The sequence below is a fragment of the Pseudomonas sp. GM55 genome (assembly GCF_000282395.1).
GTDB classification, from domain to species: Bacteria; Pseudomonadota; Gammaproteobacteria; order Pseudomonadales; family Pseudomonadaceae; genus Aquipseudomonas; species Aquipseudomonas fluorescens_CC.
Map to the genome: position 1 here is coordinate 1 of NZ_AKJJ01000090.1, position 43,533 is coordinate 43,533.

Genomic DNA, 43,533 nt, shown 5'->3' on the forward strand with positions numbered 1-43,533 from the left:
GCGGCGGGGCAGCCGCCGTACGCCTTGGCGACATTCCGATGAACCTGCTGGATCGCGTGCTGGCCCCGGTATTTCCCGGGCTGGTGGCTGACCGTCTGCGTGCCCGTAGCACCATCATGGCCTTTGAAGCGGCGCAGGCGACCCGCACCCACCAAGCCAAAAAACAATCGGCCAGCGCGGACCGCTCGCTGCAGCGTTCGGCGCGCTCTTTGCGCGAGCAGTGCCGCAAGTTGGACGAAGACCACGACATCGTCACCGGTTTGTTCGATCGTCTGGAAGAGAGGGTGGTGGGCGGCATGGGCATCGCGGTCGAGCCGTTTCCCTTGAGTTACGCCGGGGAAGTGCATCTGGAGTTTGCGGCGCAGATCAAGGCCCGCTGGGCCGAGTGGTCGTTGCGCCCGGAAACGTCCGGCGAGCTGTCCCGACCGCAGATGGAGCGGCAGGTGTGCCGAACTTGGCTACGCGATGGCGAAGCCTTGGCGCAGAAGCTCAAGGGGCGTGTGCCCAGTTATGAGCATTTGAGCGTGGTGCCCTTCGCTTTGGAGTTGCTGGAGCCGGATTACCTACCGTGGGAATACAACGATGAAGCCAAGGGTATTGTGCAGGGGATCGAGCGCAATCAGTGGCGGCGGGTCCGGGCTTATCACCTGGTCAAGCATCACCCCGGACATGCCGCCGGTTTCCAGCTGACTTTGACCACCAAGCGCGTCCCGGTCGAACAGATGATTCACATCGCGCACCGGAAGCGCATCGGTCAAAACCGCGGCCAACCGCTGTTGCATGCCGTGCTGATTCGCCTGGCAGACATCAAGGATTACGAGGAAAGCGAACGGGTTGCCGCACGTATCAGCGCGGCACTGGCCATGTACATCAAAAAAGGCACACCGGACGATTACACCACGCCATCTGCGGTGAATGGCCAGGCTGCCGCTGCTCGCAGCATTCCCATCGGCCCGGGCATGGTGTTCGACGGCCTGTTGCCCGGCGAAGACGTCGGCATGATCGAGAGCAATCGGCCCAACCCTTTTCTGGAAGGCTTCCGCAACGGTCAACTCAAGGCCGTGGCCGCCGGCACCCGGGGCACCTACTCCAGTGTGGCCCGAAGTTACGACGGCACTTATTCCGCACAGCGTCAGGAGCTGGTCGAGGGGCAGGCAGGTTATGACCTGCTGCAGCACGAATTTATCGACTACTGGAGTCGCCCGGTCTATCGCGAATGGCTGCACATGGCGATTGCCAGCGGGGTGATCAAGGTGCCGGTCGACGTCGATCCGGACACGGTGTTTGGCGCGATCTACCAAGGGCCGGTGATGCCGTGGATCAACCCAATTCATGAGGCCAATGCCTGGAAAATTCTGGTCGAGGCCGGCTTTTCCGATGAGTCGGAAGTGGCACGGGCGCGGCAGCGCAATCCGCAGGAACTCAAGCGTTCCCGGGCTTCGGAAATCAAAACCAACCGGGAACAGGGACTGGTCTTCAGTTCGGACTTCTATCACGAGACCTATGGAAAAACGCAAAGCAATGAACAGCAAAACAAAACGAAGCCTGCCGATGATGAGGCCGAGGGCCTCGATAACCCCGACGAATAAGCCCGGTGAAAGCTGGTACTCGCTCCGTGCGGCGCAGCAGCGCGGGGTGGTCGAGGTGATGCTGTACGACGAGATCGGCGCGTGGGGCATTACCGCCAAACAGTTCGCCCGCGATTTGGCCGCCATCGGCGATGTGTCTCAGATCAACCTGCACATTCACTCTCCGGGCGGCGACGTGTTTGAAGGGACCACCATGTACAACCTGCTGCGCGGCCATTCGGCGCGGGTGGTGGTGTACATCGACGGTCTCGCCGCTTCGATGGCCAGCGTGATTGCCATGGCCGGGGATGAAATCAACATGCCGGCCAACGCCATGATGATGATTCACAAGCCATGGGGTGGTCAGGTAGGTGATGCCGACGCCATGCGCGAGTACGCCGACTTACTCGACAAGGTCGAGAGCACGCTGATTCAGGCGTATACGCGCAAGTCGGGCAAGGCGATCGAGGACATTCAGGCGCTGCTTAAGGCGGAAACCTGGATGGATGGCAACGAAGCGGTGGCGGCCGGTTTCGCTGACAAGGTGCTCGATCCGTTCAAGGCGGCCGCTCAACTCACTTCAAAACGCATGCAGGAGTTCACCAACATGCCTACCTCGGCACAAAATCTGTTCAATCCACGCGGTTCCGCTCCAACCCCAGCGCCCGCTCCAGCTCCAGCTCCAGCCCCGACACCAACGCCGGCTGTCGATCCGGCGCCGGTCGCGCTGACCCTGGATCAGATGCGCGCCCAGGTCATGGCTGCGGATGGTGCTCGCCGCACCGCAATCAACGCCGCGTTCTGTGGCTCGCTGGTCACCAGCCACACCGAGCTGCTCAACACCTGCCTCAATGACCTGAGCTGCACGGCCGAGATGGCGCGGGAAAAACTGTTGGTCGCGCTGGGTTCGACCACCACCCCAACGAGCGGCCCCGGGCATCATGGCCACATCAGCAACGGCAACCTGGTTGGCGATTCGGTGCGCGCCTCGCTGGCGGGCCGTTTGGGTCAGGCGGAAAACCAGAAAGACAACGCCTATAACCACATGAGCCTGCGCGAACTGGCCCGTGCCTCGCTGCATGATCGCGGCATTCTGGTGGCTACTCTTGATCCGATGGCCATGGTCGGCTTGGCGTTCACCCATGACTCCAGCGACTTCGGCAACATCCTGGTGGACAGTGCCGCCAAGTCGGTCCTGCTCGGCTGGGACGAGGCGCCGGAGACCTATCACCTGTGGACCAAAAAGGGCCGTTTGAGTGACTTCAAGGTGGCGTCCCGGGTCGGCATGGGGGCGTTTCCGAGCCTGCGTGAAGTTCGCCCAGGTGCGGAATACAAATACATCACCACCAGTGACCGTGGCGAAAAAATCCGCCTGGCCACCTACGGTGAGATGTTCAGCATCACCCGGCAGGCGATCATCAACGATGACCTCGACCAGTTGAGCACGGTGCCTTACAACATGGGCCTGGCCGCGCGCGGCACCATCGGCGATCTAGTCTATGACACGTTGATCCATTCACCGGTGATGAGCGACGGCAAAGCGCTGTTCGATGCCGAGCGCAACAACCTGTTCTCCGGTACCGGCGCCAATATGTCGATTGAGGCGCTGAGCAAGGCCAAGACCGCCATGGCCTTGCAGAAAACCGAGGTCGAGGGTGGCAAGGCCCGCACCCTGAACATTCGCCCGGCGTTTGTCCTGGTGCCGGTGGCGCTGGAAGACAAGACCAACCAACTGATCCGCTCGGCGTCGGTGCCTGGCGTCGACACCAATGCCGGCATCGACAACCCGATCCGCAATTTCGCCACGGTGATCGCCGAGCCACGCCTGGACGATGATTCGCCGGTCACCTGGTATGAAGCCGCCCGCCAAGGTACTGACACCATCGAAGTCGCTTACCTGGACGGCGTTGAACAGCCCTACATGGAGCAGCAGCAGGGTTTCACCATTGATGGCGTGACGAGCAAGGTGCGGATCGATGCCGGGGTCGCGGCGCTGGATTATCGCGGTCTGAACAAGTCAGTCGGTGTCGTGCCACCTGCGAAAGCCAGCCGTTAACGGTTGAAGAATCCCCTAAACACCCCGCCGCGAGCGGGGTTTGTTGTTTCTGTACAGGAGAAATGCGCATGTCAAAGAATTATTCGGGTCCCGGCAGCACGCTGACTTTTGTGGCACCAGACGGTGGCGCGACGGCGGGGGTGCCGTTGGTGCTGGTTGATACGGTGGTCATCCCGATCGCCAGTGGCGTGGCGGGTGACGTCTTGGTCGGCCATCTCGGCGGCGTCTGGCGTCTGCCTGCCGATGCGGCGTTGTTGCAGGGACAGAAAGTGGCCCTGCAAGCCGGCGTGCTGGTTGATCCGCTCACGGCCACGGGTGATTTGGTGCCATTCGGCAAGCTGATGAGTGCTCCGGTCGGCGGTATTGCCGAAGCGTTGTTGATCCAGTGACCACGCTGGGCCGCTTTCGCGACGTCACGGCCCGGATGGATGCAGTGTTGGTCGATCGCCTCGGCGATCGCGCCATCAAGCCGGACGGCCTGCCGATGTCCGGTGCGTTCTTCTCGCCCTTTGTCGGTGCGGATGTCGGCGGCAAATCGAAGAGCGTGCGCCTGGGCAATGCCATCGTGACGGATAACGTCCTGGCGCCGACTTTCACCGCCCGCGTGGTGGATGCGGTGGGCATCGAGAAAGACACCTTTCTTACCATCGATCTACCGGCGGAGCAGGGCGGCGGTCGCTACAAGGTCAGCAAGCGCGAGCCGGACGGCGCCGGCATGGTCACTTTCATACTGAGTTTGAACAATGGATGAGCTGACGACCTTACACAACGCGATCGAGGCGACGTTCCGCGCCGGCTTGCCGACGGTGGTGAGCGTCGAGGCGTTCCCCGAGCTGAACGCTGAAGTCGGTCTGCCGGCGGTGTTGTTCGCCCTGACGGAAATCGGCGAAGCCGCCGACAATGGCAGCGGCAAAACCTCCCTGAGCGGCCGCTTTCAGGTGTGCATCATGGTCGATTCGACCATCAGCAAAGCGGCCTTACAGGCCGCCATTCTGGCCGCCGAGATCAGCAAGATTTTGCGCGGGCAATATTGGGGGCTGGACTTTGTCGAAGAGGTGCAGGAGGTGCGTGCATTCCCGGACGACTCGATGCCGGAGCTGGCGCAATTTGTGGTGTGGATCGTTGAGTGGAAGCAGATATTCCAGATCGGTGAAACCGAATGGTTATGGCCAGTCGAGCCGCCGGGTTCTCTGTACCTGAACGTCGATGGCTGCACCGGTACCGGCAATGAAGATCACTACTTTCAACCGGAGGATCTGGCATGGGATACACCAGCGCCGAACACGACCGGATGATCGCCGCCATGCTGCTGCCCTGCGTGGTGGTCGGCGTCGATCTGATGGCCGGGCGGGTGCGGGTCAAGGCCGGAACCTGGGTCAGTGCCTGGGTGCGCTGGCACAGCCTGGCCGCCGGCAAGGCCCGTCATTGGCGCGCACCGAGCCCGAATGAGCAGGGCGCGCTGTTCAGCCCGAGCGGTGATCCGGCCATGGGCACCTTTATCCCTGGGCTGTATGGCAACGCCGGAACGCCGCCGGACAACCGCGATCACGTCGAGGCCTGGTACTTCGACGATGGCGGCTCACTGGTTTACGACTGGCAGGCCGGCAGCTACAGCATTGCGCTGCCCGAGGGCAACCGCGCGACGATCACGGTTGGTGGCTCGTTGTTTGAAGTGACGCCGGATCAAGTCCGCGTTGTCGCCAGCCAGATTGCGCTGGTGGGGGAGGTGGCGATCGACGGATCGCTGAGCGTGTCCGGTGACATCAGCGGCGCCGGCACGATCATGGATGCCGGGGGCAACAGCAGCAACCACTCGCATTGAGCACACATTCACCTTCAGCCCGCCGCGCGCGGGCTTTTTCATGTCTGGAGAAAAAGCATGACGAGTAAAACCAAGGCAGTTCCCGCCGCCACGGATGCACCTGCGCCGGCCACGCTGAGCATCTTTCGCGACACGCTGTACACCTCGCGGGTGCTGATCCTGCTGGACGCCGGGCGCACCTTGAAAGTCAAAAAAGGACAAGTCGCAGTGGCGTCTGACGACACGGTCGCGCTCGAGTATTTGCATGGCCGCAAGGATTTTGTCGCGGTCGAGGGCTGATCCAATGATCGGGATGATCGGACTGGACCGCCGCACCGGCCAACTCATTTCCGGCCTCGATCACCTGCGCCAGTCCATTGAGGACATCTTGTCCACTCCCTTGGGCAGCCGGCGCATGCGCCCGGAGTACGGCAGCAAGCTGCGGCGCTTTGTCGACCTGCCGGTCAATGACGGCTGGAAGAGTGCCGTGCAAGCCGAGGTGGCCAGCACCCTCGGGCGCTGGGAGCCGCGGTTGAAACTCGGCCGCGTGCGCGCCGTGGCCATCCTCGACGGGCGTATCACCTTTGAGCTGACCGGGCAGTACCTGGGCAGCGACGTGACTTTGGAGGTGTCCGCATGACCATGGAACTGGCGGCCCTGCCGCCGCCGCAAGTGCTCGAAGACCTCGACTTTGAAGTGGTCTACCAGGAGAAGCTGGAAGCCTTCCGCCTGAGCATGGGCGACAACTGGAGTGCGGAGCTCGAAAGCGACCCGGTGCTCAAGCTGATCGAGCAGGCCGCGTATGGCGCCTTGCAGAACCGGGCGCGGGTCAACGACGCGGGCAAGGCTTTGCTGTTGGCCCATGCCGAGCGGGCCGACCTCGATCACCTGGCCGCCAACGTCAACCTGCAGCGCCTGGTGATTCAGGCGGGCGATCCGAGCACGGTGCCGCCGACGCCGCAGGTGCTTGAGGAGGACGATGCCCTGCGCGAGCGAGTGCAGCTGTCGTATGAGGGGCTGACCACGGCAGGACCGCGAAACAGCTACATCCTGCATGCGCGCAACGCCTCGGGCCTGGTGGCCGATGCCACGGCGGAAAGTCCGTCACCGGCCGTGGTGGTGGTCACCGTGCTCAGCCTGGAAGGCAGCGGCGCCGCCTCGCCGGAACTGCTGGAAGAGGTCCGGCTGCACCTCAATGACGAAGACGTGCGGCCGGTGGCCGACCGTCTCACGGTGCAGAGCGCGGTGGTCATCGATTACCACATTGAAGCGGTGCTGTATCCGCAGGCACCGGGGCCGGAAAACGAAGCCTACCTGGCCGAAAGCCAGAAACGCCTGAGCGAGTGGATCAACCCACGCCGCCGCCTCGGTCTGGAAGTGGCGCGCTCGGGGATCGATGCGCAATTGCACGTTCCCGGCATCGCTCGGGTTGAGCTGCTCGACTGGACCGATATCAAACCGAGCAAGGCCGAGGCGGCCTACTGCAACGGCTACACCGTAACGCTGGGGGCCTGACATGAGCAGTCAGCTGCCCCTCAACAGCACGCCGCTAGAGCTGGCCGTGGAAGCGGCCAACTATGAAAACACATTGATTCCGCTGCGCAGTTTGTACAACGCCGATACCTGCCCGGAACACTTGTTGCCGTACCTGGCCTCGGCCTGGTCGGTGGACCGCTGGAACAATAACTGGACCCAGGAGGCTAAGCGCACGGCGATCCGTTCGGCGTACGACGTGCATGCACGCAAAGGCACCATCGGTGCGCTGCGTCGGGTGGTCGAGCCCTTGGGCTACCTGATCGACGTGGTCGAGTGGTTCGACACCGTGCCGGAAGGCGTGCCCGGCACCTTCGCCCTAGAGGTCGGGCTGAACGATGCCGGTATCACCGAGGAACTGTACGAGGAACTGGCGTGGTTGATCGACGACGCCCGTCCGGTCAGCCGGCACATGACCAACCTGGCGCTCAGCCTGCAGACCGAGGGGGTGCTGGGCATTGCCGTGTGCGTGCAAGAAGGTGAAGAGATCGACGTGTACCCGCCGGCCCCACAAGACATCGACGTGACCGGCACTTTTGGCCCGGCGCTCTGCGTCGATGAAACCGATACTTTGGACGTTTATCCCTATGATTGATAAAACCAGTCAGTTTTTTGCCATTCTCACGGCGGTCGGTGAAGCCAAGCACGCCAATGCCATCGCCATGGGCCTGGACTGGATGTTTACCGAGATGGGCCTGGGCGATGCCAACGGCACCGACCCGATTCCCGATCGCCTGCAGACCCAACTGATCAACGAATGGCGCCGGGCGCCGATCAACCAGATACGCGTTGATCCGGCCAATCCCAACACGGTGATCACTGAGCAGATCATTCCGCCGGAAGTGGGCGGCGAGTGGATTCGCGAGATCGGCCTGTACGACGTCGACGGTGATCTGGTGGCGGTGGCCAACTGCGCACCGAGCTATAAACCATTGCTGGACCAGGGCAGTGGTAAAACCCAGGTCGTGCGGATGAATTTCATCGTCAGCAGCTCGGCGAACATCGTGCTGAAGATTGACCCAGCGGTGGTGCTGGCCACGCGTGAATACGTCGACCTGGCGATCAGTGAGGCGCTGGCCAAGCTGGATCACAAACAGTCAGCACGGGTGGCGGCCACGGTCCCCATCACCCTGAGCAATGTGCAGACCATCGATGACGTGGCCGTGGCCGTCGGTGATCGCGTGCTGGTGACCGCCCAGGCAGAGGCCCAGAACAACGGTGTCTATGTCGTCAGCGCCGAAGGCTGGACGCGGGCCGCCGATGCCGACAACAGCCTGGAAGTGACCCCGGGGTTGTTTATCCACGTCGAGCAGGGCACGACCAACGGCGACAGCCTCTGGCAGTTGGTCACCGACGCGCCGATCACCCTCGGCACCACCGGTTTGCAGTTTGAAATGATCGCAGGCGGCAGTGGGGGCGGTGTGGGCACTTTTCGCAGTGTCACCGTCGATGCCCTTGGGCGTGTGATCGCTGGCACCAACCCGACCACCCTGGACGGCTACGGCATTACCGATGCCCTGGCGGTGAGTGAAAACCTGGGCGATGTTGCGGATGTGGTCGAGGCTCGGAGTAACCTCGGGCTGGGCACCGCCGCGACCGCAGATGTGCAGGTCTATCTGCACGATGGAACGCCTGATGCGCTGATGAAGGTCGGAGCGTTCGGCTGGGGCGGGCCCGCCTATGCGGTCAGCGATGTTGACATCGGTGGCTTGAACGCGGAGACGGCCCTCTATTTCATCAGCAATGGCATAGGAGGGCCAGGAGGCGGGATCTATGAGGGTTGGGTTCGCGTCTCGGCGATTACACCAGGTCAATACGCCTTCCAGGAGATTTATGGGAATGCCGACCACACCCTACACCGCCGGGCCTTGACTGCCGGTGTTTGGGGCGAATGGGAAAGCATCTGGGACTCAACCAATCTGGTTAAACAAATCTACCCCCAAGATGACACGCCAGGTCGTGTGTTGCTCACGGGTGCTTATGGCATCGGTCACGGGGGGATTGTCCTTCCCGACGGCACCGATCTAAACACAGTCACCACCGTGGGTATTTACCGGGTGAACCCCGGCCCGAACGTTCCAGAGGGCGGTCAATTCTCCCCCATGCTGGTTACGGTCAGTCAAGACACCCTCTGGCAACAAATCATCGGCTATAACACCGGTACAACTATTACTCGTGGCGGTGTTCAGACCCCAGAGGGATACGTATTCAGTGCGTGGGTAACGGGCTGGGACACTAGTAACTTTGATCCTGCTACGTACCAACCTGCGTTGGGCTTCACTCCCGTGCAGCAAGGCGGGGGGACGGATCAAGGCGCCAATAAAATCTACATCGGCTATCACCACGCCTCGAGTCAAATAAAAGTACAGGTTGATGCGCAGGATTTCGGGCATATCTGGACCCAGAGCAATTTTGATCCTGCTGCCATATTTTCCGTCCCTGTCGGCGTGCCGTTTCCATGGCCAACCCCCACGCCGCCCGCCAAATGCTTTGTCATGGCTGGCCAGCCGTTCGACGTGGCGGCCTACCCGGCGTTGGCCGCCGTGTATCCCAGCGGCATCGTGCCTGACATGCGCGGTGAATGGGTTCGCGGTTGCGACAATGGCCGTGGAATTGATGCCGGTCGCGCAATGCTAAGTCCGCAACTCGATGCGATGCAGAACATTACCGGGGGGTATTCCATGGCCAGCAATACGGGGGTCGGCAGCGGTGCATATGGCGCGTTTGCGGGGGTACCGGGTTCTGTCGCGTACGGCGAAGGCAGCGTTATTGGCGGCGATGTAAGTATGGTCTTTGACCCTTCGCGCGTTGTGCGAATCGCTACTGAAACACGTCCGCGCAGCGTGGCGTTTAACTACATTTGCAGGGCGCACTGATGCCTATCTTAGTGAACGGTTTTTTTGATGAAAATGGCTGGATCGACGTTTACACCTTCAGCGAAACTACGGCGGAATACCTTGGCCGACGGGCAACCTATGCCAGCTCCGGTTGCGGTCTGCCGGCGGGCGCTACGTTAGAGGAACCGCCCGAAGCCGGTGACGGCGAGGTGGTTGTCTGGAGGGATGAGGCCTGGGTGGTGGTGCCCGATTACCGTGGCCCGGTGTTTCAGACAGCCGATGGCGCCGAGGTAAAACACACGATGCCGGGCGAGTTGCCCCCCGAGCTGACGACCTTGCCACGACCGAGTGCGGCCCATCTCTGGGATGGTCTCGATTGGGTGCTGGATGCTGCCCTGGACCTGCAGCTTCAAAGCCAACAAGAGCAGACGTGGATCGAAAGCGAACTGCGGTTGGCGGGCCGAGAGGTCGACAAGCATCAGGATGCTTACTTGGGCGCGATCAGCACGGAGTCCGCCTGGCGCACCTACCGCAATGAACTGCGGGCCTGGCCAGCCAGCGCCTTATTTCCTACTAAGGAAGAGCGCCCTGTAGCGCCAAGTACCTCCTAAAACGCCCCGCATTGCCGAGGCGTTTTCTTTTCCATGCTGCACGTCACCGCACATCCCCACGGCCTCGCTTATGCGGGGCTTCTTCGTTTCTGGAGCATCACTCTATGAGTTTCTTTCACGGCGTCACCGTGACCCTGGTGGACACCGGCGCCCGGCATATCGCCACCCCGTCCGCGTCGATCATCGGCCTGTGCAACACCTTCACCGTTGGGCCGCCGGCGACCGCGGCGGCCAACGAACTGCTGCTGATCACCCGCGAAAGCGAAGCGGTGGCGGCCTGGGGCCCGGACGCCGCGATCACCCAGGACTGCAAGGCCATTTTCAAGCGGTCCAAGGCGGTGATTGTCGCCGTCGGTGTGCCGCTGTTGGAGGATCCGGCTGAGCAGCTGTCAGCGATCATCGGCGGGGTTTGGGCCGACGGCAGCCGGACCGGCATGCAGGCGTTGCTCAACGGTAAAAGCAAGTTCAACGCCCAGCCACGGTTGTTGGTAACGCCGGGGTACTCGGCGACGCTGGCGGTGGCCACCGAGCTGGTGGCGCTGGGCGACAAGATGCGGGCGATGGCCATCCTCGACGGGCCGAACACCACCGACGAAGCCGCGATCGCCTATGCCGAAAACTTCGGCAGCAAACACGCGTACATGGTCGACCCTGGCGTGCAGTTCTGGGACACCGGAACCAGTGCCACCGTCAACGCACCGGCTTCGGCTTGGACCGCTGGCCTGTTTGCCTGGACCGATGCCACCTACGGTTTCTGGGCCTCTCCGTCGAACAAGGAGTTTGTCGGTATCACCGGTACCACGCGATCGATCGAGTTTCTCGACGGCGATGCGTCCTGCCGGGCCAACGTGCTGAACAACGCGAACATCACCACGATCATCCGCGATGACGGGTACCGCCTGTGGGGCAACCGCACGCTGTCCAGCGACCCGAAATGGAAGTTCGTCACCCGCGTGCGCACGCTGGATATCGTCATGGACGCCATCCTCTACGCGCACAAGTGGGCCGTCGACCGCTCGATCACCGCGACCTACGTCAAGGACGTGACCGAAGGCCTGCAGGCATTCATGCGCGACCTGAAGAATCAGGGCGCGATCATCAACTTTGAGGTCTATGCCGACGAAGAGCTGAACACCTCCAGCGAACTCAGCGACGGCAAGGTGTACTGGAACATCCGGTTCACCGACGTGCCGCCGGCCGAAAACCCGAACTTCCGCGTGGAGGTGACCGATCAGTGGATCACTGAAGTGCTGGACACCGCTGCCTAAGGAGGCCGTTTTATGATTCCGGAAGTGCTCTACAACACCAACCTGTTCGTGGACGGCATCAGCCTGCAAGGCGATGTCCCGAGCCTGACCCTGCCCAAGTTGACCCTCAAGACTGACGAATACCGCGCGGGCGGCATGGACGCGGCGGTCGAACTCGACATGGGTATGGAGAAGCTGGAAGCCAGCTTCCTCACCAATGGTGTGCGCCGCGAGGTGCTGAAGTTCTTCGGCCAGTCCGACCTGACCGGGTTCAACGCCTCGTTCCGAGGTGCCTTTAAGGGCCAGAAAGGTGTGGTCAAGTCGGTGGTCGCCACCCTGCGGGGCAGTCTCAAGGAAGTCGACCCGGGGGACTGGAAACCGGGCGAAAAAGGCGAGTTCAAGTACGCCGTCGCCGTGACCTATTACAAGCTGGAGATCGACGGCAGCGTGATGTTTGAAATCGATCCCCTCAACTCGATCCGCATCATCGATGGCACCGATCAACTGGCCGCTGTGCGGTCTGCCTTGGGCATGTAAGGAACCACACCATGAGTAACGCAAAAGACAATGTTCTGCCCAAGTGGCTGCAACTGGGCGATGGCATCGCCACCGTCATCTTATCCAAACCGAGCGAGGCCAATGGCATCAAGGTCGACAAGCTGACCCTGCGCGAGCCGACGGTGCGTGAGATGCGCGCCGCGACCCTGCAGGGCGGTAGCAACGAGGAAGAACAGGAAATGGTCCTGTTCTGCAGCCTGGCGAGCATCGGCCGCGCGGATCTGGAGGGGCTGCTGATGCGTGATTACCGTCGTCTGCAGACCGCCTATTTTCGTCTGGGAGCAGACGACGGGGTTTAACCCCAAGTTGCAAAAAGCCCTGGCCAAACGCTTGGCCGTCGAGCTGAATTTTTCGGCGGCCGAGATTCAGGGGCTGTCGTTTTCCGAGATGGTCTGGTGGCTCACGGATTGAGCCCACCCCGTTGCACGTAGGTGATAAGCATGGCGAACAAACTCTCGCTCGGGCTGGTGATTGGGGGCGCCGTCGATTCTTCGCTCGGTGCCGCCTTCAAGAACGTCAGCGGCGAAATGAAAAAGCTCGAGGCGCAAACCACGCGCGCCAAAGGTTTGCAGAAAGTCATCGGCGAGACCATACGCCTGCGCGATGAATGGAAAAAAGCCCACGACAGCGGCGCGGCCAATGCCGATGCCTTGCTGCGCAAGCTGGAAACCAACACCAGCAGCCTGCGCAAGCAGGGGGTTGAAGTCGGGCGCCTGCGTCAGGAGTACCTGGCGCTGGGTAAGGTGGTGCGCAGCGCCGAGTTCAAGGTCAAAGGGATGGGCCAGGTCGAGGAGGGGCGGGAAAGTTTACGCAGCGGGTTTGGCACGGCAGTCGCCGGCACCACGCTGGCCGCTGTACCGACCAAGGTCAGCGCGGATTTTCAGGCGATCATCCGGGACATCGCGATCAAGTCCGGTACCGCCAATACTCAACAGGAAGTAAATACCGCCCGCGACATTGTGCAGACTTCGAAAGACACCGGCATGGCCAACACCCAGGTGGCCGAGCTGGTGAACCAGCTGGTCGGTGGCGGCATGGATCTGACCGAAGCGCTGAAGTACGCCCCGGTGGCGGCCAAGTTTGCGGTCGGGCAGGGCGCGTCGGGCACCGACACGGCAAAGATGATTCTGGCGATGCAGAACAACGCCAAGATCACCGACCCGAAAAAAATGGAACAGGCCTTGGCATCGGTCGCGTTGCTGGGCCAACAAGGCAGCTTCGAAGCGGCCGACATGGCCAAGTGGTTTCCGGAACTGCTGGCGCAGATGGCCAGCAGCGGCATCACCGGGCAGGATGCGGTGACCCAGCTGGGCGCCATGCTGCAGGTGCAGATCAAGAGCGCCGGCAGTGCCGATGAGGCGGCGAACAACCTGAAAAACTGGATTGCGAAAATCGGTTCAGGGGAAACGGTCAAAGGTTATGCCGATGCCGGGATCGACTATCAGGGCTCGATGAACGCCGCCATTGGCAAGGGCCTGTCGACCTTTGAAGCCAGTTTTGAACTGGCTCGCCGGTACGTGGAAAAGACCGACCCCAAAAAGGCCAAACAGCTGGATCAGGGCCTGACCAAGATCAACCAGGAGACGGACCCGGCCAAGGCGCAAGCGATGGCCGATGCTCTGGCCGCGACCCTACGTACCGGTGATGTATTTGCCGACATGCAGGTCAAGACCGCGCTGATGGCGTACACCCAGAACAAAAAATTCTACGCGGAGCTGAAAAAAGGCGCCTCGGACCCCAACGGCCCGCGCAAGGACATTCTCGACAAGAACCTGAGCGAGCGTCGCGAAGCCTCGTCACAACGCTGGGCCGAAACCGGTCAGGCGTTCAACGATTCGCTGCGTGCCATCGGTGATGCCCTGCGTCCGGCGACGGATGCGCTGGCCATCGGGATTGGCGTGGCGGCGCGTGGCTTGACCGCTTTGTCCGAGGAAACGCCCAAGGCCGTGCTGGGCCTGGCGGCACTCACTGCTGGTGCATTGGTATTGGGCAAAGCCTGGGCCGCGCTGAAAATCGGTCGGGGGCTGGCCAACATCGCCCGTGGTTCGGCCGGCGACCGATCCAACATCGTCCAGCGGGTGTTCGTGACCAACGCGAAGGACGGTGATGATGAAGGACTGGATCGCGATCCAGGTCGAAAGCGAAAAGCTTCTGCCAATCGACTTTCCCGTGGCGTGAAAGCGGGCGGGGCGCTGGCGGTGGCTGCTGCCGGCTACCAGGTAGTGGACACTTACCTGAACGCCACCACCCGCGATGAAAAGGCTGAAGGTTACGGCGAGGCGGCGGGTAGCTTGGCCGGTGGCCTGGCGGGTGCAGCGGCCGGCGCGGCCATCGGTTCGATCATCCCACTGATCGGAACCGCGATTGGCGGAGTGATCGGTGGCATGGTCGGAGCGTGGGGCGGTGGTGACGTGGGAGCGACCATTGGCAAGGCCTTGTTTGGCGGACCGGACACGCCGGCCAAAGCACCGATCGGCATCTTGCCCATGGCCGCCGGCCAAGGGGTGGGCGCGGTCGTACGTGCGATGGAAAACGCCCCCGCCGCGCCGGTCACGGCGGCGGCATTGATGTCGAGCACGGCGGCAAAAACACCCGAATGGCCGAAGGTCGATCAGCAGTTCACCTTCGCCCCGGCCCCGGTTTTTCAGGTGCAAGGCGATGTGAAAGACCCGGCACAGTTCGTTCAGGAAATGATGCCGTACCTGCGACGCCAGTTTGACGACTTTGCTCGGGAGGCGCGTAACCGCCAGTTGTTTGATGCGCCCCATGTGGGCTAAGGAAGTGTTTTATGACGGATGAAAAAAACTACCTGGAGCACCTGCAGGGTGGCCTCAAGTACATGGTCGACGCCGGTGAAGCCGGTCGCACGGACATCGAGTCGATGACCGGGCCCATGAATGGCGCGCTCAATGAAATCAGCGGGGCTGCGGATGCGCTGGAAGGCTTGCCCTTTCTGAGCGAGGACCTGAGCGACAAGACCCGGCGTCTGCAGGGTGCGATCAACTCGGCGCAGGCCAAGATCGGCAAGGTCGCCAGCTACTACAACCAGACCCAGCGCGCCTTGGCCCAGTTTGATGAGCACTTTTCCGCGTTGACTGAGCAGATAGGCCGCTTTGGCGCGGCGTTCAATAAGGTCGCCGGTAAAGCCAATGCCGCGTTGGGCAACATCTTCCCCACGGAATGGTTTGCCGGCGACATGTCGCCGATTCCCGACGCGGTGAAGCCATTCCCGCACTTGCTGATCCTCTACCCACTGAAAGCCAATGAGCGGCCGTATTACTTCAACCTGGACACGGCAGCCTTTGATGAACTGCGCCGGCAGACGGCGTTTCGCTGGGCCGCGCAGGAACGCCTGACCCGGCGCCCGGCACAGCAGGCGGTGGGCCTGGGTGAGGAAAAAATCACCATCAAGGGCGCGATCTACCCGAGCTTCAAAGGTGGGCTGAAGCAGCTGGATAGGCTGCGGAGCATCGGTGCCAAGTTGCTACCGCTGAACCTCACCACCGGTTATGGCGAAGTGCTGGGCAACTGGTGCCTGACCAATATCGACGAGGAACAAAGCGCGTTGCTGCCCGGCGCGATCCCGCGCAAGCAGGGCTTTTCATTGGAGTTTGTCCGTTATGGCGATGACCTGCAGAACGGCTGACGGGGATCTGCTCGACACCCTGTGCCACCACTATTATGGCCATCTGAACCGCAGCGTCGAGGTGGTGCTGGCCGCCAATCAGGGCCTGGCCGATGAGCCGCAGCCGTTCCGGGCCGGCGTGCTGATCACGCTGCCGGACCTGGTGGTCGAGACTGACAGCGTCATTTCGTTGTGGGATTGATCCCGTTACCCAGCCCTCCGCGTGCGGGCTTTTTCTTGTCTGAGGTGCCGACATGCAACCACTTTTCCGCATCGTCGCCGACGGTGCCGACATCACCACCTTGATCAATGATCGGCTGATCTCGCTGCAGCTCTCCGATCGGCCCGGCATGTCCTCAGATTCGTTTGAGCTGCGCATTGATGACCGCGACGGCGCGGTGTCGCTGCCCGTGCGTGGCGCGAGCATCGAGGTCTACCTGGGTTATGCCGGCGCCGACCTGACGCGCATGGGCCGCTACACCGTGGACGAGGTGGCGGTTTCCGGTCCGCCGGACACGCTGGTGATCAGCGGCAAGGCCAGCGACATGCGTGGCAGCGGCAAGACCACGCGTAGCGGCAGTTGGGAGGACGTCAGCCTGGCGCAGATCGTCGGTGACGTGGCCGCGCGCAATGGCTGGCAGCCGTCGTGTCCGGTCGACACCCGGGTGCCACGCATGGACCAGCTCAATGAATCCGACTTCAACTTCATCACCCGGGTGGCCAAAAAGCACGACTGCACGGCCAAGGTGGCCGACGGCAAGCTGCTGGTCCTGCCGCGACAGGGTGGGCAGAGCGCCAGTGGCAAGGCCTTGGCGGTCATTGCCCTGCAGCGCAGTGACGTGACCCGCTGGCAGTTTCGCTTGAGCGACCGTAGTACACACCAAGGCGTCAGCACCCAGTATCAGGACCCGGACAGTGGAGAGCTGCTGATCTCGCACCTGGACAACCCCAACGTGCCGGAAGGCTTGCCGCCGGTGCACACCGACCGCCATCTCTACCCGGACAGAACAGCTGCTGATGAGGCGGCGAAGGCGCGTCTGGCGGCGTTCAATCGTTCCACCGCCTCGGTCCGCCTGGACCTGCCGGGCCGGACCGACCTGTTTGCCGAAAGCATGATCGAGGCGCTGGGCTTCAAGCGTGGGCTCGATGGTGAGTACCTGGTGGAGTCGGTCGATCACACCTTCACCCCGTCCGGGTGGACGGTGTCGGTAGAGTGCAATGGCGGCAAGGAGGGCAAGGCCAAGGCCTCCGGCAAGCCGCAGAAAGTCGTGCTTGAAGTGCCGGGTTGATCACCCGGGCGCATGAGTCGGCCCGAGTCAAAAGTTTCAAACTCAAAGTAAAAGGAGCGGCCAGTCTGGATGCGTCAACATTCAGCCTGGCCACCGTCCCCGCAGATTGTCCCTGCAAGTCCCGCCAAGGCTCCTGCTCTGTGCACAAAGCAGAGCGAGCCTAGCACCTGTTTATTTATACAGTAAAGGTCTTGCTATCTATGTCTACCCCTATCATTCCTTGGATGGGCGGCAAACGCCGCCTGGCCGATCGCCTCATTCCGCTGTTTCCCCCGCACGAATGCTACGTCGAAGTCTTTGCCGGCGGCGCCGCCCTGTACTTCATGCGGCCTCAGGCTGCACCCGTTGAAGTTCTCAACGACATCAATGGTGACCTGGTGACGCTGTACCGCGTTGTGCAGAACCACCTCGAAGAGTTCGTGCGCCAATTCAAATGGGCGCTGAGCTCTCGGCAAGTGTTTGAATGGCAGAAGATGACGCGCGTCGAAACCCTCACCGACATCCAACGTGCCGCCCGATTCTTCTACCTGCAGCACCATGCCTTCGCTGGCAAGGTCTCCGGGCAGACCTTTGGCACCGCCACCACCACTCCATCGATTAACCTGCTGCGGATTGAAGAAAACCTCTCGGCCGCTTGGCAACGCCTGTCCGGCACCTACGTCGAGAATCTGCCTTGGCTGGAATGTGCCGAGCGCTACGACCGTGCCCATACCTTCCACTACATGGATCCGCCGTACTGGCAGACCGCAGGCTATGGGGTGGATTTTCCATTTGAGAACTATGAGCGGATGGCCGACTTCATGCGTCGCTGCAAGGGCAGGGTGATGGTCAGCATCAACGATCACCCGGACATCCGCCGAGTGTTCGAAGGGTTTCACTTCGAAATGTTGGATATCCGCTACACCACGACCAACCAACGGCAGGGCACCGCTAAGGTCAGTGGCGAATTGGTGATTTTGAACTGGGAGCCGGCAGCGTTGGGAGGCCTCTTTTGAAATATCTGTTTTCAACCGATTCTGTTGAGAAAGTCGGTTTGCCCATAACGCTCGATTAATGGGTGAAAACACCTCTTTTGCACGCTGCTACGTGAATTCCGAGTCCTGAGCCTTCTGCCAAAACACAGATTTCAATCTCAGACGCGTAATTTTCTGCCGTGGAAATCGAAGCCGAGTTTTTCAACAGAATCAACCCAAATTGGACAGTCAAATTAGTTGACTTCACCATCAACTCAGAGCTTCTTAAGCAACATCAATCAATGGACTTTTGAGTTGTAGGTAAGCGCCAACTGGCAATGAAGCACATCAACAAAAAGCTGCACATCACTCCAAGTAATACTGATGCCCCATAGAGTTCCAAAACGAAAGCGGCGGCAATGGGGCCGCAGGCCTTGGCGACAAGGACAGGCCTTGCGAGCAGCCCCATTCGTGCGCCATATCCTTGAGGCCCAAACAGCGCCATAGGAAGAGTACCGCGAGCGATGGTGAGGATGCCGTTGCCTGTGCCGTAAAGTGCAATTGCCACGAACGCCAGCCAGGGCAGGCCTGAGATCAGCAGTCCAAGTCCGATCGAACAAAGCAACGCGCCAGCTCGAGCGGACTAGGTTGGGTGGAGATTTCTGCCTATGGAAAACTCTGCCACCCGTGCTACGACTTGTGATGGACCAATCACCATGCCGATGGCCAAGGCCACAGAGGTCGCGAATCCTAATTGCTTGAGGACATTGAGCAGGTGTACTGAGATACCTGATACGACCAACGCGAGAATTTTCAGCATGGCGCCAATCAACAAAAACAGATGATTGGTGGTCCTGTGGCGACGGTCTAATGAACTGGGTGATTCTCTAATGATGAGGTGGGGGGGGTGTTTTGCGCTTCCAGGAATCATCAACGCATGAACGGGCAATCCGATTAGTAGGTGAGCGGCGGCGCAGAGGTGATGCCTTTGCTGTTCAAGCCAAACGAGTGCTATTCGCAGTATTCGGAAGACGAGCATGGCCCGGCGGCGGGTTTAGGTCTTGGATTATTCATCGCGGCCGAAATCGTTGCCGGCCATGCAGGCAAAATTAAGGTCTACGTTGGAGCGGGGCACGATTTTCCGCGTAATAGTGCCGACTTCTTGATGGTGATAACCCGCCCGAGGTAGCATAGCTGATTGCGTATTCAGGTACCCATCTCTAGAAATTCATTGGCGGAAGAAATAGAACCCCGTGAAGGAGTCGCGCGTCAAAAGTATACGACCACGGAACAGGGGCGTTGATAAGCGTTGTAACTCTTGCCCCCACTGTGTGCGAACTTTTTTAGCCCATGGGTTTTTATTAGAGGCATTCAATCAGGTGAAAATCGTCCCGACCTCTTGGGTCGGTCGTAGCGCCGCAGAAGTTCTCACCTCTCATGGGCTTACGATCTGGGAGAAAGAACAGTGCTTCAGCTTCCAACGCAAGGACAAGGCTTACATCGTGACACGCCGTAACTGCGGGTACCAAGCTAGAACTCTCTGATTGCTTTCGTCGAAACGCCCGCCCGAAACGCCAATGCTTCGACGGTCCAGCCGAGCATTTCCCTAGCTTTGGCACAGTGAACATTCGTGAAGCCAAGCGGAAAACTCTGGAGGAACAGCCACATTTCTCTATCCGCTTCGGCTTGTTCATATACAGTTAAATGAGGGGCATAAACCAGTCCTGCGGCGATGGCTAGAGGCAAGGGAAAGGGGGGCTGGAGGAGTGAAGAGAATGTATTTTAATGTGTTGGTTAGGCATCGGCGCTGCGCTCTCCATGGAAATACTCCATAAGCCAAATGGGATTACGAATTTTTCCATCGAGGAAGTCAAAATACTCGGTCCCTCCCTGTCCTTGTGCTTGGTCAAACTCTTGGTCACCTTGCAGAGCTAGTGAGTTATATACGTAATTAGTGGCCTGTTCTGTATTGCCATCGAAAATATACGTGTGACCTGCCGCAAGAAGCAGGTAGAATTGGTCATCACTATCTAGAGGAATATTTGCGCGCTGCATTGCAGCATCGAAGAAGCCAAATATATATCCTCGGACAAATTTGCTGTGAAGAAAGCCATCATATGTTTTGTCGTCGGCCTTACAAAGTAAGAGCTGCATTTCAAGCATGCGGGCAGCTCTAGCTATAACATCATGGCTGTGAGGATCAATTTCATTCTTGAGAGGCAATTCCGAATATTCTTGTGTGGCCTTTGCGAATACCAATATGGAGTTTTCCAACAGATGATGATCAAGGCTGTTTAGCGGATAATGCCCTCCATTGGTTTCTACTTCAGAAATTATATTTCCAAGAGATAGAATTACAGCGCCTCTGTTTAAACTTCCGACCTCAAACAGCGCAATACCATTTGATAAGGCGGAGGCAGCTACGGCAAGTTTATGGGGGCGCTGACCAAACTTTCCATCGAATACATCTGGTTTTGAGTTCCAGATAATTTCAATAAGTTTTTTTGCAAACCTTGCGGGGTCTAAGTCAAATATTCCCACCTTTGCTTGTTGTTCGAGCAAGTTCTGAACAACGATAGCAGCCTCGCTTTTTTTGTAGGTGCTTTTGATTCCACTGAATAGCCCCATGATTTCCTCTTTCTATTTACGTTTAGGGATCGATAGCTCCTCGGATAGCTTAGGCAGCTTGTGTATCTGAGCGAGGACCTTTCCAGTAGTCCCTCCTCTACTATTTAATGTAGAGTGAAACTTTGATTTTTCCCGCACCCAAGTAGGATCGGGACTCGGCTAGAGATCTTTGCCTCGAAGCTTGGCCAGCCCTTGCTTGATGTGGCCAGCATTCTCTCCCATCACCCATAAGGCACCCCGAACGTTGTCACCGACGTCGGTTAAGCCTTGCTTCTCGGATAGGAGGGTTAACTCCATAAGTGCGGCCTCCAGAACAAACTGATTCTGATACAGCCTTTCTAGCAAATCTGATAGCGAGTATTCACTCGACATTGGCTTCGACTCCGTTCGATAAGTACCAAGCATAGCAGCGGCTTCATACAAGTGACGGCTAATTAGAATTTGCTACAGGAAAATGGGGAATGCGCCTCAGGAGCAAGCAGAGTAGGGCTTTGTGGGCTGCTAGGTTCAATCCATCAGTAAGTCGGCTCAACTTGGCTCGCAACGGGCTTCACTCAGCAGGTACGGCATCGGAGACCAGGGCTGTGGACGGGAAGTCATTCAGGTGTCATGCGCACCGCGAGCGTCATCTTGATGAACTCCTCATTGCGGTCGACCGTGTTCAGGGCGCCGCGGACGTTGTCGGCGACGTCGGCCGATCCGCGTTGCTCGACCCAGTTCGAAAGCTCCAAGATGGCGGCTTCAAGGGCGAGCTGGTTTTCGTTGATCTTGAAGAGCAGGGAAGGGAGCAGGTCTGAATTCGGCATAGGCGATTACTCGGCGGATGAGGGCATCGCAGCAGTGGCAGTTCTGGCAGTTCTGGTTCGCGTGATTACCATGTCGTGGGTTACAGCGTTTCTGGTGATCCTGTGATACAGCTAGAGTCCATGTGTCTGCACATTTCAGTTACCATCGCGTATCTTGGAATAGTTAGCGACTACTCGCACGAGTTGCACATGGAGGGAATCAATAACATGGATAGTGTGCGCTCTGTACAAGTTATCGCCGTGACCGGCGGAAAGGGCGGCGTCGGCAAGACGACTGTGGCTGTGAATCTTTCATTGGCGCTGGCGAAACTTGGAAGGCGAGTCGTATTGCTTGATGGCGATTTTGGCTTGGCGAATATCGATGTCCTGTTGGGGCTTTCCCTGCAGTACACGCTTGCCGATTTAATCGAAGGTCGCTGTGAGCTATCCGATGTACTTTTGCGCGGTCCGGGCGGGATACGAATCGTCCCCGCTGCCTCAGGCATCCAGAGCATGGTGCAGTTGTCTCCGGCTCAGCACGCAGGCCTGATCCAGGCCTTCAGTGAAATCGGTGACAGTCTCGATGTGCTGGTGATTGACACAGCTGCAGGCATTGGCCCGTCGGTGGTCAGTCTCGTCCAGGCGGCCCACGAAGTCTTGCTGGTGGTCTGCGACGAACCGACCTCGATCGCCGATGCCTACGCCCTGATCAAACTGCTTAATCGTGATTACGGAATGGACCGTTTCCGGGTGCTGGCCAATATGGCGCAGAGCCCGAATGAAGGTCGCGCGCTATTCGCTAAATTGGCCAAAGTCACCGATCGCTTCCTCGACGTAACCCTGCGGTATGTGGGAGCGGTTCCGTACGATGAATGTGCGCGTAGGGCAGTGCAGAAGCAGCGAGCAGTCTACGAACACTTTCCGCGCTCCAAGTGCGCCCAAGCATTTCAGGAAATCGCTTTAAAGGTCGACGCTTGGCCTTTGCTGGCTACCCCCAGAGGGCATATGGAGTTCTTCGTTGACCGCCTCGTCCATAATTCGAGAAGGTGACATTTCTCTCCCGGCCGTATGAGTGGTGCGATTGTGGTGTCCGCTTCTGCCTAATAAGCCTGGAGGCGCTTTTATTGGGTCGGCTTGCGCAAAACCTCCTCTGGAGGCCGCGTGTTTCCGTTTGCATAAGCACAAATAAGCGGGTGTTTTGCTACCCTTGTAAGTAGCTATATTCTTTTAGAAACAATAGGTTAGGCTGCTACAGCCCCCAACATGGGGTGCTAGGGGCGAACGTGTCGCTATTGGCCGATAGCTGTCTGTCCTAGAGGGCTGCATCCGACCCATTGCTGCCAGTCATTTGCGTCTACAAAATCAGGGGCGATTCATCTTTTATGTAGGGGGTCCAGATTGGCAAACGTCAATAACTTTAACTGCGACTTTGGGGCTTTCGTTTCTCAGTAAGTTGTCTAGCTCTGTATTGGTTATTGAGGTCGTCCCGGTTGTAGTGTTTGCCCTTCCGGCAACCAGTCAGCTTTCGAAGCGATAAAGGGCGTGCCAAACCGATGCCTTTGGCCAATATAAATGACCTCGTTGATGCCTTCGTCTTTTGAGAATAAAAAATTATTTTTGCTCCTCTTGAATCGTTTTTCTCACAACGCTATATATTTTTGTACGCGATGCCGAAACCGGGTCGCGCCATAAATCACTTGGAGAAAACTCAGGAGATTTAGCTATGGCTAGTACCGTTTCGTTGGCCCCACTGTTCCGTCAGTCGGTAGGCTTTGATCGTTTCAACGACCTTTTTGAATCCGCGCTACGCAGCGAGGCGGCCTCGACTACCTACCCACCTCATAACGTCGAGAAGCACGGTGACGATCATTATCGAATCGTCATAGCTGCGGCGGGTCTGAGTGAGGAGGATTTGGACATTCAAGTCGAGAAGGAGGTTTTGACCATCGCCGGTGGCAAGCGAGAAAGCGATCAGGAGACGATTTACCTTCATCAGGGAATCGCTCAACGTGCATTTCGACTGTCTTTCCGTTTAGCGGATCACATTGAGGTTCAAAATGCATCGTTGTCCAATGGGCTGTTGAGCATTGATCTGCTGCGGGTTGTACCAGAGGAAGCCAAGCCTCGGCGCATCAACATTGATGGCTCGGGGAAGTCTGATCTGAAACAAATCAACTGATAGCAGCAAACGAGGCGCTCTTCGGAGCGCCTTTCTTAACTGCAGAATCGGCCAATAGAAGATATTCTCTGGCCTCTCAAAAGATATCCCACGAATATCTCCTAATTGAACGATTCCACGAGCATAGTCTAGCTTTACGAACCACCAGATTGGAGTCGATGGCCTGGCAGATCAGGATGAATCGGTCCCGATATCGTAGAGCCCATATGAGAGGCAGCTTTTGGCCGATTCTGTTGAAAAAGTCGGATTTTCAGCTGGCCTGAACTCAGGCACGACCACCATCGGAGAACCTACTCACCACATTGAGTGGTTTCTCGGCCCTTCGTTGACCTGTGCTGCTCGGTTATTGGGTTAGTTTAAGGTTTTTTGCTTGGTGCAGGCGCACCTATCCCGTGGCAGGTGGCCCTTGAGAGGTAAATTTGGCCAGCCGGCGCAGGTTCTGCACCGCAGCGGCCAGGGTGAATTCATCAGTCGCGCCGCTCATGCCACGTAGTCGCAAGCGATCCAGTTTCAGGATGCGCTTGAGGTGGGCAAACAACATTTCGACCTTTTTACGTTCGTGGCGAGAGCGCACGTACGCAGGTGTCGCTGCAATGCGCCGAGCCACATCGCGCGCGGCTTCATGGACGCTGCGAGCGATCTTGCGAAACGTAGTGTTCGGGCAGCACTGGGCTTTCATCGGGCAGTTCGCGCAGTCGGTTTGCCGGGATCGGAAGATGATGGTGTTGGCTTTGGTGACGTGCGAACGCTCGTTCTTGAAGGCTCGCCATTCACTGCGCAATGCATTGCCGGCCGGGCAGCGGTATTCCTCAGCCTCTTCATTCCAGTGGAAATCGTTGCTCGAAAAACTGTCGTTCTTGCGCTCGGTTTTGTCCCACACCGGCACATGCGGCTCGATGTCCTTTTCCTCTACCATCCAGGCCAGCATCGGCGCGGTTCCGTAAGCGGTGTCGCCAATCAGGCGTTCCGGCTTGATGTCGAACTGCGCCTCGACCCGGTCGATCATGATCTTGGTGCTCTCGACTTCGGCCGTGCGATGAGCCGGTGTGGGTTCCACATCCACGATGACACCGTGTTCGGTATCGATCAGATAGTTCGTGGAATAGGCGAAGAACGCTGGGCCTCCTGGAGCAGCGGTCCAGCGGGCTTGAGGGTCCGTCAGCGATAGACGCTTCGGTAGCGTTTCGGCCAGAGCCTCCTCATCGAGTGCCTCTAGGTACTCTCGCACGGCGCGGCTGCTCAGGGCCGGATCGCTCCAGTTGACCGGCTCATCACCCGGTACGCCGCGCTGCCGACTCGCATCCGCTTTGATGATACTGGCGTCCACGGCAAAGCCTTCGCCTTTGACCAGGCCTGCGTCCATGCAGCGACGTAGCACTTCATTGAACAGCCAGCGAAAGAGATCGCTGTCCCGAAAACGGCCGTGTCGATTTTTGGAAAACGTCGAGTGGTTGGGGACTTCATCTTCAAGGCTCAACCGGCAGAACCAGCGATAAGCCAGATTCAAATGGGCCTCTTCGCACAGTCGCCGCTCAGAGCGAATGCCATAGCAATAGCCGACGATCAGCATGCGAATCATCAGTTCGGGATCAATCGACGGACGCCCAATCGGGCTATAGAAATCGGTGAGGTAATGGCGCAGGTCGCTCAGATCGAGACACTGATCAATGCTGCGTAGAAGGTGATTGGTTGGGATGTGATCTTCGAGATTGAACGAGTAAAACAGCCGTTCCTGCCCACTCGATAACTGTCCCATCATGCTGCGTGCTTCCCTGCTGGCCGATGCGAAGATTTTGCCGCAGGCCAGACAGGGGAGCTACTTTTTCAACAGAATCGGCCGATTGCAGCCCTCCGCCATTGGCGACCATAGACGATAGCCGTCACTCAGGCGCCATCATCACCGCGAGCGTCATCTTGATGAACTCTTCGTTCTTGTCGATGGCTTCCAAGGCACCGCGCACGTTGTCGGCAACATCGGCCGAGCCGCGCTGCTCGACCCAGTTCGAAAGCTCCAGGATCGCGGCTTCCAGGGCGAGCTGATTTTCGTTGAGCTTGAATAACAGGGAAGGGAGCAGATCTGAGTTTGGCATCGCGAATCCTCGGTTATGAAGTCAGCGTAGCACCAGGTTCTATGAGGGATTTTTTTACGAATGGCAGAGCGCCGGGAGAGAGTGCACTGCACACATCGCAATAGTGCGAGCATGGCTTCGATTACATATGCAGGATCGGCATACCGACGATGGTTTTACGCTGCGCAGAGTGCGTATTTTCAAGCTTTATGGAGGGGGCTTTTCCGGGCCGCAATCCTCTAGGGGTATCTGAAAACATTGGCCTGCATGGCACCGTTGAGGAGATGATTGCGGCCCGGAAAACCTATTAGAAGGCGCAGTTTGATTGATTTTCCCTCGGGACTTAAAATCCCCCGCTCGTAAGGGCGTGCCGGTTCGATTCCGGCTTCGGGCACCATGAATATCAAGGGCTTGCGTGAGATACCTCATGCAGGCCCTTAGTTTTTTCTTGCCGCAATTCCTATTTTTGCAGACGTCACCTTCTTCCCTATGCGGTTGCTGATGTATTGCTCAGTCATCACTACGGTGGTGTGACCAAGCTGGTCCATTACCTTCCGGATGTTACCGGTTGAATCAGAAACAGCCCCGTCCGCGGATCGAAGCGGCGCACAAAGTGAACGTCCCCGGAGCCGAAGGGCTGATTGCTTACCCCGGGCCCTCTGATCACCTTGAAGCTGTTCATCCGGTGGATCGGTATGAAGTGCCGGTTATCCATTGGTACGAAATGTGGGTTATCTATTAGTACGAAATGCCGGTTATCCATTGGTACGAAATGCCGGTTGTCCATTGGTATGAAATGCCGGTTGTCCATTGGTACGAAATGCCGGTTGTTAATTAGTACGAAATGTCGGTTGCCCATTGGTACGAAATGCCGGTTGCCCATTGGCACGAAATGCCGGTTTCCCGTATGAAACGAGCCCGTGTGGAAATGCTGGAATTGCCCGCATTGCTGTGGCTGCCCGCTGACCAGAACGGCCGGGTGAGGATTTTGACCGAGGCCGCCACCGCTGATTGCCTCCAGGGAGAGGCTGCTTGCCAGAAGCCCCGCGACCAAGAGCAGGAGCTGCTTGAAGATACGCATAGCGCTACCTCCGACGTTCCCCCCAACACTAAATTATAGTTCGTCATGGACCCCGGCCTGGCCCTGGCGCTGAAGTAGATAGCTCGTCAGACGGTAGCCCTTATTTCTTTGCATCGCGCAATCAAAAGTCTGCCCCGCAATTCAACCCGTTCTACATCCGAATGTCTGCAACAGGCACTTACAAAGCAGTCTCTCAATAAGGGTGACGCGGTCAGGAAAGATGTCTTCTGAGGTTTTTGCCTGCATTTGCCTGACTCAGGTTCCTTGCAGTAAACGGAGGGCACCTTATGCCCTTGTTTTTGAGGGTGATGAATGAAACAAGGACAAGTTTTACTGTTGGCTTTGTTGTTTATTTTTTTGACAGGTTGCACGACTACACCACCAAAGGATCAAGGCAATCTCTGCAGCATTTACCGTGAGTATCCCGACTGGTATGAGGACTCGCTGGAGATGCAGAGTGAATATGGGACGCCTCTGCATGTGGCCATGGCGATCATGAAGCAGGAAAGCAGCTTCGTGGCTGACGCATTGCCGCCTCGTGACTATCTGCTCTGGGTGATCCCCTGGGGGCGAGTCAGTTCGGCTTACGGTTATGCGCAGGCTCAAGATCCGGTGTGGGGCGAGTACAAGGGTAATACTGGCAACGGTGGTTCGCGTGACAACTTCGACGACGCGATCATGTTTATCGGTTGGTACACCACCGGCACCCAGCGCCAGCTCGGAATCTCCAAATGGGACACCTACAATCAGTACCTGGCTTATCACGAGGGGCGTGGGGGCTTTAGCCGCAATTCCTATCGCAGCAAACCGTGGCTGATGCAGGTTGCCCAGAAAGAGCAAAAGCAGTCAGAGATTTACAACGCCCAACTCAAGCAGTGTCGCCAGGAACTGGAAGACGATCGTAGTGGATGGTTTTAGCGCGGCAAACTATTGGTTTTGTCCAAAAGGGTGACTCACCCGACGTAACATTGAACGACCGGACCGGACGCGTCGATAGCTGCCGCCGTAGTGGACCTGGTCGAGGCGCGTCCGCACGGAGTGACCGACCCGACAAAGGAAATTCTGCTTACCCTGGAGCAGTACCGACCAACCGGCTGCGATTCGTGGCCGCGTTCCGCGAAGGGGCCAGGGTGCGCTCTGCGACGTGCCGCTCCAGCTCTTGGACAGATAGGCATCGAGTGCAAGTGCCTGGTTAAAGTTGGGGGTACGGTGAAGTGAGCCATAGGGAGAAAGTAATCGAAGCGGACTCCTGCAAATCCTGACGTTCTGCTAGACGATCACTACGAGCAGGACATCAGTCCTTTCAGGACTTCGAGTCGGCAACTATCCCCCGGCACCGCCAGTGCTTCGTCGGACATGGTCTTCGATGAATCTGACGCGGAGGCCTTCTGATGAGAGCTATCGACTATCTTGGTGATTGCGGGTTCAGTGCCAAGGTGGTGGGTAACCGCTTAATCGTTTCGCCATCCAGCAGGGAGACACAGGAGCAGTGTCGCTATATCAAATATGGTTAAAAACTATCGAACTTTGAAGTTATTTGGTTAATTTCCCGGAAGCCAATCGGGTTCCTCCACCCCCCTCACAGGCGAGCACTACGATCACTTCGCAAAGGTCGCAGGTTATTGTGTCAACCTGGCCCCAACGAATACCCCAGAATCGGCTGCAGAAAAATATGCGTGCTAACGTGGGCTGTTTCTGCCGTTACAAAGCCATACCGCCAGTAGAGGAAGCCCCAAAGAATGCCTGCCAGTATGAATCGCACGGCGACGTAGAGCAAAAAAACTGGCGTTATGTGCGGCGGATAAAAACTTGCTTCGTTGAGCAGCATCGGGATGGCTTGGGCGAGAACAATGGCGATCCAGTAAGCGTTTTTTGGGGGTAGTCCTTGCGAATCTCGCCAGGCAAGCCCTATGCCCCATACCACAGCAGACATGAAAAATAGTCGGTAAAGAATGTTTTCGTTGAACGCGCGCAGCATGAAGTAAATCATGCGCTCGGATAGGGTGAGCTCGGAAAAATATGCGACGTAAAGCGGAGGTAACAGGTGCCTGAACACTACGACGTCGATGGTCGCAATGTATATTGCGACGAGCAGCCCGATACCAAAAGCGACAGCAATAGGATGACTAAGATCATGGGATGCCAGTCGAAGGCCGGTGCGCTGCGCAAAAAAAATCCCCAGGCTCGTGAGTGCAAGAAACAGCACGACGCGAATCCACGGCATGTCGCCGGTGATGGCGTTGAAGACGATATCGAAACCTGCCATTGACGCAATCATCGCACCGACGAACAGAAGTATGCCGGCCGGTAGCCAGCTCGAACGAGGTAAGCTTTTTGAGAGCGCTTGGATATACATGAGATTTTAAAAGCAACTCCATGAATCAATGAACCCGCTTCGGCGGACTTTTCTTTGCGAGGTGAACATGCATCAGCAGCAGCGCGAACCGCACGCCGTCGTGTTCGCCTGCACCTGATCCGTGCTACTTCGCCCGGGCGGGCCAGATGATCGCATCGATCAGGCCGGACGGCGGTTTCTTGTCGTCGAGTCCGGTGGGTGGAAACTCCCCCGCGCGCGGCTGGCGGTAGGTGCCGAACAGCACGTCGAAGATCGGAAACAGCCCTGCGAAATTGCAGTCGTAGTGCTCAGGCAGTGCCGAGTGGTGAATGCGATGATATTGCGGCGAGTTCAGAATGAACGACATGCGGCCGAAGCCAATTCGAATATTCATGTGGGAGAACACGTTGTAGAAACTGATGGCCGCGTATAGGCCGACGATGGCGGAATTTGCTTTGAAGATCACCCCAGCGAGCATGAAGATCGTCAGCATCTTAATCCCGTTTTCAGCCCAATGATGCCGGCTGGTAGTGGTTGCGTTTAGTGCTGTATCGCTGTGGTGGAACGAATGCATGGCCCACATCACCGGAAAGCGATGCTGCGCACGATGGAACAGGTACTCCATGAAGTCGAGCGTGAAAGCATAAAGCAGAAAGCCGAGCAGTAGCCCCCATCCAGTGTTCGGCAGATCGATCCAGCCACCGCCTGCAGCATTGACGGCGACAACCGTGGCAACGGAGACCAGCGGAACAATTGCGGCCTGCGCCAAGGCGTACAACAGCGTGTAGAGCAGATTAAAGCCAGCCGACTTTAGTGGTTGCACCTGGGCTGGATTGATGCGCTCGATGAGAAGGGCGATCACGAAGATGGCCAACAGCGGGATGGTACCGAGTAAGGTGGCTTTAATGTCCATATTGACCTGCTCTTCTCAAAGTAGTGTCTTACGAACAGCGGTGTTTGGTATTTTTTGTATTATCGACCGGGCCGCTTCTTGTTCTTAGTCACCACATCAACCATCCGCTTCGGCGATTTTTTTATGATAGCAGCCCATGACCACTCCACCACAAGCCGCCGCGACGCTTCATCGACTGGAAGGGTAGGTTAAAAGTCTGGAGCCTTCGCCTCAACGACCGGTCCATGTCCGTTTCAACCATAAAATCGTGGTTTTTTGGAAGATAGCCGTCTTGGGCGAGCATGAGGGAGTGCCGGAAGGTGCTGCGTCAAAAGTTTGAGCGTTCGCAGTATCGGCCCGAGCACCCAAACTATTTTTCAATCTCTTCAAAATTCACATTCCTAACCACCATCCCCAAACGGGGAGAGCGCTGATGATCATAAGTGCCGCCCGGCGACGGCGAAAACGTCGGCACGATAAGCGACCGGCTGGAGGCGGAGAAGACGAGGGTACTTCCCGTTTCAGGTATACGTTTAGGTATACATGACGAACTTAATAATAGATAAATCAAGTAATTTAGCGGTCTTTAGGTGGTATGTTCGACCCCCGGCTTCGTTATCTAAAATCAAGGGCTTGCAGCGAAAGCGGATGCAAGCCCTTGCTAGTTTCTGCTCCATCATTTCTTTCTTGATCGTGGTTGCCTGATGCTTTTCAGGACGCCGGGTCTGCCTTGCGGCGATCGCTGCCGGCTGGGTTGCCGGTATTGATCAGCCTTCTTTCCAGCAGTACGTTTTCCAGTGCCTGGCGCTCTGACGGGTTCATTTGGTGCTCCCGCTCCTTGAGTTCCAGCAGGATCGGGGTGGACCACTGGCGGTAGGTTTGTTCGGCACTACGATTGAGTGACATGGGTTCCTCCTTGATCAGGCTCCTGCCAATTAGGGCGCAGCAGTTCGATACGCAAGAGACCCTAGCCGACGAACCTTGTTCTCGCCAATGCGTTACGTCGGACGTTCATTACCCCAGATGCCCGTAGCGGCAGTGCGCTGCACGTAGTCGCTGAAGTCACGTGCCGGCCGTCCCAGTGCCCGCTGTACGCCATCGGCTATTGGCGTGTTGCGGCCATCGAGCACAGTCGTGAAGAGATACATCACCAGGTCGATCAACTCCCGGGGAAGTTGGTGCTGTTCCATGGCCTGTCGATAGGCATCCGCTGGAACGGCCACGAATTCGATGTGGCGGCCGGTGGAGCGGGCAATCTCGGTCACGGCGTCGGCAAACGTCAGCGCCCGAGGGCCGGTCAATTCATAGAGCTGGTTGGTGTGTCCGGGTTGGGTCAGTGCGGCGACGGCACACTCGGCGATGTCTTGCGCATCGACAAAGGGTTCAGCGACCTGGTTGACGGGGAGTGCGAGTTCTCCTTGCAGAATGGGGTCAAGAAAGTGCGCCTCGCTGAAATTCTGGCAGAACCAACTGGCCCGCAGAATCGTCCAGTCAATCCCGCTGTTCTGTACAACATGTTCGGCCTGTTCCGCTTCGATTTCGCCGCGACCGGATAGCAGAACCAGTTTGCGGACTCCGCTTTTAACCGCCAGGTCGGTGAAGGCCTGGATGGATTCCAGGGCGCCAGGAACGGCGAGATCAGGTTGAAAGCAAATGTAGACCCCATGAACGCCATCTATCACCGCGTCCCAGGTTGATCGATCTTCCCAGTCGAAAGGGGGATTCGCGTCGCGGGAGCCTCGGCGAACGGCCAGGCCGGCAGCTTCGAGTCGTTGTGTGATTCGCCGCCCGGTTTTGCCCGTGGCGCCAAGGACCAGTGTGATTGGTTGACCGGTTTTCATCGCGTTCATCTCCATCGGTTAATGTGAGTGATGCTCATGTTTAAAAGATGATAGATCCTCATGTTTATCCGTCAACCCATCGGATCGAATTCCCCGACGTGTGGACATCTGTTATTGGGCGTTGGGAGTGGTGATGCTAAGGTGAGTAAATGTCACGTTATTGACCGGGAAATTCACTCGTGCGCAAAAAGACTCCTGAAGCCCTCGAACAGCCTGCTGCAGAAGCTGTTCGACGCCATCCCACGCAACAGCGCAGCCGCGAACGTCAGGAGCGGATTTTGGCGACGGCGACTCAATTGATCGCGGACAAGGGCAGCGATCAACTCAAGATGAGTGAAATCGCCGAGCGCTCCGAGATCTCGATCGGATCGCTTTATCAGTATTTTCCCGACAAGAGTTCCGTCATTCGCACGCTGGCCGAGCGCTACAACGCTGAGAGTCGTCGCTGCATTACGCAAGCAATGGAGGCCGTCGAGGATGCCCAGGGCTTGTATGCCGCCTATACGCAGTTGCTCGACCTGTATTACGAGATCGTGATGGCGACACCGGTGATGCGTGACATCTGGTCCGGCATGCAGGCCGACAAGCAGTTGTTGCAACTGGAACTGGTGGAGAGCCGGGTGGCCGGCGCACTACTGGCCCAGGCGATGCTTCGCGTATATCCCGACATCGACGAACAACAGGTTCAGGAATCGGCGTTCTTGATCTGGCACCTTGGCGAGGCGACCATGCGCCTGGCGGTCACTTGTGCACCGGAGGAGGGGCGAGCACTGGTCGAGGCGTTCAAGCGCATGTCCCTGCGCGAAATCATGGAGCCGGCGCGCAAGGGCATCGACAAGCAATAAAATGACGCCTCTGTTCAGGATTTATCCTTCGATTGAGCCCTCACGCGAGCAAGGGCCCTGGCGTTCGAAATCCTTTTAACTGTCCCGCTCGATCAATTGGGGTTGTACAGACTCAATCAGCCCAATCCTAAACGAAGGGTTGGCCGGTAAATCCCCGCGGCAAGCGGTGCAGGCCGGCCATCGCGGTCAGTCGCTCGGTCCAGGCCGAGCGCCAGTTATTGGCGGTATGGACGGCTTTGGCCTTGCGTGCTGCGCGCCGGGCAGCGTTGCGTTCGGTCTTGCGGGCTTCTTTATAGGCATCGGTGCTGCGGCAGCTCCTGCATTTCACCCGATTGAGTTCGCGGGTCGATACGAGGTTGTTGCCGTGGTGACCGCAGGCCAGGTGCCCGCTGACTTTGAAATGAGTGACCATTGGAACGTCTCCTTCGCGACGTGTGAGCGGTTGACCCCACGTGAGCGGTGACGTTCGATTGGTTTTGCGCAACAAAAAATCCCAGCGCCAGGCCGGGTTGTGGGAGAGGGTGAAAAACTGGCAGGCAGCCAAACGTTCGGAGACTTCAACGTCACCGATCATGCTGCCCGAATCGGGCCTGTCCTCGCACCGCAAATCCGTGACGGATCATCTGAACCGAGGCAGAGGTCGGTCGTCAGGCTTAAGAGACGACAGCGTGTGCCGGATCAGCGGCGTGTCCTTCTCGATGTCGTTCAGGCGATCACGAATTCTGAGGGCGGTGGGATGCCCGCCTTGATGATCGACCCAGTCGGCGATTTCCTTGCAGGCCGCTGCCAGGCGTACCTGACGGGAGTCCAGCAAGGTGAGCAGGGTGGTGATGGACTCTTTTTCGGACATGGGAGACACCTCCGTTCAAGAAACCTGGGTGTGGCAGCAAAAAGCCCGCCTGGAGCGAGCTTTCTGCCGATGGGGTCGCTGATCATTCAGCCATTTTCAGTATAGACCCGTTAAAAAATGGTGACAGGCCGTCAACCTTGCAGGGCTGTCACTCGTGATCTGGCATTCAACTGCCGGCAAACACGCAGAGCGTCTTCTTCAACATCGTAGCCATCTCCGATGAAGCCTTGGGTGCGGGTATCGGCGATGCGATACCAGGCCGCGGTATCCGGTGGCAGGTGGTCAATTTCACCCGCACGGCGAGCATGGATGATGATCTTGTTGCAACGCTTCACGACGAAAATGTCTTCCATGGCGACTCCGTAGCGGATTCCTGTTCAAATCAACTATAGAAGTCATTGGTGATCATGCAAAAAAACAGGCAGGTCAGTTCGTCGGTTCAGGCGCTCCCGGCCCCGGTGCAGGCGTGTCGCCGGATTTACGCCAGCACCGCAACCGCTTTGATTTGCGCCCAGAGTTGCTGGCCAGGGTGGACGTTGAGTTGATCGCGCGAATAACGCGTGATGCGCGCCAGCAGTGGCGTGCCGGCGGCGTCCAGGCGAATCAGCACATGGGCGGCGTTGTCGGCGTTCATTTCACTGACCACGGTGACCGGCAGGCGATTGAGGATGCTGCTTTGCCCGGCACCGTGCAGGCTCAGGCTCACATCCCGCGCCTGGACCTTGCAGCGCAGTGCCTGGCCCGGATCCAGCGGCGTATGAGGCACACGAATGTTGAGGGTGGTGTCGGGCAATTGCAGGCTCAGCAATTGATAGTTGGCGTCATAGGCGCTGACGCGACCTTCGATCACCACGCCGGCGTCATCTCCCATCGCCAGTGGCAAGTCGAGGCGTGCCAGGGTCTGGCCGATCGGGCCGCTGGCCAGTGCCTTGCCGTTGCTGAGCAACACGATATGGTCGGCCAGCCGCGCGACCTCATCCTGGGAGTGGCTGACGTACAGCACCGGGATATCGAGCTCATCGTGCAGGCGTTGCAGGTAGGGCAGGATTTCACTTTTGCGTTGGGCATCCAGCGCGGCCAGCGGTTCGTCCATCAACAACAATTTCGGGCTGGTGAGCAAGGCGCGGGCGATGCCGACGCGCTGCCGCTCACCGCCCGAAAGGTGTTGTGGGTGCCGGTCCAGCAAATGGCTGATGCCCAGCAACTCGGTGGCGTGAGCCATGTCGACCCGACGCTGCGGCTTCGGGATGCGCTTGAGACCGAACTCCAGGTTGGCCAGCACCGACAGATGAGGAAACAGGCTGGCTTCCTGAAAAACGTAGCCTAGCGCGCGTTTGTGCGGCGCGACGAAAACCTTGTTTTCGCTGTCTTGCCAGACTTCATCGTTGACCTGGATAAAACCGTGATCGGCTCGCTCCAGACCGGCGATGCAGCGCAGGCACGTGGTCTTGCCCGAGCCGGAATGACCGTAAAGTGCCGTGACGCCACGGCCCGGCAGTTGCAAGTCGACGTTCAGGGCGAAGCCCGAGTAGCGTAGTTCCAGACGCATTTGAATCATCGGTCAGCTCCAGCCCGCTTTGGTGTTACGGCTGGAGTACAGCGCCAGCAGGACGGCAAACGAGAACACCAGCATCGCTCCGGCCAGCCAATGGGCCTGGGCGTATTCCATGGCTTCGACGTGATCGTAGATCTGCACCGAGACCACGCGGGTCTTTTCGGGAATATTGCCGCCGATCATCAGCACCACGCCGAACTCGCCGACGGTGTGGGCGAAACCGAGAATGGCGGCGGTAATGACACCGGGGCGGGCCAGGGGCAGTGTCACGCTGAAAAAGGTGTCCCAGGGGTTTGCCCGTAACGTCGCGGCCACTTCGAGCGGGCGCGTGCCAATTGCGGAAAAAGCGTTTTGCAGCGGCTGGACCACGAATGGCATTGAATACAACACCGAACCGATGACCAGCCCTGCAAAACTGAAAGTGAGGGTGCCAAGGCCCAATGATTGGCTGAGCTGACCGACAAGCCCGTGAGGGCGGAGCGCCAGCAACAGATAAAAGCCAATCACCGTCGGCGGCAGCACCAGGGGCAGGGCGACAATCGCCCCGACCGGGCCGCGCAACCAGGAGCGGGTGCGCGCAAGCCATAACGCAATCGGAGTGCCGACAATCAGCAGGATAATGGTCGTCAGGGACGCCAGTTTCAGGGTCAGCCAGATGGCGGAAACATCGGCACTCGATAGCGACATCAGATTTCGTAGCCGTAGGATTTGATGACAGCTGCCGCTTTCGGCCCCTTGAGGTAGTCAACCAATGCCTTGGCGGCCGGGTTGTCCTTGCCCTTGTTGAGAATCACGGCGTCTTGTTTGATCGGATCGTGCAGGCTGGCTGGAACGATCCAGGCCGAACCGCTGGTGATTTTGCCGTCCTTGTAGATCTGCGACAGGGCGACAAAACCCAGTTCGGCATTGCCGGTGGAGACGAATTGGTAGGCCTGGGTGATGTTCTGGCCTTCAACGATCTTGTCCTTGACCTTGTCGGTCAGCCCTTCTTTAGCCAGCACCTGGGTAGCCGCCAGGCCATAAGGCGCGGCTTTCGGGTTGGCGATGGACAGGTGCTGGTATTCGTTCTTTTTCAGCACATCGCCCTTGGCATCGACGTAGCCTTCTTTGGCCGACCACAGCGCCAGGGTACCGACCGCGTAGGTGAAGCGCGAGCCCTTGACGGAGTCGCCTTCGGCTTCAAGTTTTTTCGGGGTGCTGTCGTCTGCCGAGAGGAACACTTCGAACGGCGCGCCGTTTTTGATCTGGGTGTAGAACTGGCCGGTGGCACCAAAGGAGGTGACCAGTTTATGCCCGGTGTCCTTTTCAAAATCAGCGGCGATGGCCTGGATGGGCGCGGTGAAGTTGGCAGCGACCGCCACCTGGACTTCGTCCGCCTGGGCTGAGCCGAAGGCAAATACAGCGACAAGGCTCGCCAGGCAGGCAGGGGCAAAACGTGAGGCACGAATGGTCATGAAACGGCTCCGTTAAAGGCAATTGCAACAGGGGGTGAATCGTTATGTACAGAAATATATAGCGAATTGCCTTTAAACGGAATGTGCTGTCATAAAATTGTATACACTTTTAACCCGGGTGATGCTCAGGGGCGACGTAGCAGTCTCGCTAATCCTTCTTCCGCCAGTTGTCGAGTCAGTGCCGCGGTGGACAATTCGACCCCAAGGGTAAATGCCTGGCCGGCCCAGAGGTTGCTGAAGTCCGCTTCACCTTTGGCCCGCAGCGGCATCAGCGCGCCACCGGCCAGGGGGAAAGCCGGTGCCTTGGCGCTCATGGGTCCCAGTTCACGCATCACCCGATTGAGGATGCCCCGGGCCGGGCGACCGGTGAACACGTTGGTGACGGCCGTTTCGCTTTCCCTGGCGGTGCGCAAGGCTTTGTGATGGGACGGGCTGACCTTGGCCTCTGGCGTGAACAGGTAGGCCGTACCCACCTGTACCGCCGAAGCGCCCAGCATGAAGGCCGCAGCGACACCTCGTGCATCAGCGATGCCGCCAGCGGCAATCACCGGCACTTTTACCGCATCGACCACTTGTGGCACCAGGGCGAACGTTCCCACCTGGCTGCTCAGGTCATCGCTGAGAAACATCCCGCGATGGCCCCCGGCTTCGTAGCCCATGGCAATGATTGCATCGCAGCCATGCTGCTCCAGCCACACCGCTTCTGCGACGGTGGTGGCCGAGGACAGCACCTTGGCACCGGTGGCTTTGACCCGGTCGAGCAGGGATTTTTCCGGCAGGCCAAAGTGGAAACTCACCACTTCAGGGCGAAACGCTTCGACCACTTCGCAGGCTGCATTATCGAACGGCGCCCGGTTGGATACGGGCGTTGGTGCATCGAAATCGACACCAAGTTCCTGGTAGTAGGGTTGCAGCAGGTTTTTCCACTCCTGCGCGCGTTGCTCATCCGGCGCTGGAGGCTGATGACAGAAGAAGTTGACGTTGATCGGGCGCTGGGTGTGTTGGCGGATCGTTTTCAGTTCCTCGCGCAATTGATCGGTGCTGAGCATCGCCGCTGGCATCGAGCCCAGGCCGCCGGCATTGCAGGCTGCAATCACCATGGACGAGTTCGTGGCACCGGCCATCGGCCCCTGAATGATCGGCAGTTCGATCCCGAGCAGGTCAAGAATGCGGGTATCTGGCCATTGGTTCATGTGCTGTGTTCTCCGACGTTGAAGCAGGGCAGGGACGGTAGAACAGGATTTGTAACGCAACGACTGGTGCAAGGCCAGTCGTCATTTCGGCGGGTGCGGTTTTCTTTAGCGTCGATGGAATCCTGCACCGTCGCCATTGCGATCATGGATACCGGGATTGGGTGGTTTGCCCGGTTGGCTTAAAGTCGAGTACGGCAACCTGTTGCGATGTGTTATTTCAATTGCACCACAACCAGACTGATTCCATTGAGAGGCCGTGATGTTCAAAGGCATTTTGATCGACAAAGACGACAGCGGTTACCGGGCCACACTGCAAGAGATCCAGGACGATCAGTTACCCGAGGGCGATGTCACGGTGCGTGTTGCCTACAGCACGCTGAACTTCAAGGATGGCCTGGCGATCACCGGCAGCAGTCCGGTGGTGCGCAAGTTTCCGATGGTGCCGGGCATCGATCTGGCCGGTGTCGTCGAAGTCAGTGGGCACCCGGACTATAAGGTCGGTGACCAGGTGCTGCTCAATGGCTGGGGTGTGGGTGAAGGACATTGGGGCGGATTGGCGCAGAAGGCGCGCCTGAACGGTGACTGGCTGATTCCGCTACCCAAGGCGTTCACTGCTGCCCAGGCGATGGCCATTGGTACGGCGGGCTACACGGCCATGCTGTGCATCCTGGCGCTGGAGCACAACGGGGTGACGCCTGAGCAGGGTGAGATACTGGTGACCGGCGCCAATGGTGGCGTCGGCAGTTTCGCCATCGCGTTGCTGAACAGGCTCGGCTATCGGGTGGTCGCGTCCACAGGGCGTACGTCGGAGCATGACTACCTGAAGCAACTGGGCGCTGGCGAAATCATCGACCGTGCCACGCTGTCCGAGCCAGGCAAGCCGTTGGCCAAAGAGCGCTGGGCGGCGGTCATCGATTCGGTCGGTAGCCACACCCTGGCCAATGCTTGCGCCAGCACCAAGGCCAATGGCACCGTCGCGGCATGCGGTTTGGCCCAGGGCATGGACTTTCCGGCCTCTGTTGCACCGTTCATTTTGCGCGGTGTGACCCTGGCCGGGATCAACAGCGTGACCCAGCCCAAAGCCAGGCGCGTGGAGGCCTGGAGTCGGCTGGCCAAGGATCTGGACTTCAACCTGTTGCCGTTGATCAGTCACGAAATCGGCCTGAGCGAAGCCATCGAAGCCGCGCCGCGCTTGCTTGCCGGGCAGTTGCGCGGGCGCGTGGTGGTGGATGTGAATCGCTGATTACTGCGACTCGCGTTCCAGCAACTGGCGTTTGCGCTCGACACCCCAGCGATAGCCCGACAGGTGGCCATCGCTGCGTACCACGCGATGGCAAGGGATCGCCACGGCCAGGTTGTTCGCGCCGCAGGCTTGAGCCACGGCGCGAACGGCTTTCGGCGAGCCGATGCGCTGGGCGACCTCGGCGTAGCTGGCCGTGCTGCCAACCGGAATTTCCCGCAGCGCTTGCCAGACACGCTCCTGAAACGCCGTGCCGCGTACGTCCAGAGGCAAATCCAGGCCAATGGCCGGCGCCTCGATAAAGCCGACGACCCTGGCAATCAGTTGCTCGAATTCATGATCGGCACCGATCAGGTTGGCGCGGCGGAATTTGTCCTGCAGATCACAGACCAGTTGGTGCGGATCATCGCCCAACAGGATCGCGCAGACCCCGCGCTCACTCTGCGCCACCAGTATCGCCCCCAGCGAACACTGGCCGACGGCAAAACGAATGTCATTGTTTTGACCGGCCGCGCGGTAGTCTCCGGGTTTCATTCCGAGCAGATGGTCTGCCGCTTCATAAAATCGACTGTTGGAGTTGAAGCCGGCGTCATACAGGGCATCGGTCACCGAGCCACCGTCCGCCAGACGCTCGCGCACCTTGCGTGAACGATGAGCGTCGGCGTAGCCCTTGGGCGTCAAGCCGGTGACGGATTTGAACACGCGATGGAAGTGGAAGCTGCTCAGTCCCGCCGCCTCGGCCAGCTCACCCAGGGCCGGCAGCGTTTCCGCGCTTTCGATCTGGCGGCACGCGGCGGCCACGGTGGCGGCGTGTTGCGCGGCGAGTTCGCTCTGATCTTTGGTCGCGCGTTTGCTCGGACGATAACCCGCGGCCTGTGCCTGCTCGGCGCTATCGAAGAATTCGACATTGTGTGGTTTGGGCAAGCGCGCGAGGCTGCTGGGGTTGCAGTAGATGCCTGTGGTTTTCACGGCATAGACAAACTGCCCGTCAGCCTTGGGATCGCGCGCGACCACGGCGGCCCAGCGTGGATCGTTTTCGGTGCTGATCTTGCTCGATTGGGTCGTCATGGCGTCACGTCCTTTGAGGGGTTGCCTGCACATTAACCATGGGGCAATTCCCACACACTCCGGCGCTTGCGGTCAAATTCGAAGTCTTTATCCGGCGGTACGGAAGGTGAAGTTGATGCGTTGCTCGCCGAGCCTCGGGTGATGGCCGTCCTTGATCGGCAACACGCCGTGATAGCGCAGGCGATCCACACCACCCCAGACCACGATGTCGCCATGCAGCAGGGGGATGCGCTGGCTTTTGTCGCTACGTGCAAAGCCACCGAACAGGAACATCGCCGGCAAGCCCAGCGATACCGAAACGATAGGGGCGTCGTAGGAATGCTCGTCCTTATCCTGATGCAATGACATTTTTGCCCCGGGGATGTAACGGTTGATCAGGCAGGAGTCCGGCGCAAATTCGCTGAACCCCGCTGCCTGCGCCGCGGCTTGCGCCAATTGCAGAAACACCTCGGGCATCCTTGGCCAAGGCTGGCCAGTCTGCGGATCGTGGCGGGTGTAGCGATAACCGCTGCGGTCAGTGGTCCAGCCGAATGTGCCACAACTGCTCAGGGCGACCGACATGGTAAAGCCGCCGGGCGTGATCATCTGCCGAAACGGCGCGGCCGTCAGCACCGCCTCCAGGGCGGGCAACAAACGCTCAAGCCAGGGCAGGGCGAAGCCTCTGAGCACGTATGACTGTTCGCCGATCTGCTCGCGCCTGGGCTGTTGCTCGGGCTCGGCATTGGCAAACAGGTCATGAGTCAGCGGGTTCATGGGGTCATAAAGCATCGTGAAAGATGATTCCAAGGGTATATCGTTTGCCGCTGTGCAGGCGACTCACGCCGTGACGCAGGGTCACGCGGTAATAACCGCGAACCCCTTTGACCGGCCGCTGGTTGACGGCAAATATCAGCCCGTCACCTTTCTTCAGGTCGATGACCATAGGGCGTGACTGCATGCGCGGGCGCTGTTCGGTCATGACAAATTCGCCGCCGGTGAAGTCTTCATCCGGGGCGGACAGAAGAATCGCCACTTGCAGCGGGAAAACGTGCTCACCGTACAAGTCCTGATGCAGGCAGTTGTAGTCCTGCGGACCATATTGCAGCAACAACGGCGTCGGACGGTTCTGACCAGCGGCATGACAGCGCTCGAGAAAGGCTTGATGAGCGTCTGGAAAACGGGTCGGCAGGTCCATCTGTTCATGCCAGCGATTGGCGATGGGCACCAGTCGTGGGTAGAGCGCGCTGCGCAAACGGGCCACAAGGTCCGGCAATGGATAGCTGAAATACTTGTACTCGCCGCGGCCGAACCCGTGGCGGGCCATCATCACGTGCGAGCGAAAGGGTTCGGCCCGCGGGTACCAGGCGCTGACCTGATCGCATGCCTTGTGGCTCAACAGTGACGGGATGACGGCGCAACCGTCCTGATCAAGTTGCTGTTCCAGCCGGGGCCAGTCCAGGCTGTCCAGATATTGCTCACTCATTGCCGGGCCTCTTGTTGTTGAGGTGGCCAGTCTGGAGGGCAGGGATGAAGCAGGCACTCCGGCGCTTGCGGTCGAATTGCGAGGGGGAGCCGACGTCCACTGTCGCCCCGGTTCGCGTTACAGCGCTTTGCTGACGCTGATTTCGCTGATGACGTCGTCCGGTCCATGAATGGCATCCAGCGCCGCTTTGGCTTCTTCTGCGGTGCCGTTTTCAAGCTGGGCAAACTCGAAGCGGCGCTCGCCATTGAGTTTGTATTTGATGACGTACTTGGTCGTTTGGGCCACGGTTGTATCTGCCTGTCTTTTGTTTCGGGTTCGCTGTTCAGCTCAGTTTCGAGCTGGAGCGGCGAATGATTTTGATCGAGTGTGTCAGGGTGGGTTTGCGGGTCACGCTGATCGGGCGACGGTTGACGGTATCGATCGTGATGTTCCAGAAACCGGTGCTCGGGGCGGTGATGCGCGCCGGAAACGTGTCGAATGCACCGCCGTGATAGGTGTGACGGCCGCCATTTTTAAAGCTGCGGAAGTTGGCGTCGTTCATCAAACGGATGTTGCACATTTGGGAGCATTGAATGACGACAATGTCGTCTTCATTGAGGTGCTCGCGCTGATGGATAAATTTCATGAGGCGCCTCCAGAAGGGCTTTTTCTACAAAATCAAAACGATAGCATGGGCGATTGGCGCAGTTTATCAGCCCTACCGCCTTCTTATCCGGCCACTTTGACAATTAAAAACGCTAATTTCACGTTTGATGAGCGATAAAGCAGGTTGTCTCGGAGAAAAAACGTATCTGCGCTGTCCGAGCGTCTTTATAGGAGGATTTGTATGAAATGGGGTTTTTCGTTTCTTTCGCTGGCGGTATTGGTGAGTGGTTGTGCGAACGTCTCTGAAATCAACGAGTCGCTGCCGACCATGAACGTGATTTCTGGCAAGAAGCCCCATGAATATGCGCAATGCCTCAGCGAAAAGCTGGCCGGCAGCCGTGGCGCCTTGCAAATCCAGCCGCACAAGGATGGGTTGCGCGTGATCGTCCCGCTCAAGTTTTCCTCGGGTCCGTCTGCCGTCTTCGACATTGAAGAGCGCTCGGGCGGCAGCAGCATCAAGCTGCATGAGAGCATGTCCAATGTCCCGGTACGTCCAAAGGACGTACAGAATGCCGCCACCGAGTGCATTTCCGGCTGATAGACTAGCGACCAACAGCACCGATGCCGCCAAAGCCTGGCTTTGGCGGCATCGTTATTTCTGGAGTCGACTATGAAGCGAGAGCAGGTCCGGGCGCGCCATGCAGAGGGGCTTATCTCTGCCACCCATGTGATTCAGAATCCGGCGGACCTTGGAGAATGGATCGTGTTTTTCAAGAAAAGCGCCGGGCGCAGCTATTTCCTGGTGGATGACAACGATGAAGTCGAGTCCTTCGGTCATCTCGACGATTTGATCGAAACGCTGCGCGGACTCGGGATCAAATTCGCCGAAATTCATCTGTAGGGCCGAGCGCCTTATTTGCAGACCACCACGACGCTGCGGTTCTTGAAATTGCCGATATCGGCGCCGAGAGTCTTTTCACTTTCCTTGAGCGATGGCGTGCCGTCGGTGCCGACAATCCGGTAGCCGGTGCCCGCACAGGAAGCATCGGCTTTTTCGTAGCAGGCGGCCCAGGAATTGGCCTCTCCCGAGCAATCGATCGTCAGGCCCTGCTCTCCGTTGTTCAGATAAATCTCTTCCGACGTTGCGCAGCCGCTCAGGGCCAATACCGCTAGCAAAGGCAAAATCTTATTCATGGCTTGATCATCGTCAGGGGGGGGCTAGGCTGAGACAGCGCCGGAATCAAAAGGTTATAGCGAAAGGCCACTTCTTTTTCTGCATTCATAAAAAGGGTCCCTCTACCGGGACCCTTTTTTTTGGTTCTTCACGCAATCCCGGGGAACACCGATACCTGTAGGAGCCGGCTTGCTGGCGATGGCGGCCTCATGGCTGGCG

52 protein-coding genes and 1 tRNA gene are annotated in these 43,533 nt (G+C 58.4%); 29 read left to right on the top strand and 24 right to left on the bottom strand.

Features of this window, described 5'->3' with window-relative positions:
- The first annotated feature begins 38 nt into the window (after positions 1-38).
- The 20 genes from PMI31_RS21855 to PMI31_RS21955 all read left to right on the top strand — a co-directional run bounded on the left by PMI31_RS21855 (position 39) and on the right by PMI31_RS21955 (position 18,120).
- Positions 39-1,589 carry a phage portal protein gene (locus PMI31_RS21855; protein WP_043302557.1) on the top strand — a complete coding sequence of 517 codons (1,551 nt, stop codon included), beginning with the start codon at positions 39-41 and terminating at the stop codon, positions 1,587-1,589.
- Positions 1,552-3,624: a ClpP-like prohead protease/major capsid protein fusion protein gene (locus tag PMI31_RS21860; RefSeq protein WP_008020729.1), complete on the top strand. Its 2,073-nt coding sequence runs from the start codon at positions 1,552-1,554 to the stop codon at positions 3,622-3,624. The genes PMI31_RS21855 and PMI31_RS21860 overlap by 38 nt, the downstream gene beginning before the upstream one ends.
- 68 nt (positions 3,625-3,692) lie before the next feature.
- On the top strand, positions 3,693-4,013 hold the full coding sequence (locus PMI31_RS21865) for a capsid cement protein (RefSeq protein WP_008020731.1): 321 nt from the start codon (positions 3,693-3,695) through the stop codon (positions 4,011-4,013).
- Positions 4,010-4,375 carry a head-tail joining protein gene (locus PMI31_RS21870; RefSeq protein WP_008020733.1) on the top strand — a complete coding sequence of 122 codons (366 nt, stop codon included), beginning with the start codon at positions 4,010-4,012 and terminating at the stop codon, positions 4,373-4,375. Before PMI31_RS21865 ends, PMI31_RS21870 begins: the two co-directional genes overlap by 4 nt.
- Positions 4,368-4,919 carry a hypothetical protein gene (locus PMI31_RS21875; protein WP_008020735.1) on the top strand — a complete coding sequence of 184 codons (552 nt, stop codon included), beginning with the start codon at positions 4,368-4,370 and terminating at the stop codon, positions 4,917-4,919. Before PMI31_RS21870 ends, PMI31_RS21875 begins: the two co-directional genes overlap by 8 nt.
- Positions 4,886-5,446, top strand: coding sequence for a phage baseplate assembly protein V (locus PMI31_RS21880; RefSeq protein WP_008020736.1), 561 nt, complete (start codon positions 4,886-4,888; stop codon positions 5,444-5,446). The genes PMI31_RS21875 and PMI31_RS21880 overlap by 34 nt, the downstream gene beginning before the upstream one ends.
- Before the next feature lie 57 nt (positions 5,447-5,503).
- Complete coding sequence (locus tag PMI31_RS21885) at positions 5,504-5,725, top strand: hypothetical protein (RefSeq protein ID WP_008020737.1); 222 nt, start codon at positions 5,504-5,506, stop codon at positions 5,723-5,725.
- A gap of 13 nt (positions 5,726-5,738) precedes the next feature.
- Positions 5,739-6,065, top strand: coding sequence for a GPW/gp25 family protein (locus PMI31_RS21890; protein WP_043302559.1), 327 nt, complete (start codon positions 5,739-5,741; stop codon positions 6,063-6,065).
- Positions 6,062-6,940, top strand: coding sequence for a baseplate assembly protein (locus PMI31_RS21895; RefSeq protein ID WP_008020740.1), 879 nt, complete (start codon positions 6,062-6,064; stop codon positions 6,938-6,940). Before PMI31_RS21890 ends, PMI31_RS21895 begins: the two co-directional genes overlap by 4 nt.
- Position 6,941: 1 nt before the next feature.
- Positions 6,942-7,553, top strand: a complete 612-nt coding sequence (locus PMI31_RS21900) for a phage tail protein I (RefSeq protein ID WP_008020742.1) — start codon at positions 6,942-6,944, stop codon at positions 7,551-7,553.
- Positions 7,546-9,834 carry a phage tail-collar fiber domain-containing protein gene (locus PMI31_RS29470; protein WP_008020744.1) on the top strand — a complete coding sequence of 763 codons (2,289 nt, stop codon included), beginning with the start codon at positions 7,546-7,548 and terminating at the stop codon, positions 9,832-9,834. Before PMI31_RS21900 ends, PMI31_RS29470 begins: the two co-directional genes overlap by 8 nt.
- On the top strand, positions 9,834-10,406 hold the full coding sequence (locus tag PMI31_RS21915; protein ID WP_008020746.1) for a hypothetical protein: 573 nt from the start codon (positions 9,834-9,836) through the stop codon (positions 10,404-10,406). Before PMI31_RS29470 ends, PMI31_RS21915 begins: the two co-directional genes overlap by 1 nt.
- A 104-nt stretch (positions 10,407-10,510) precedes the next feature.
- A complete protein-coding gene (locus tag PMI31_RS21920; RefSeq protein WP_008020748.1) occupies positions 10,511-11,674 on the top strand; it encodes a phage tail sheath subtilisin-like domain-containing protein in 1,164 nt (387 codons plus the stop codon).
- Positions 11,675-11,686: 12 nt separating this feature from the next.
- Positions 11,687-12,190: a phage major tail tube protein gene (locus PMI31_RS21925; protein ID WP_008020750.1), complete on the top strand. Its 504-nt coding sequence runs from the start codon at positions 11,687-11,689 to the stop codon at positions 12,188-12,190.
- An 11-nt stretch (positions 12,191-12,201) separates the two neighbouring features.
- Complete coding sequence (locus PMI31_RS21930) at positions 12,202-12,510, top strand: phage tail assembly protein (RefSeq protein ID WP_008020753.1); 309 nt, start codon at positions 12,202-12,204, stop codon at positions 12,508-12,510.
- A gap of 141 nt (positions 12,511-12,651) precedes the next feature.
- Complete coding sequence (locus tag PMI31_RS21935; protein ID WP_008020755.1) at positions 12,652-14,988, top strand: phage tail tape measure protein; 2,337 nt, start codon at positions 12,652-12,654, stop codon at positions 14,986-14,988.
- Positions 14,989-14,999: 11 nt separating this feature from the next.
- Complete coding sequence (locus PMI31_RS21940; RefSeq protein ID WP_008020756.1) at positions 15,000-15,857, top strand: phage tail protein; 858 nt, start codon at positions 15,000-15,002, stop codon at positions 15,855-15,857.
- Positions 15,832-16,038, top strand: a complete 207-nt coding sequence (locus PMI31_RS21945; RefSeq protein ID WP_008020757.1) for a tail protein X — start codon at positions 15,832-15,834, stop codon at positions 16,036-16,038. Before PMI31_RS21940 ends, PMI31_RS21945 begins: the two co-directional genes overlap by 26 nt.
- 52 nt (positions 16,039-16,090) lie before the next feature.
- The gene (locus tag PMI31_RS21950) at positions 16,091-17,125 is read left to right on the top strand and encodes a phage late control D family protein (RefSeq protein ID WP_008020758.1); all 1,035 of its coding nucleotides are present in this window, start codon (positions 16,091-16,093) and stop codon (positions 17,123-17,125) included.
- A gap of 200 nt (positions 17,126-17,325) precedes the next feature.
- Positions 17,326-18,120 (top strand): DNA adenine methylase, encoded by a 795-nt coding sequence (locus PMI31_RS21955; protein WP_008020759.1) that lies wholly within the window; start codon positions 17,326-17,328, stop codon positions 18,118-18,120.
- A 253-nt stretch (positions 18,121-18,373) separates the two neighbouring features.
- Here PMI31_RS21955 and PMI31_RS31090 read toward each other — a convergent pair whose 3' ends face one another.
- Positions 18,374-18,703, bottom strand: coding sequence for a hypothetical protein (locus tag PMI31_RS31090; RefSeq protein ID WP_052037662.1), 330 nt, complete (start codon positions 18,701-18,703; stop codon positions 18,374-18,376).
- Positions 18,704-19,060: 357 nt separating this feature from the next.
- On the opposite strand from PMI31_RS31090, the gene PMI31_RS30965 reads away from it, so the two are divergent.
- Complete coding sequence (locus tag PMI31_RS30965; protein WP_162130441.1) at positions 19,061-19,267, top strand: sensor histidine kinase; 207 nt, start codon at positions 19,061-19,063, stop codon at positions 19,265-19,267.
- Positions 19,268-19,872: 605 nt separating this feature from the next.
- Here PMI31_RS30965 and PMI31_RS21965 read toward each other — a convergent pair.
- The 3 genes from PMI31_RS21965 to PMI31_RS21975 form a co-directional block, all read right to left on the bottom strand.
- Positions 19,873-20,706, bottom strand: a complete 834-nt coding sequence (locus PMI31_RS21965; RefSeq protein WP_008020760.1) for a hypothetical protein — start codon at positions 20,704-20,706, stop codon at positions 19,873-19,875.
- Between the two features lie 159 nt (positions 20,707-20,865).
- Complete coding sequence (locus tag PMI31_RS31445; RefSeq protein WP_008020762.1) at positions 20,866-21,078, bottom strand: hypothetical protein; 213 nt, start codon at positions 21,076-21,078, stop codon at positions 20,866-20,868.
- A 224-nt stretch (positions 21,079-21,302) separates the two neighbouring features.
- The gene (locus PMI31_RS21975) at positions 21,303-21,512 is read right to left on the bottom strand and encodes a hypothetical protein (protein WP_008020764.1); all 210 of its coding nucleotides are present in this window, start codon (positions 21,510-21,512) and stop codon (positions 21,303-21,305) included.
- 207 nt (positions 21,513-21,719) lie between these two features.
- Here PMI31_RS21975 and PMI31_RS21980 point away from each other — a divergent pair, with 207 nt between their 5' ends.
- Together PMI31_RS21980 and PMI31_RS21985 are read left to right on the top strand one after the other, a co-directional pair.
- Positions 21,720-22,541 carry a MinD/ParA family protein gene (locus tag PMI31_RS21980; protein WP_043302562.1) on the top strand — a complete coding sequence of 274 codons (822 nt, stop codon included), beginning with the start codon at positions 21,720-21,722 and terminating at the stop codon, positions 22,539-22,541.
- Positions 22,542-23,214: 673 nt separating this feature from the next.
- Positions 23,215-23,670, top strand: a complete 456-nt coding sequence (locus PMI31_RS21985) for an Hsp20 family protein (protein ID WP_008020769.1) — start codon at positions 23,215-23,217, stop codon at positions 23,668-23,670.
- Between the two features lie 385 nt (positions 23,671-24,055).
- Here PMI31_RS21985 and PMI31_RS21990 read toward each other — a convergent pair whose 3' ends face one another.
- A complete protein-coding gene (locus PMI31_RS21990; RefSeq protein WP_008020771.1) occupies positions 24,056-25,429 on the bottom strand; it encodes an IS1182 family transposase in 1,374 nt (457 codons plus the stop codon).
- Between the two features lie 121 nt (positions 25,430-25,550).
- Entirely contained in the window at positions 25,551-25,760 is a 210-nt protein-coding gene (locus tag PMI31_RS21995) for a hypothetical protein (RefSeq protein ID WP_008020772.1), read from the bottom strand.
- A gap of 272 nt (positions 25,761-26,032) precedes the next feature.
- Here PMI31_RS21995 and PMI31_RS30850 point away from each other — a divergent pair.
- Positions 26,033-26,136: transfer RNA gene (locus PMI31_RS30850), tRNA-OTHER, on the top strand.
- Positions 26,137-26,286: 150 nt separating this feature from the next.
- On the opposite strand, the gene PMI31_RS22000 is transcribed toward PMI31_RS30850, so the two are convergent.
- Entirely contained in the window at positions 26,287-26,820 is a 534-nt protein-coding gene (locus PMI31_RS22000; RefSeq protein WP_008020774.1) for a hypothetical protein, read from the bottom strand.
- 312 nt (positions 26,821-27,132) lie between these two features.
- Between PMI31_RS22000 and PMI31_RS22005 the strand changes: the two genes are divergently transcribed.
- A complete protein-coding gene (locus tag PMI31_RS22005) occupies positions 27,133-27,738 on the top strand; it encodes a transglycosylase SLT domain-containing protein (protein ID WP_008020775.1) in 606 nt (201 codons plus the stop codon).
- Between the two features lie 709 nt (positions 27,739-28,447).
- Here PMI31_RS22005 and PMI31_RS22010 read toward each other — a convergent pair.
- The 4 genes from PMI31_RS22010 to PMI31_RS22025 all read right to left on the bottom strand — a co-directional run bounded on the left by PMI31_RS22010 (position 28,448) and on the right by PMI31_RS22025 (position 31,888).
- Positions 28,448-29,086: a hypothetical protein gene (locus PMI31_RS22010; RefSeq protein ID WP_157213297.1), complete on the bottom strand. Its 639-nt coding sequence runs from the start codon at positions 29,084-29,086 to the stop codon at positions 28,448-28,450.
- A gap of 214 nt (positions 29,087-29,300) precedes the next feature.
- Complete coding sequence (locus PMI31_RS22015) at positions 29,301-30,068, bottom strand: sterol desaturase family protein (RefSeq protein WP_008020782.1); 768 nt, start codon at positions 30,066-30,068, stop codon at positions 29,301-29,303.
- Between the two features lie 690 nt (positions 30,069-30,758).
- The gene (locus PMI31_RS22020; protein WP_008020784.1) at positions 30,759-30,953 is read right to left on the bottom strand and encodes a hypothetical protein; all 195 of its coding nucleotides are present in this window, start codon (positions 30,951-30,953) and stop codon (positions 30,759-30,761) included.
- 92 nt (positions 30,954-31,045) lie between these two features.
- On the bottom strand, positions 31,046-31,888 hold the full coding sequence (locus PMI31_RS22025; RefSeq protein ID WP_008020786.1) for an NAD(P)H-binding protein: 843 nt from the start codon (positions 31,886-31,888) through the stop codon (positions 31,046-31,048).
- A 179-nt stretch (positions 31,889-32,067) separates the two neighbouring features.
- On the opposite strand from PMI31_RS22025, the gene PMI31_RS22030 reads away from it, so the two are divergent.
- On the top strand, positions 32,068-32,733 hold the full coding sequence (locus PMI31_RS22030; RefSeq protein WP_043302555.1) for a TetR/AcrR family transcriptional regulator: 666 nt from the start codon (positions 32,068-32,070) through the stop codon (positions 32,731-32,733).
- A 127-nt stretch (positions 32,734-32,860) separates the two neighbouring features.
- On the opposite strand, the gene PMI31_RS22035 is transcribed toward PMI31_RS22030, so the two are convergent.
- The 7 genes from PMI31_RS22035 to PMI31_RS22065 all read right to left on the bottom strand — a co-directional run bounded on the left by PMI31_RS22035 (position 32,861) and on the right by PMI31_RS22065 (position 37,785).
- Positions 32,861-33,145 carry a hypothetical protein gene (locus tag PMI31_RS22035; RefSeq protein ID WP_008020790.1) on the bottom strand — a complete coding sequence of 95 codons (285 nt, stop codon included), beginning with the start codon at positions 33,143-33,145 and terminating at the stop codon, positions 32,861-32,863.
- 207 nt (positions 33,146-33,352) lie between these two features.
- Positions 33,353-33,583 (bottom strand): hypothetical protein, encoded by a 231-nt coding sequence (locus PMI31_RS22040; protein ID WP_008020792.1) that lies wholly within the window; start codon positions 33,581-33,583, stop codon positions 33,353-33,355.
- 131 nt (positions 33,584-33,714) lie between these two features.
- Entirely contained in the window at positions 33,715-33,936 is a 222-nt protein-coding gene (locus PMI31_RS22045) for a hypothetical protein (RefSeq protein WP_008020793.1), read from the bottom strand.
- Positions 33,937-34,061: 125 nt separating this feature from the next.
- Positions 34,062-35,141 carry a molybdenum ABC transporter ATP-binding protein gene (modC, locus tag PMI31_RS22050; protein WP_008020794.1) on the bottom strand — a complete coding sequence of 360 codons (1,080 nt, stop codon included), beginning with the start codon at positions 35,139-35,141 and terminating at the stop codon, positions 34,062-34,064.
- A 3-nt stretch (positions 35,142-35,144) separates the two neighbouring features.
- A complete protein-coding gene (gene modB, locus PMI31_RS22055) occupies positions 35,145-35,825 on the bottom strand; it encodes a molybdate ABC transporter permease subunit (protein ID WP_008020795.1) in 681 nt (226 codons plus the stop codon).
- On the bottom strand, positions 35,825-36,592 hold the full coding sequence (gene modA / locus PMI31_RS22060; RefSeq protein ID WP_008020797.1) for a molybdate ABC transporter substrate-binding protein: 768 nt from the start codon (positions 36,590-36,592) through the stop codon (positions 35,825-35,827). The genes modB and modA overlap by 1 nt, the downstream gene beginning before the upstream one ends.
- 125 nt (positions 36,593-36,717) lie before the next feature.
- Positions 36,718-37,785, bottom strand: coding sequence for an NAD(P)H-dependent flavin oxidoreductase (locus tag PMI31_RS22065; protein ID WP_008020799.1), 1,068 nt, complete (start codon positions 37,783-37,785; stop codon positions 36,718-36,720).
- Positions 37,786-38,044: 259 nt separating this feature from the next.
- On the opposite strand from PMI31_RS22065, the gene acuI reads away from it, so the two are divergent.
- Positions 38,045-39,028: an acrylyl-CoA reductase (NADPH) gene (acuI, locus tag PMI31_RS22070; protein ID WP_008020801.1), complete on the top strand. Its 984-nt coding sequence runs from the start codon at positions 38,045-38,047 to the stop codon at positions 39,026-39,028.
- Here the strand turns inward: acuI and ada are convergent, their stop codons facing one another.
- The 5 genes from ada to PMI31_RS22090 form a co-directional block, all read right to left on the bottom strand.
- Positions 39,029-40,093 (bottom strand): bifunctional DNA-binding transcriptional regulator/O6-methylguanine-DNA methyltransferase Ada, encoded by a 1,065-nt coding sequence (gene ada, locus PMI31_RS22075; RefSeq protein ID WP_008020803.1) that lies wholly within the window; start codon positions 40,091-40,093, stop codon positions 39,029-39,031. It lies immediately after the preceding gene.
- 87 nt (positions 40,094-40,180) lie between these two features.
- On the bottom strand, positions 40,181-40,861 hold the full coding sequence (alkB, locus tag PMI31_RS22080; protein WP_008020804.1) for a DNA oxidative demethylase AlkB: 681 nt from the start codon (positions 40,859-40,861) through the stop codon (positions 40,181-40,183).
- Positions 40,851-41,555 carry a 2OG-Fe(II) oxygenase gene (locus PMI31_RS22085; RefSeq protein WP_008020805.1) on the bottom strand — a complete coding sequence of 235 codons (705 nt, stop codon included), beginning with the start codon at positions 41,553-41,555 and terminating at the stop codon, positions 40,851-40,853. The genes alkB and PMI31_RS22085 overlap by 11 nt, the downstream gene beginning before the upstream one ends.
- Positions 41,556-41,672: 117 nt before the next feature.
- Positions 41,673-41,840 carry a hypothetical protein gene (locus tag PMI31_RS31095; protein ID WP_008020806.1) on the bottom strand — a complete coding sequence of 56 codons (168 nt, stop codon included), beginning with the start codon at positions 41,838-41,840 and terminating at the stop codon, positions 41,673-41,675.
- A 37-nt stretch (positions 41,841-41,877) separates the two neighbouring features.
- Complete coding sequence (locus PMI31_RS22090; protein ID WP_007900033.1) at positions 41,878-42,180, bottom strand: DUF1883 domain-containing protein; 303 nt, start codon at positions 42,178-42,180, stop codon at positions 41,878-41,880.
- Between the two features lie 201 nt (positions 42,181-42,381).
- Between PMI31_RS22090 and PMI31_RS22095 the strand changes: the two genes are divergently transcribed.
- Positions 42,382-42,738 (top strand): hypothetical protein, encoded by a 357-nt coding sequence (locus PMI31_RS22095; protein WP_008020807.1) that lies wholly within the window; start codon positions 42,382-42,384, stop codon positions 42,736-42,738.
- A 72-nt stretch (positions 42,739-42,810) separates the two neighbouring features.
- Positions 42,811-43,041, top strand: coding sequence for a hypothetical protein (locus PMI31_RS22100; RefSeq protein WP_008020808.1), 231 nt, complete (start codon positions 42,811-42,813; stop codon positions 43,039-43,041).
- Between the two features lie 11 nt (positions 43,042-43,052).
- Here the strand turns inward: PMI31_RS22100 and PMI31_RS22105 are convergent, their stop codons facing one another.
- Complete coding sequence (locus PMI31_RS22105) at positions 43,053-43,334, bottom strand: hypothetical protein (RefSeq protein WP_008020809.1); 282 nt, start codon at positions 43,332-43,334, stop codon at positions 43,053-43,055.
- Between the last annotated feature and the right edge of the window lie 199 nt (positions 43,335-43,533).

Bases quoted from the DNA above. Each gene is read 5' to 3' on its own strand.
- alkB (WP_008020804.1), bottom strand. From the start codon at position 40,861: ATGCTTTATGACCCCATGAACCCGCTGACTCATGACCTGTTTGCCAAT.
- ada (WP_008020803.1), bottom strand. From the start codon at position 40,093: ATGACGACCCAATCGAGCAAGATCAGCACCGAAAACGATCCACGCTGG.
- PMI31_RS21965 (WP_008020760.1), bottom strand. From the start codon at position 20,706: ATGGGGCTATTCAGTGGAATCAAAAGCACCTACAAAAAAAGCGAGGCT.
- PMI31_RS21990 (WP_008020771.1), bottom strand. From the start codon at position 25,429: ATGATGGGACAGTTATCGAGTGGGCAGGAACGGCTGTTTTACTCGTTC.
- PMI31_RS21880 (WP_008020736.1), top strand. From the start codon at position 4,886: ATGGGATACACCAGCGCCGAACACGACCGGATGATCGCCGCCATGCTG.
- PMI31_RS21950 (WP_008020758.1), top strand. From the start codon at position 16,091: ATGCAACCACTTTTCCGCATCGTCGCCGACGGTGCCGACATCACCACC.
- PMI31_RS21860 (WP_008020729.1), top strand. From the start codon at position 1,552: ATGATGAGGCCGAGGGCCTCGATAACCCCGACGAATAAGCCCGGTGAA.
- PMI31_RS22020 (WP_008020784.1), bottom strand. From the start codon at position 30,953: ATGTCACTCAATCGTAGTGCCGAACAAACCTACCGCCAGTGGTCCACC.
- PMI31_RS22010 (WP_157213297.1), bottom strand. From the start codon at position 29,086: ATGGCAGGTTTCGATATCGTCTTCAACGCCATCACCGGCGACATGCCG.
- PMI31_RS21885 (WP_008020737.1), top strand. From the start codon at position 5,504: ATGACGAGTAAAACCAAGGCAGTTCCCGCCGCCACGGATGCACCTGCG.
- PMI31_RS21920 (WP_008020748.1), top strand. From the start codon at position 10,511: ATGAGTTTCTTTCACGGCGTCACCGTGACCCTGGTGGACACCGGCGCC.
- PMI31_RS21875 (WP_008020735.1), top strand. From the start codon at position 4,368: ATGGATGAGCTGACGACCTTACACAACGCGATCGAGGCGACGTTCCGC.
- PMI31_RS21980 (WP_043302562.1), top strand. From the start codon at position 21,720: ATGGATAGTGTGCGCTCTGTACAAGTTATCGCCGTGACCGGCGGAAAG.
- PMI31_RS22035 (WP_008020790.1), bottom strand. From the start codon at position 33,145: ATGGTCACTCATTTCAAAGTCAGCGGGCACCTGGCCTGCGGTCACCAC.
- PMI31_RS22065 (WP_008020799.1), bottom strand. From the start codon at position 37,785: ATGAACCAATGGCCAGATACCCGCATTCTTGACCTGCTCGGGATCGAA.
- PMI31_RS22085 (WP_008020805.1), bottom strand. From the start codon at position 41,555: ATGAGTGAGCAATATCTGGACAGCCTGGACTGGCCCCGGCTGGAACAG.
- PMI31_RS30965 (WP_162130441.1), top strand. From the start codon at position 19,061: ATGCCTTTGCTGTTCAAGCCAAACGAGTGCTATTCGCAGTATTCGGAA.
- PMI31_RS21865 (WP_008020731.1), top strand. From the start codon at position 3,693: ATGTCAAAGAATTATTCGGGTCCCGGCAGCACGCTGACTTTTGTGGCA.
- PMI31_RS21915 (WP_008020746.1), top strand. From the start codon at position 9,834: ATGCCTATCTTAGTGAACGGTTTTTTTGATGAAAATGGCTGGATCGAC.
- PMI31_RS22000 (WP_008020774.1), bottom strand. From the start codon at position 26,820: ATGCGTATCTTCAAGCAGCTCCTGCTCTTGGTCGCGGGGCTTCTGGCA.
- PMI31_RS21930 (WP_008020753.1), top strand. From the start codon at position 12,202: ATGAGTAACGCAAAAGACAATGTTCTGCCCAAGTGGCTGCAACTGGGC.
- PMI31_RS21940 (WP_008020756.1), top strand. From the start codon at position 15,000: ATGACGGATGAAAAAAACTACCTGGAGCACCTGCAGGGTGGCCTCAAG.
- PMI31_RS21995 (WP_008020772.1), bottom strand. From the start codon at position 25,760: ATGCCAAACTCAGATCTGCTCCCTTCCCTGTTATTCAAGCTCAACGAA.
- PMI31_RS21855 (WP_043302557.1), top strand. From the start codon at position 39: ATGAACCTGCTGGATCGCGTGCTGGCCCCGGTATTTCCCGGGCTGGTG.
- modA (WP_008020797.1), bottom strand. From the start codon at position 36,592: ATGACCATTCGTGCCTCACGTTTTGCCCCTGCCTGCCTGGCGAGCCTT.
- PMI31_RS31445 (WP_008020762.1), bottom strand. From the start codon at position 21,078: ATGTCGAGTGAATACTCGCTATCAGATTTGCTAGAAAGGCTGTATCAG.
- PMI31_RS21935 (WP_008020755.1), top strand. From the start codon at position 12,652: ATGGCGAACAAACTCTCGCTCGGGCTGGTGATTGGGGGCGCCGTCGAT.
- PMI31_RS22025 (WP_008020786.1), bottom strand. From the start codon at position 31,888: ATGAAAACCGGTCAACCAATCACACTGGTCCTTGGCGCCACGGGCAAA.
- PMI31_RS22105 (WP_008020809.1), bottom strand. From the start codon at position 43,334: ATGAATAAGATTTTGCCTTTGCTAGCGGTATTGGCCCTGAGCGGCTGC.
- PMI31_RS21890 (WP_043302559.1), top strand. From the start codon at position 5,739: ATGATCGGACTGGACCGCCGCACCGGCCAACTCATTTCCGGCCTCGAT.
- modB (WP_008020795.1), bottom strand. From the start codon at position 35,825: ATGTCGCTATCGAGTGCCGATGTTTCCGCCATCTGGCTGACCCTGAAA.
- PMI31_RS21975 (WP_008020764.1), bottom strand. From the start codon at position 21,512: ATGCCGAATTCAGACCTGCTCCCTTCCCTGCTCTTCAAGATCAACGAA.
- PMI31_RS21900 (WP_008020742.1), top strand. From the start codon at position 6,942: ATGAGCAGTCAGCTGCCCCTCAACAGCACGCCGCTAGAGCTGGCCGTG.
- PMI31_RS22095 (WP_008020807.1), top strand. From the start codon at position 42,382: ATGAAATGGGGTTTTTCGTTTCTTTCGCTGGCGGTATTGGTGAGTGGT.
- PMI31_RS21955 (WP_008020759.1), top strand. From the start codon at position 17,326: ATGTCTACCCCTATCATTCCTTGGATGGGCGGCAAACGCCGCCTGGCC.
- modC (WP_008020794.1), bottom strand. From the start codon at position 35,141: ATGATTCAAATGCGTCTGGAACTACGCTACTCGGGCTTCGCCCTGAAC.
- PMI31_RS22100 (WP_008020808.1), top strand. From the start codon at position 42,811: ATGAAGCGAGAGCAGGTCCGGGCGCGCCATGCAGAGGGGCTTATCTCT.
- PMI31_RS21925 (WP_008020750.1), top strand. From the start codon at position 11,687: ATGATTCCGGAAGTGCTCTACAACACCAACCTGTTCGTGGACGGCATC.
- PMI31_RS21895 (WP_008020740.1), top strand. From the start codon at position 6,062: ATGACCATGGAACTGGCGGCCCTGCCGCCGCCGCAAGTGCTCGAAGAC.
- PMI31_RS21945 (WP_008020757.1), top strand. From the start codon at position 15,832: ATGGCGATGACCTGCAGAACGGCTGACGGGGATCTGCTCGACACCCTG.
- PMI31_RS22045 (WP_008020793.1), bottom strand. From the start codon at position 33,936: ATGGAAGACATTTTCGTCGTGAAGCGTTGCAACAAGATCATCATCCAT.
- PMI31_RS29470 (WP_008020744.1), top strand. From the start codon at position 7,546: ATGATTGATAAAACCAGTCAGTTTTTTGCCATTCTCACGGCGGTCGGT.
- PMI31_RS22090 (WP_007900033.1), bottom strand. From the start codon at position 42,180: ATGAAATTTATCCATCAGCGCGAGCACCTCAATGAAGACGACATTGTC.
- PMI31_RS22015 (WP_008020782.1), bottom strand. From the start codon at position 30,068: ATGGACATTAAAGCCACCTTACTCGGTACCATCCCGCTGTTGGCCATC.
- PMI31_RS21985 (WP_008020769.1), top strand. From the start codon at position 23,215: ATGGCTAGTACCGTTTCGTTGGCCCCACTGTTCCGTCAGTCGGTAGGC.
- PMI31_RS22040 (WP_008020792.1), bottom strand. From the start codon at position 33,583: ATGTCCGAAAAAGAGTCCATCACCACCCTGCTCACCTTGCTGGACTCC.
- acuI (WP_008020801.1), top strand. From the start codon at position 38,045: ATGTTCAAAGGCATTTTGATCGACAAAGACGACAGCGGTTACCGGGCC.
- PMI31_RS22005 (WP_008020775.1), top strand. From the start codon at position 27,133: ATGAAACAAGGACAAGTTTTACTGTTGGCTTTGTTGTTTATTTTTTTG.